The 57,671-nt window shown below is 42.3% G+C and carries 48 protein-coding genes and 14 pseudogenes (2 of these 62 running past the window's edge); 24 read left to right on the forward strand and 38 right to left on the reverse strand.

Annotated elements, in window-relative coordinates; translation table 11 throughout:
- Positions 1 to 249: pseudogene (locus AAC853_RS00720) on the reverse strand (transposase); its annotated part reaches 69 nt to the left of the window's first position; the annotation flags it as partial.
- Between the two features lie 561 nt (positions 250 to 810).
- Here AAC853_RS00720 and AAC853_RS00725 point away from each other — a divergent pair.
- Positions 811 to 1,067 (forward strand): annotated as a pseudogene (locus AAC853_RS00725) (IS1-like element transposase); the annotation flags it as partial.
- 300 nt (positions 1,068 to 1,367) lie between these two features.
- On the opposite strand, the pseudogene AAC853_RS00730 reads toward AAC853_RS00725, so the two are convergent.
- Positions 1,368 to 1,547: pseudogene (locus AAC853_RS00730) on the reverse strand (IS5/IS1182 family transposase); the annotation flags it as partial.
- A gap of 245 nt (positions 1,548 to 1,792) precedes the next feature.
- On the opposite strand from AAC853_RS00730, the gene AAC853_RS00735 reads away from it, so the two are divergent.
- A complete protein-coding gene (locus AAC853_RS00735) occupies positions 1,793 to 2,776 on the forward strand; it encodes a zinc-binding dehydrogenase (RefSeq protein WP_340613353.1) in 984 nt (327 codons plus the stop codon).
- A 42-nt stretch (positions 2,777 to 2,818) separates the two neighbouring features.
- Here the strand turns inward: AAC853_RS00735 and AAC853_RS17690 are convergent, their stop codons facing one another.
- From AAC853_RS17690 to AAC853_RS17700, 3 genes are all read right to left on the reverse strand, one after another.
- Positions 2,819 to 3,175, reverse strand: a complete 357-nt coding sequence (locus AAC853_RS17690; protein WP_422824151.1) for an IS66 family transposase — start codon at positions 3,173 to 3,175, stop codon at positions 2,819 to 2,821.
- Positions 3,176 to 3,291: 116 nt separating this feature from the next.
- Positions 3,292 to 3,459, reverse strand: coding sequence for an IS66 family transposase (locus AAC853_RS17695; RefSeq protein WP_422824152.1), 168 nt, complete (start codon positions 3,457 to 3,459; stop codon positions 3,292 to 3,294).
- Positions 3,460 to 3,611: 152 nt separating this feature from the next.
- Positions 3,612 to 3,779, reverse strand: coding sequence for an IS66 family transposase zinc-finger binding domain-containing protein (locus AAC853_RS17700; RefSeq protein ID WP_422824159.1), 168 nt, complete (start codon positions 3,777 to 3,779; stop codon positions 3,612 to 3,614).
- A gap of 5 nt (positions 3,780 to 3,784) precedes the next feature.
- Between AAC853_RS17700 and AAC853_RS00745 the strand changes: the two genes are divergently transcribed.
- Positions 3,785 to 3,928: a hypothetical protein gene (locus AAC853_RS00745; RefSeq protein ID WP_340613354.1), complete on the forward strand. Its 144-nt coding sequence runs from the start codon at positions 3,785 to 3,787 to the stop codon at positions 3,926 to 3,928.
- Here AAC853_RS00745 and tnpA read toward each other — a convergent pair.
- Positions 3,906 to 3,998, reverse strand: a complete 93-nt coding sequence (gene tnpA / locus AAC853_RS17705) for an IS66 family insertion sequence element accessory protein TnpA (RefSeq protein ID WP_422824153.1) — start codon at positions 3,996 to 3,998, stop codon at positions 3,906 to 3,908. The two genes, AAC853_RS00745 and tnpA, sit on opposite strands and share 23 nt — an antisense overlap.
- Positions 3,999 to 4,253: 255 nt before the next feature.
- Here tnpA and AAC853_RS00750 point away from each other — a divergent pair.
- Positions 4,254 to 4,517: pseudogene (locus AAC853_RS00750) on the forward strand (transposase); the annotation flags it as partial.
- A gap of 79 nt (positions 4,518 to 4,596) precedes the next feature.
- On the opposite strand, the gene AAC853_RS00755 reads toward AAC853_RS00750, so the two are convergent.
- The gene (locus AAC853_RS00755) at positions 4,597 to 6,294 is read right to left on the reverse strand and encodes a hypothetical protein (RefSeq protein WP_340613356.1); all 1,698 of its coding nucleotides are present in this window, start codon (positions 6,292 to 6,294) and stop codon (positions 4,597 to 4,599) included.
- A 537-nt stretch (positions 6,295 to 6,831) separates the two neighbouring features.
- Positions 6,832 to 7,257, reverse strand: coding sequence for an organic hydroperoxide resistance protein (locus tag AAC853_RS00760; RefSeq protein WP_340613358.1), 426 nt, complete (start codon positions 7,255 to 7,257; stop codon positions 6,832 to 6,834).
- A 1,655-nt stretch (positions 7,258 to 8,912) separates the two neighbouring features.
- Between AAC853_RS00760 and AAC853_RS00765 the strand changes: the two genes are divergently transcribed.
- Positions 8,913 to 9,812, forward strand: a complete 900-nt coding sequence (locus AAC853_RS00765; RefSeq protein ID WP_338885687.1) for a replication initiation protein — start codon at positions 8,913 to 8,915, stop codon at positions 9,810 to 9,812.
- Between the two features lie 1,026 nt (positions 9,813 to 10,838).
- Here AAC853_RS00765 and AAC853_RS00770 read toward each other — a convergent pair.
- Entirely contained in the window at positions 10,839 to 11,273 is a 435-nt protein-coding gene (locus AAC853_RS00770) for a TetR/AcrR family transcriptional regulator (RefSeq protein WP_340613359.1), read from the reverse strand.
- Between the two features lie 146 nt (positions 11,274 to 11,419).
- Between AAC853_RS00770 and AAC853_RS00775 the strand changes: the two genes are divergently transcribed.
- Both AAC853_RS00775 and AAC853_RS17710 read left to right on the forward strand, forming a co-directional pair.
- Positions 11,420 to 11,947: an HPP family protein gene (locus tag AAC853_RS00775; RefSeq protein ID WP_338885689.1), complete on the forward strand. Its 528-nt coding sequence runs from the start codon at positions 11,420 to 11,422 to the stop codon at positions 11,945 to 11,947.
- 135 nt (positions 11,948 to 12,082) lie between these two features.
- On the forward strand, positions 12,083 to 12,220 hold the full coding sequence (locus AAC853_RS17710; RefSeq protein WP_422824154.1) for an IS1 family transposase: 138 nt from the start codon (positions 12,083 to 12,085) through the stop codon (positions 12,218 to 12,220).
- A 303-nt stretch (positions 12,221 to 12,523) separates the two neighbouring features.
- Here AAC853_RS17710 and AAC853_RS00780 read toward each other — a convergent pair.
- From AAC853_RS00780 to AAC853_RS00795, 4 genes and pseudogenes are all read right to left on the reverse strand, one after another.
- Positions 12,524 to 13,559: pseudogene (locus AAC853_RS00780) on the reverse strand (IS630 family transposase).
- Between the two features lie 329 nt (positions 13,560 to 13,888).
- Positions 13,889 to 14,902, reverse strand: a complete 1,014-nt coding sequence (locus tag AAC853_RS00785) for a ParB family protein (protein WP_340613361.1) — start codon at positions 14,900 to 14,902, stop codon at positions 13,889 to 13,891.
- 5 nt (positions 14,903 to 14,907) lie between these two features.
- Positions 14,908 to 16,152, reverse strand: a complete 1,245-nt coding sequence (locus AAC853_RS00790) for an AAA family ATPase (protein ID WP_340613362.1) — start codon at positions 16,150 to 16,152, stop codon at positions 14,908 to 14,910.
- A 460-nt stretch (positions 16,153 to 16,612) separates the two neighbouring features.
- Entirely contained in the window at positions 16,613 to 17,494 is an 882-nt protein-coding gene (locus tag AAC853_RS00795; protein ID WP_340613363.1) for a DNA replication terminus site-binding protein, read from the reverse strand.
- A 374-nt stretch (positions 17,495 to 17,868) separates the two neighbouring features.
- Between AAC853_RS00795 and AAC853_RS17715 the strand changes: the two are divergent.
- Positions 17,869 to 17,937: pseudogene (locus AAC853_RS17715) on the forward strand (IS1 family transposase); the annotation flags it as partial.
- A gap of 64 nt (positions 17,938 to 18,001) precedes the next feature.
- On the opposite strand, the pseudogene AAC853_RS00800 reads toward AAC853_RS17715, so the two are convergent.
- Positions 18,002 to 18,642 (reverse strand): annotated as a pseudogene (locus tag AAC853_RS00800) (IS6 family transposase).
- Positions 18,643 to 18,930: 288 nt separating this feature from the next.
- Between AAC853_RS00800 and AAC853_RS00805 the strand changes: the two are divergent.
- The 11 genes and pseudogenes from AAC853_RS00805 (at position 18,931) to AAC853_RS00855 (ending at position 30,266) form a co-directional block, all read left to right on the forward strand.
- The gene (locus AAC853_RS00805) at positions 18,931 to 20,160 is read left to right on the forward strand and encodes an FAD-dependent monooxygenase (RefSeq protein WP_340613365.1); all 1,230 of its coding nucleotides are present in this window, start codon (positions 18,931 to 18,933) and stop codon (positions 20,158 to 20,160) included.
- A gap of 139 nt (positions 20,161 to 20,299) precedes the next feature.
- Positions 20,300 to 20,869 (forward strand): chorismate--pyruvate lyase family protein, encoded by a 570-nt coding sequence (locus tag AAC853_RS00810; protein ID WP_340613366.1) that lies wholly within the window; start codon positions 20,300 to 20,302, stop codon positions 20,867 to 20,869.
- A gap of 45 nt (positions 20,870 to 20,914) precedes the next feature.
- Positions 20,915 to 22,384, forward strand: a complete 1,470-nt coding sequence (locus AAC853_RS00815; protein ID WP_340613367.1) for a 3-deoxy-7-phosphoheptulonate synthase class II — start codon at positions 20,915 to 20,917, stop codon at positions 22,382 to 22,384.
- 11 nt (positions 22,385 to 22,395) lie between these two features.
- On the forward strand, positions 22,396 to 24,198 hold the full coding sequence (locus AAC853_RS00820; RefSeq protein ID WP_340613369.1) for an FAD-dependent oxidoreductase: 1,803 nt from the start codon (positions 22,396 to 22,398) through the stop codon (positions 24,196 to 24,198).
- Positions 24,195 to 24,986: an SDR family NAD(P)-dependent oxidoreductase gene (locus AAC853_RS00825; protein WP_340613370.1), complete on the forward strand. Its 792-nt coding sequence runs from the start codon at positions 24,195 to 24,197 to the stop codon at positions 24,984 to 24,986. The genes AAC853_RS00820 and AAC853_RS00825 overlap by 4 nt, the downstream gene beginning before the upstream one ends.
- A 206-nt stretch (positions 24,987 to 25,192) precedes the next feature.
- Positions 25,193 to 25,724 (forward strand): annotated as a pseudogene (locus tag AAC853_RS00830) (IS5 family transposase); the annotation flags it as partial.
- Between the two features lie 270 nt (positions 25,725 to 25,994).
- Positions 25,995 to 26,672, forward strand: coding sequence for a DsbA family oxidoreductase (locus AAC853_RS00835; protein WP_340613371.1), 678 nt, complete (start codon positions 25,995 to 25,997; stop codon positions 26,670 to 26,672).
- Positions 26,669 to 27,793 carry an oxidoreductase gene (locus AAC853_RS00840; protein ID WP_340613372.1) on the forward strand — a complete coding sequence of 375 codons (1,125 nt, stop codon included), beginning with the start codon at positions 26,669 to 26,671 and terminating at the stop codon, positions 27,791 to 27,793. Before AAC853_RS00835 ends, AAC853_RS00840 begins: the two co-directional genes overlap by 4 nt.
- Positions 27,794 to 27,823: 30 nt before the next feature.
- Positions 27,824 to 29,035: an MFS transporter gene (locus AAC853_RS00845; protein ID WP_340613374.1), complete on the forward strand. Its 1,212-nt coding sequence runs from the start codon at positions 27,824 to 27,826 to the stop codon at positions 29,033 to 29,035.
- 70 nt (positions 29,036 to 29,105) lie between these two features.
- Positions 29,106 to 29,888, forward strand: coding sequence for a meso-2,3-butanediol dehydrogenase (budC, locus tag AAC853_RS00850; protein ID WP_340613375.1), 783 nt, complete (start codon positions 29,106 to 29,108; stop codon positions 29,886 to 29,888).
- Positions 29,889 to 30,041: 153 nt separating this feature from the next.
- Entirely contained in the window at positions 30,042 to 30,266 is a 225-nt protein-coding gene (locus AAC853_RS00855) for a transposase (RefSeq protein WP_340613377.1), read from the forward strand.
- A gap of 2 nt (positions 30,267 to 30,268) precedes the next feature.
- On the opposite strand, the pseudogene AAC853_RS00860 reads toward AAC853_RS00855, so the two are convergent.
- The 7 genes and pseudogenes from AAC853_RS00860 to AAC853_RS00890 form a co-directional block, all read right to left on the reverse strand.
- A pseudogene (locus AAC853_RS00860) lies at positions 30,269 to 30,436 on the reverse strand (group II intron reverse transcriptase/maturase); the annotation flags it as partial.
- A gap of 37 nt (positions 30,437 to 30,473) precedes the next feature.
- A pseudogene (locus tag AAC853_RS00865) lies at positions 30,474 to 33,395 on the reverse strand (Tn3 family transposase).
- A 21-nt stretch (positions 33,396 to 33,416) separates the two neighbouring features.
- Positions 33,417 to 35,807, reverse strand: coding sequence for a TOTE conflict system archaeo-eukaryotic primase domain-containing protein (locus tag AAC853_RS00870; protein ID WP_340613378.1), 2,391 nt, complete (start codon positions 35,805 to 35,807; stop codon positions 33,417 to 33,419).
- Positions 35,808 to 35,835: 28 nt separating this feature from the next.
- Positions 35,836 to 36,411, reverse strand: a complete 576-nt coding sequence (locus tag AAC853_RS00875; protein ID WP_368444284.1) for a recombinase family protein — start codon at positions 36,409 to 36,411, stop codon at positions 35,836 to 35,838.
- A 142-nt stretch (positions 36,412 to 36,553) separates the two neighbouring features.
- Entirely contained in the window at positions 36,554 to 37,441 is an 888-nt protein-coding gene (locus tag AAC853_RS00880; protein WP_340613381.1) for a DNA replication terminus site-binding protein, read from the reverse strand.
- 316 nt (positions 37,442 to 37,757) lie between these two features.
- Positions 37,758 to 38,249 carry a hypothetical protein gene (locus AAC853_RS00885; RefSeq protein ID WP_340613383.1) on the reverse strand — a complete coding sequence of 164 codons (492 nt, stop codon included), beginning with the start codon at positions 38,247 to 38,249 and terminating at the stop codon, positions 37,758 to 37,760.
- Positions 38,246 to 38,638, reverse strand: coding sequence for a hypothetical protein (locus AAC853_RS00890; protein ID WP_422824155.1), 393 nt, complete (start codon positions 38,636 to 38,638; stop codon positions 38,246 to 38,248). Before AAC853_RS00890 ends, AAC853_RS00885 begins: the two co-directional genes overlap by 4 nt.
- Here AAC853_RS00890 and AAC853_RS17720 point away from each other — a divergent pair.
- Positions 38,613 to 38,972 carry a recombinase family protein gene (locus tag AAC853_RS17720; protein WP_422824156.1) on the forward strand — a complete coding sequence of 120 codons (360 nt, stop codon included), beginning with the start codon at positions 38,613 to 38,615 and terminating at the stop codon, positions 38,970 to 38,972. The genes AAC853_RS00890 and AAC853_RS17720 overlap by 26 nt on opposite strands.
- 27 nt (positions 38,973 to 38,999) lie before the next feature.
- Here the strand turns inward: AAC853_RS17720 and AAC853_RS00900 are convergent, their stop codons facing one another.
- Together AAC853_RS00900 and AAC853_RS00905 are read right to left on the reverse strand one after the other, a co-directional pair.
- Positions 39,000 to 40,796, reverse strand: coding sequence for a Tn3 family transposase (locus tag AAC853_RS00900; protein ID WP_340613263.1), 1,797 nt, complete (start codon positions 40,794 to 40,796; stop codon positions 39,000 to 39,002).
- 135 nt (positions 40,797 to 40,931) lie between these two features.
- On the reverse strand, positions 40,932 to 42,056 hold the full coding sequence (locus AAC853_RS00905) for a DUF4158 domain-containing protein (protein WP_340613261.1): 1,125 nt from the start codon (positions 42,054 to 42,056) through the stop codon (positions 40,932 to 40,934).
- Between the two features lie 160 nt (positions 42,057 to 42,216).
- Here AAC853_RS00905 and AAC853_RS00910 point away from each other — a divergent pair, with 160 nt between their 5' ends.
- Positions 42,217 to 42,846: a recombinase family protein gene (locus AAC853_RS00910; protein ID WP_340613260.1), complete on the forward strand. Its 630-nt coding sequence runs from the start codon at positions 42,217 to 42,219 to the stop codon at positions 42,844 to 42,846.
- Positions 42,847 to 42,926: 80 nt separating this feature from the next.
- Positions 42,927 to 43,175, forward strand: a complete 249-nt coding sequence (locus tag AAC853_RS00915; protein WP_340613385.1) for a helix-turn-helix domain-containing protein — start codon at positions 42,927 to 42,929, stop codon at positions 43,173 to 43,175.
- Between the two features lie 187 nt (positions 43,176 to 43,362).
- Here AAC853_RS00915 and AAC853_RS00920 read toward each other — a convergent pair whose 3' ends face one another.
- The 8 genes from AAC853_RS00920 to AAC853_RS00955 all read right to left on the reverse strand — a co-directional run bounded on the left by AAC853_RS00920 (position 43,363) and on the right by AAC853_RS00955 (position 52,067).
- Positions 43,363 to 44,325 (reverse strand): tyrosine-type recombinase/integrase, encoded by a 963-nt coding sequence (locus tag AAC853_RS00920; protein WP_340613387.1) that lies wholly within the window; start codon positions 44,323 to 44,325, stop codon positions 43,363 to 43,365.
- 419 nt (positions 44,326 to 44,744) lie between these two features.
- Complete coding sequence (locus AAC853_RS00925) at positions 44,745 to 45,425, reverse strand: Sua5/YciO/YrdC/YwlC family protein (protein WP_340613389.1); 681 nt, start codon at positions 45,423 to 45,425, stop codon at positions 44,745 to 44,747.
- Between the two features lie 4 nt (positions 45,426 to 45,429).
- A complete protein-coding gene (leuD, locus tag AAC853_RS00930) occupies positions 45,430 to 46,089 on the reverse strand; it encodes a 3-isopropylmalate dehydratase small subunit (protein ID WP_340613391.1) in 660 nt (219 codons plus the stop codon).
- 69 nt (positions 46,090 to 46,158) lie between these two features.
- On the reverse strand, positions 46,159 to 47,547 hold the full coding sequence (leuC, locus tag AAC853_RS00935) for a 3-isopropylmalate dehydratase large subunit (protein ID WP_340613392.1): 1,389 nt from the start codon (positions 47,545 to 47,547) through the stop codon (positions 46,159 to 46,161).
- 5 nt (positions 47,548 to 47,552) lie between these two features.
- Positions 47,553 to 48,728, reverse strand: coding sequence for an amidohydrolase family protein (locus AAC853_RS00940; protein WP_340613394.1), 1,176 nt, complete (start codon positions 48,726 to 48,728; stop codon positions 47,553 to 47,555).
- Between the two features lie 13 nt (positions 48,729 to 48,741).
- Positions 48,742 to 49,422 carry an iron-containing redox enzyme family protein gene (locus AAC853_RS00945; protein ID WP_340613396.1) on the reverse strand — a complete coding sequence of 227 codons (681 nt, stop codon included), beginning with the start codon at positions 49,420 to 49,422 and terminating at the stop codon, positions 48,742 to 48,744.
- An 18-nt stretch (positions 49,423 to 49,440) separates the two neighbouring features.
- Positions 49,441 to 50,607 carry a LeuA family protein gene (locus AAC853_RS00950; RefSeq protein WP_340613398.1) on the reverse strand — a complete coding sequence of 389 codons (1,167 nt, stop codon included), beginning with the start codon at positions 50,605 to 50,607 and terminating at the stop codon, positions 49,441 to 49,443.
- A gap of 362 nt (positions 50,608 to 50,969) precedes the next feature.
- Complete coding sequence (locus tag AAC853_RS00955) at positions 50,970 to 52,067, reverse strand: citrate/2-methylcitrate synthase (protein ID WP_340613399.1); 1,098 nt, start codon at positions 52,065 to 52,067, stop codon at positions 50,970 to 50,972.
- Between the two features lie 193 nt (positions 52,068 to 52,260).
- Here AAC853_RS00955 and AAC853_RS00960 point away from each other — a divergent pair.
- Positions 52,261 to 52,575, forward strand: a pseudogene (locus AAC853_RS00960) (IS6 family transposase); the annotation flags it as partial.
- A gap of 504 nt (positions 52,576 to 53,079) precedes the next feature.
- Here AAC853_RS00960 and AAC853_RS17725 read toward each other — a convergent pair.
- Positions 53,080 to 53,224: pseudogene (locus AAC853_RS17725) on the reverse strand (transposase); the annotation flags it as partial.
- A 75-nt stretch (positions 53,225 to 53,299) separates the two neighbouring features.
- Between AAC853_RS17725 and AAC853_RS00970 the strand changes: the two are divergent.
- Positions 53,300 to 54,458, forward strand: a pseudogene (locus AAC853_RS00970) (IS701 family transposase).
- 128 nt (positions 54,459 to 54,586) lie between these two features.
- Here AAC853_RS00970 and AAC853_RS00975 read toward each other — a convergent pair.
- The 6 genes and pseudogenes from AAC853_RS00975 to AAC853_RS17730 all read right to left on the reverse strand — a co-directional run.
- Positions 54,587 to 54,721 carry a transposase gene (locus AAC853_RS00975; protein ID WP_340613400.1) on the reverse strand — a complete coding sequence of 45 codons (135 nt, stop codon included), beginning with the start codon at positions 54,719 to 54,721 and terminating at the stop codon, positions 54,587 to 54,589.
- 10 nt (positions 54,722 to 54,731) lie between these two features.
- The gene (locus tag AAC853_RS00980) at positions 54,732 to 55,307 is read right to left on the reverse strand and encodes an IS110 family RNA-guided transposase (RefSeq protein WP_340613401.1); all 576 of its coding nucleotides are present in this window, start codon (positions 55,305 to 55,307) and stop codon (positions 54,732 to 54,734) included.
- 32 nt (positions 55,308 to 55,339) lie between these two features.
- A pseudogene (locus AAC853_RS00985) lies at positions 55,340 to 56,463 on the reverse strand (ISAs1 family transposase).
- Positions 56,464 to 56,668: 205 nt separating this feature from the next.
- Positions 56,669 to 57,139 carry an MFS transporter gene (locus AAC853_RS00990; RefSeq protein ID WP_340613402.1) on the reverse strand — a complete coding sequence of 157 codons (471 nt, stop codon included), beginning with the start codon at positions 57,137 to 57,139 and terminating at the stop codon, positions 56,669 to 56,671.
- 26 nt (positions 57,140 to 57,165) lie between these two features.
- Positions 57,166 to 57,543 (reverse strand): MFS transporter, encoded by a 378-nt coding sequence (locus AAC853_RS00995; protein WP_340613403.1) that lies wholly within the window; start codon positions 57,541 to 57,543, stop codon positions 57,166 to 57,168.
- An 11-nt stretch (positions 57,544 to 57,554) separates the two neighbouring features.
- A protein-coding gene (locus AAC853_RS17730; RefSeq protein WP_422824157.1) for an MFS transporter crosses the window boundary here: on the reverse strand, positions 57,555 to 57,671 show its final stretch. 249 nt of this gene lie beyond the right edge of the window; 117 of the gene's 366 nt are visible here — the last part of the coding sequence; its start codon lies beyond the right edge, outside the window; it ends in the stop codon at positions 57,555 to 57,557.

The raw sequence follows: 57,671 nt of genomic DNA on the forward strand, positions 1-57,671 counted from the left end.
ATAAGTAATCAGACTACCTAAAACAATCAACATAAATGCTCGTATACTTCAATGGCGTGAATGTTCGATCTGAGAAACTAATTTCAACTGCCCATTAATCGTATTAATAATAAAATGATTTCTTAATATTATCTTATCCCATTCAGCCTATTCACGGGCTTTCATATTATGACGTTTCTTAGTAATAAGTGAGATACCGATTTTGGCCAAATCACCCGCTAACTTTTAGTTCAGATAACCTTTGATGCCCTTCTAAGTGTCAAGTGGTTATTCGCCAGCGCTATGATATCATCCACCCCCTGTTTCCTTATCAGCCGTTATCAGTATGTGACTACCTCGTTTCTATTCAGGTTATTGCAGGGCCGATATCCGTTTTTTCATCAGTGTTTGCCTCGGTTAAAGCGTCTGTTTCAATTCAATTAATGGATAGCAAAAGCTTTTTTTATATTATAATCAAGCTTATCTGTCAGAATACGCCAGATAATTTAGGTCAGCTTGTTAGCTAAGGCAACTAGGGAGCACGTCAGAAAACGGAATTTAAAGCATGTTAGGCTATCTTATTCTCAGTATTCAGACGATGTTTGGCCAACAACCTAACAACAGTTGATGAATGTATGCGAAACAGCCGGCTGCATCTACTCCAGTTTTTTGACCTTATGATCTGGTTGCGCCAATCACCCATGAAACCGAATTTCCGACATATGCTGGAGCATATCGAACATCTTAAATTATGGCAGGCTCTAAATCTGCCCAATCGCCGGTCATGTGCCCAATGATTAGATGTTGTGATAAACTTTCCGTGGGTGAAAGATGGCTAAAGTTGATGTGATTTGTCGTTACTGTCACAAGACGGAAGAGGTAAAAGGACATGGAAAAGGACGTACTGGACATCCCCGTTATCACTGTTATGCCTACCGTAAAACGTTTCAACTGACTTATACCTATCAAGCTTGTAATCCCGGCATGAAAAAGCAGATTATTGGTATGGCAATCAATAACGCTGGTGTCAGGGATACTGCTCGCGTTCTGAAGGCCGGTATATTAACTCGGTCATTCGCACACTAAAAATACACGATAAAGTGATAGGCACGTTCATTGAGCGTGAATACTGCCTTGTTTAACCGATCTAACTATTGGGAACATGACCAAAATCGATTTTGTAACTCGGCTTGACATAGGAGCTAACAGTACGATGGAACATTTTTTCTGAAGGTTAAAAAGTGAATAGATGCCTGAAGAAGGCTATCGCAATTTTACGAAGCGCTTCATTCTATCTTCGATTATATCACCAGTTATTACAACTAATCACTTCCCTACTAAGGTTTGTTGATTTTTAAGTACATAATTTAATCAACCCATATCGATATTCAAATAATGATAAACGCTAGTGCTAACAGGCTGACGTAATTCCGCTCAAGTTTGCTGTATATTGTTGCTATTGCAAGAAAATGTTTAATTCTAGCGAACATATTTTCGACTAAGTGGCAATAACGATACAAAAAATTATCAATTTGCTCATCCGGTTTTCAGCTGTTTTTCCGGTAGGGGAAAAACAGATATATTGCTTGTTGGACAAGCTTCATCACAAATGTACGTGGATGCCCCATCGTTGCCATATTAACTTTTCTAATAATAAGTAGATATATATCAATCGATACAAAAAATTATTGACAATATCTCCGCCTGATACTTACAATTTTACCAATTAGTATATTGATATTTAACCATAGAAATAATATCACTTATTAGCGTAATACGTTTCTTTTATATAAAAAGGAAAAGGGACACAAACATGAAAGCATATGTTATTAATAATACTGGTGCTCCTGAAGTACTTAGATTGAAAAATATTCCAGATCCTGTTCCCCATGAAGGAGAAGTGCGCATTCGAGTATACGCTTTTGGTATTAATCGCTTGGAAGTGGATATACGTTCTGGTTCTTATGGCCCTTTGAGTGGTCCTACAGTGTTAGGTATAGAAGCGGTAGGTGAAGTTATCGAAGATAACTCTGGAACATTCTTTTCTGGACAACGAGTTGCCACTGCAATGGGAGGATTGGGATTCGATCGAACTGGTAGTTATGCTGAGCAAGTGGTTGTACGGCGTGAAAATGTTATCCCATTTGGTGATGTTAGCTTGGACTGGAACGAATTAGCTGCATTGCCTGAAGCTTTCTTAACTGCATGGGGGGCATTGACACCAACATTAAAATTGCAAGCAGGTCAAACTCTACTCATTCGAGGTGCAACTTCTTCGGTTGGTCAGGCCGCAATTGTCTATGCAAAAGATCTAGGTGCACAGGTAATCGCAACCACCCGTAGACATTCTCAATGTGAGAGATTAATTGAATTAGGTGCAGACTCTGTTCTCATTGATACTGGCTCAATCGTAGAACAAGTGCATCAACAGCATCCTCAGGGAATTGATGCGGCTCTTGAAATCACAGGGAGTGCAACTGTGCGTGATACTCTTCAATCAGTCAGGGCGTTTGGCGAAGTTGTAACAGTTGGCCTATTAAGCGGAAGAGTAATCGAACAATTAGATTTATTGAGTGATTTGCCTAATGCCGTCGGGTTGCGTTTTTTCTCAACTCAGATGCTAGGTACATCATCATTACCATTAAATGAAGCACCATTAGCACGTATAGCTCAACAAAGAGCTATACGTGCTATTCCCTCCATTTGTGCTCATTTATTTGATTTTGACCAAATTATTCAAGCTCATGAGCTAATGGCTAGTAATCAAGCCATTGGGAAAATTGTTGTACGTCTTTGAAAGAGAGATTTGAATGAGTCCATTAATTGTTGCTGCTCGCGTTTAAAAGCAACCGTGCGCATTTATCCGTTTTTTCTGCTCACAATGTCGGCAGTCTAACTGCCGACACTCTATCCCGTAACTTGACCGCGCGAACTGGATCGAGCTGATTATTAAACAAGACCCTGATTTCGTAACCGCCCAATTAAGGGGATTTGTGCCCAATACTGTCCGCTTTGCCTCTGTCAGCCAGTCGTGGAAGTCTTTCAGAACCGGGTACGCTTTTTCCTGTCGTAATCGCCGTCGCTCATCCGGGCTGAGCGTTCGGGTCTCCCGCTTAATGGCGTACAATCGGGCGATAAACGTCAGTCCTTGTTCGGCCCGTTCCACTTTTTTTACCCGGCTGGACTTTCTGAGCATCGGTAAATTTGCGCCATGCAACTCGCCTGTCTGGCCTGTCTCAACGTATCATAAGCCGCGTAGCCACCGGTTAGAGACACAGGCCCGCTGCAACTTGGCTCTCTGGTAGTCGAAAATCATCGCTCCGATAGACCCACATATAAGTTTACTCTGCGCCGGTAATCCACTTCGTGAAGCACCTGCACGGGCGTTTCATCCGCACAAATCAAGTGTTCATTACGCAAATGTGCCCGCATCAGTGCGACCAACACATGCACTTTGCTGCCAAGTTGCACACACCACACCAGTTCGCCAGCATGCTGCAGCTAATCTCGATACCAGCGTGCACATCCACATATCTGGCAGTGACAATAGCGGCCTGCATGTCTGGACTAGCGCTCGCCCGGGGCGGTGATGATTTACTGTTAGTCTGCGTCTTTTTGTACTGCTGACAGGTTTATTTGGTACGTTCATGACGGATCACACTCACTTTCTGCGGCACGATTTTCAGGGTTTCAGCGGCTTCTATTCCGCAAGCATACAGCGGTTCGCCACAACAGTCGCAATGCGGGGTATTCAGGGTATGGAGCTGAACTTCCCGCTCTAACTCGGCGGAGCGGCTGATGGCCTATGATGAGCGGGCATCGGTTTAGGCAGGACATCCAACTTAATCCGGAGTCCGTCGGGCGATGGTGTGCCTGGCATCCGAATGATCTTCAACTACAATGGGATGTAGGCGTTGAGGTTCGTGCTATTGCCGGCAAAACGCAGTGATCGTCAGTCCGCTCTGCTTCTGGGAATCAATGACGGCCGTCCAATGCTTCTGTTTTTCAGTAAGTGTCATGGGGGTACCTTATCGATAAAAGAAAACACACTATGAAAAACGGAAACAGTCGGGTATGTGGGGTCAATTGAGGGGGTATGGAACAATTGAACCAATGCCACCGATTTACGTTCAGGTAAAATACATGTCATATTTTTTCTCTATCAGTGTTGTTAGTTAGGGGTGACGGCTCCCCTGACAAAAGAGAGGGATTTCATTTGCAGTTATTGTGAGCAGAAAAAATAGATAAATGCGCACGGCTGCTTTTAAATGCAAGTAGTTACAGATAGGGGTTATGATAGCAATACGGTAGTAAAAAAAGCGTAACAACAGGGCATGCAAGTTCAGAGTCCCAACCGGAAAAATCGAAAAGCCGCCAAAGAATATGATCGTGAACTGTACCGACTACACCATCTGGTTGAAAATGCCTTTTCCTCATCTTAAACGCTTTCGTGGTATAGCGACGCGCTATGCAAAAATAGCGCATCTTTTTTTGCAGCAGTACAAATTCGTTGTCTTGTCCTTTGGCTTAATATCTAATGACTATACTATCTACATAATGCACATATTATAATAGTGTTACAATCCCCCCCAATCATTTACGCTCATGATCTTTCCGTTAATACAACAAAAGCTTATTTTCTATAATTAACTTGTCAGAACCGCTAATATTGAAATGGTTACCAAAACCATTGGAAAGTACTTCCTTGCTCTGGGAGCTAGTAATGATAGATGAACCTTGTTCTACCACCAAATCACCTTGTATTCCTGAGGCTTTAACACCGGTTAAAGCTAAGATACGGGAGCTGGAGAGAAATATAGCACGATTGAAGGCAGATTTTAGATCCAGATTAACCAAAGGTAAGTGGCTGCTCACTGCCTTTAAGGCGTCAGAATTTTTACCATTAGATTGAATCTTACCATGGACAACTAATCGTTCTAACTTGGAATTCTGTAGCTCAATAGCTGCGCTCCCTTCTCCTCTAGTCACCATATTTCCACCAATGAAGATATCTTTGACTGAGCCAGATAATATCCTCAAAGCTGCGGAAGGTTGTTTGTCAAGAAGGCCTGCAGTAAGTGCTTTGGCACTGGCACCAAATGTTTCAACATTGTTATTGACAGAAAGGCGGCCAATTGGTTGAGATATCAAAATTGCAGTAGCACCATCACCGTATGTTCGCAGTGAACCAAAATAAGCATTATCAACAGTTCCTGTAAGTACATTAAACGCTCTAGCTCCATTACCGTGAGTTTGAATTGACGCAACTGATAGATAATTTAGCACTCCGAAATTGACAACTCCCATCCCACTATCACCGAAAGTTTCAACTGGACCGATGGAAGTCCAGTTTTTCACGCGTCCCCAATTGTCAAGCCCAAGACCATTGGTACCGTATGAAACAGTGCGTCCACGATTGATCACCTGATCAGCATCGGCGTATGCAATGAACACACTACCGGATATAAGGTTATCTGTACCAGCTAAGATCCTAGAATCATTGAAAATATCACCGGTTTCCACAATAGATACTTTGATCTGCCCACCCAAAGTATCTCCTGAGTGGGTATAAATATTTCCTTCACCACTAGAAATAAGTAACCCCGAACCATATACAGGTTGTTCTACCGAACCAATAGTTAACCCACGAATTTCTGTAGTTATGACGGAGTCTTTACTTTGTTGAAGATTTAATAATGTCACTGCACCTTGTAATATATCAATATTACTTATTGCTTTTCCGCCAATTCCGGTGCTAGGCCTTTCAGGAGTTGCTGTAGTATCAGAAAATATCACATGGAGATTATTAATATTCAGTGCACCATTCATCAGTTTATTTCTAGCTATAATCTGTACTTGGCCAATGGTTTTAATATCCTCCAGTTCAAATTTACCGAAAGAGCAGATATTATAGGCATTGTATATAGCTCTTTTAGTTGGTGTAACCTTTAAAATTATATTTCTAATTGTGTTGTTTTCACTCAACTGAAAGCCATCAATGTTCTTTGAAAAAGAAATAACTAAATTTGGTTCTACGCCTATCAAGGATTGTCCAGGTTTTAAGCTTAAACTAGGTAAGTCGTAAAGTGATTTATATACTAAAATTTTTCGGATAGTTTGGTCGGCTACTGCAGAAATTAACTCTGCAGAGGTGGAAACATGTGCTATATTTTTTTCCTTTTTCACACTCTCTATCTCGTGATCAGAAACTTCTGTTATTATCCTTTTCTCTGGTAATTTAAAATCATTAGCTAGAGTAATTTGTGTTATCAAAAGCATCATAAAGGTGAATGAATTTAATATCTTTTTATACATTTTTGCTCTTATTATCCTATCATGGTGGATTCTACTTTCAATCTGATTTTTTGGAATAGAAATGACGTTAACCAAACGAAAAGTAAGTCTTCTTACTCGATAAAGTGAGTCAGATTTTACATACAGGTGGAAAAAGATCACTTTTTAAACAAAGAGAAATTCTTTCCTGATCTATCTATGAGGTAATCTACTGCACTGATCATCTCATTAATTTTTCCAACACTAACTTATTCCTACTCAAAACGTTTTTTAATATACGCTCAACGTATTCAGGTGCAACAATATTTAATTTAAAAATCGATTGTATGGTTTTGGTTTAAAATAGAGAAGGATAATTCTTTTTTATATGATATTTCAGTTTTATATTTTATAATATAGAAAATATTTTCAGAAAAGTTTTTAAAGAAACTATTCTGATGTTTTATCAGTCTATGCCAAAGAGAATTTATAGCGGCATAAGATATACTTTATGTAAAAATAAAGAAGATAGAAGGTTCAGTCACAGTGAAAGAACCTACTATTAATTGTGCGTTGCAATTAAGTAATACTAACTGTCGATATCACATTAATGTTTCCTTGTACTGCTTTTGAATAAGGACATACCAGATGCGTTTTATTAACCAATAATTCCGCATCTGCTTGCATTATCCCATGTACAGCAATGTGCAATGCAACACTTAGAAGAAAGCCATTGTCATCCGTTGGATGTACATTAACTTGGGCATTAACTGTTGTTTCTCCTAATGAAATTTTTTCACGGTCAGCTACCAATTTCAGAGCAGAATGGAAACAGGCCGCGTAACCTGCAGCAAAAAGCTGTTCAGGATTAGTATTATCCCCTTTGCCACCGAATTCTTTAGGAAAACTAAGAGCCAGATCTAATAGGCTATCAACGCTTTTAACTCGACCATTACGGCCATTACCCGTAGAGGTTACAGAGGTGGTGTATAAAGTTTTAGTCATAGTTTATCCTTGTCATAGTAATAGGGCATCATTAACATAAAAAATGAAATTGTTGTTCTTAAATTAACGAGTTTTTTGTTAATGGTACGGATTATTGGTTTTGAATACGTAGTTTCATCCTTATTATCATTTTTACTACCATGTGAGTGTTATTACACTTTAACTTAGAGTATTTTGTTGCTATAACAAGAAATACTTAAGGCAAAGTTATTTTCTGCCAGAAAGGAATTAAAAATAATCCGGAATTATCTAAGATAACTTTTCTAACAGTTTCAATTGAAATATTTATGTATCAATTGGTATATAATAATGGTGATAAGGCTATATTGTCAATAGTTTTTGTATTGATTGATATTAAAATGCGATTTTAATTTAAAAGCTTGTTATGTAGATATGGCCAACATGGAAAACTTTTGTACTTTTGATCATGATAAAACAATCCATCAGGTAATATTTTATATGACGTGCTAATTTTGATCACTATCATAGAGATGATATTTCTACTTCAACGATTAAACAGGTGACATAATGACAAGACATTTCAGCCCTGAATTTAAATTGGAGTTAGCACAGTTAGCTCTTGACTAAAACTACAGTATTGCTGAGGCCATCAAAGCCATGAATGTGAGTTCATCCCGTTCTGTCATATTAACAGAGAAACTTTGGGGTCAATGTAGGTTGGTTGTATTTTATGCAGCTAATCGATAAGACATCTAGATTAGCTCCATGAATCTCCAGGCAGTTGGTATCAGTTAAATTAGTGAGTCGCTGGTTACCCGTCAATACGGCGTAGCGGCAAGCCAGTTGTTCTTTTGGCGCAAGCAATATCAGGAAGGTAGTTTTAGGGGAACAGATCGTACCCGCTCTGCAATGAAGCAAATAGTAAGGCAAGCTTGCTGAGTGGATTTGGAAACAACTCGACGGTAAGTATTCGAATGTTGTTGCCCGTGCTCTGGCAAACAAGCTGGCGTGAATTGCATGGAAAATCACTACTCAGCGTACTGAATATCAGGACTGATATATGTATTTTTAAATCAACGGGTTGATTTTTTTAGCCGTTAAACGTTAGTTACCTATCTGGTTTTGCGAAGACTGATTATTGATGACATGAACGGCCAGTTGGCCTGATAAGAAATCTGATATAAAAAATGTCTCATTCAGAAGCCGAGGGGTTTTTCAGGTTCATTAGGCGCGGGCATCCTAGCCCATAGAGAGGTATTAAAGAGTAGTTGTTATATTCTCCTTCCGTTTTTATGAAAAAGGATTAGTTAAGGGTTTATATAATAACCAAAGTTGCTATTGAAAGAATTTTTGGTTATTACATAAACAGTGTTACTGCAGTAAGAAATAAAGTTATCCACGTTATTAACAAAGTGGATCTAATTATAGGATCTTAATTGATCTAAAAAGGATCTATAAAAAGATCTTAAAGGATCTAAGATCTAAAAAATTTTTATTAAACAAATTCTTACAGAACTTTTTGTTCCTCTAAACATGCTGTTTTGTTCCTCTAAATATGTGATTTGTTCTTGCAATCATGTCATCTGTTCTCCTAAATATGCTAATCTGTTCCTCTAAATATGCTATAAATGTTCCTGTAAACATGTAAATGTCCTTTTCTTTGTGGGTAAATGAACATTCTGGGATAATTTAAAATGTCTAAAGATATTAATGATATAGGTATATCTGTTGAGTATTTGAATAAGTCAACTGGCGAAATAGAATATATTTCATCCACAAGCACAAGATCTATTCAGCCGCTTTCTCTCTTAAGGTTGAGCGTTTTCTGTCCTGTCGGTATGCGAGAGAAGAAAAATGTTGCTAACCGAACGATGGATGCTTCTGAAGAGCTTCGTAATTTGGAGATAGTGAATAAGGAAGGTTATAATAAAGTGACGATAAGCGGCCCAAAGCTCGATATGGATACTGATTTTCGGGTCTGGGTTGCTATTATTTCTGCGCTTACTCAATATCCTCTTGTGGAAAATCAGATTTCAATGCCTTTTACTGATTTTGCTCGGCTTTGTGAGTTCAGTACACGACAGGTGAATAAAAACCTTAAAGAAAGAATTGCAAAATCGTTGCGTAAGATTACATCTACTTCGTTGTCTGTGTATAAAGACATGGGAGAAGAAATAATCAGTGCAACTACTCACCTCATTAATTTTTCTAAAGTTGATACTGCTAAAAATGAAGTCGTTCTTGAATACAATCCGGGTTTAAAAGATCTTTACGATATTGACTTGAAGCGTGTGCTTAAATTGAAGGTATTTCCAGCGATTAAACGTGATGAAGTGGCCAAGGCGATTTATATTTTTCTAGAAGGGTTGCCGAACAATCAAGTCCAGGTTGTGTCTTTCGACAGGCTTATGAAACGTTTGAATATGCGTTCTGAACCCAGAAAACAACTGATGATTGTGCGTCGTGCTATGAAATTGTTAGAAGAAGTCAAATATTTAACTTATACCGAAGGCTATAAGGTGAGAGGAGGAAAACGTCAGGTCTATTTTTCGATCAATTCTCGTGATCCAGATCTAACTGAGACAGAAGACTGATAGATTTTTTTAATAATAGAAGGTATTTTGAATATATTGCAATTTTATGTTGCCTTTTTTGATAATGCATGTTAATTAACTATTTGTAATTAAATGATTTTTTCAAAAATGTTCCTCTGAACATGTATTTTTATATCCTCAAAGGAGGAGCAATTGGCTGTTTTATTATCGATCTGTTTTTGCAAATATGCAGTAAACGGGAATGTTCCTGCAAATATGCTGTTTGTTGCCTGGCCGTAAGCGCATATTTAGAGGAACAATTGGCTGTTTTATTATCAGTTTGTTCTTGCAAGTATGCAGTAAACGGGAATGTTCCTGCAAATATGCTGTTTGTTGCCTGGCCGTAAGCGCATATTTAGAGGAACAATTGGCTGTTTTATTATCAGTTTGTTCTTGCAAATATGCAGTAAACGGGAATGTTCCTGCAAATATGCTGTTTGTTGCTTGGCCGTAAGCGCATATTTAGAGGAACAATTGGTTGTTTTATTATCAGTTTGTTCTTGCAAGTATGCAGTAAACGGGAATGTTCCTGCAAATATGCTGTTTGTTGCCTGGCCGTAAGCGCATATTTAGAGGAACAATTGGCTGTTTTATTATCAGTTTGTTCTTGCAAATATGCAGTAAACGGGAATGTTCCTGCAAATATGCTGTTTGTTGCTTGGCCGTAAGCGCATATTTAGAGGAACAATTGGTTGTTTTATTGTCAATCCGTTCTTACAAATATGTTGTTTGCCTATGTTACTATCTTACCAAGTTCAGGCTTTGCGCTGATTCCCTTGAAAAGTTCATTCATATGTTATTCATTACTCTATGTGGGTAGGCTCTGGGACATGGTAATCATTGTTTAATATGATCATTTGAATCAAAATTAAACATACTATTAATCATCATGGCATTCGAGTTCTTTTCTCTGAAAAATCAGAAAAAGCAAGGACTTTTACGCCTAAGCGATAAATTTCCTCATATCCCACTACTTCTCCAAATTCTGCTCTGACAATCATACCTTCTAGAAAGGTCATAATAGCTTTAGTTTTTAGCTTCTATTCCTGGTTGCCTAGATTCAAATACTGAAAACAGCAATGATTCAAACCAAGCCTTATGTTGTAATGCTTGCTGTGTGAGTTTTTCATCAAATCCCTTAAACTCTGCCAAAGCATGCATGAACATGCATCCTTTAAAATCGACAAATCTAAACCAAGAGAAGTGCCAGTCCAGAATGGCATTCAATCGACTCTCGGTATTCGACGCAGCAGATACCGCCTCTGTTAGTCCTTTTTCAAAAAACTGATGTCTCCTAACGAGAACTGCTTCTATGAGTTTATTTTTGGAACCAAAATATCGATACATTGATGTTTTGGAAATTTGTGCCTTGTCTCGGATTAAATCGACCCCAACAGATGTATAGCCAAATTCATTAAATAAAGTTTCGGCTGTATCCAGAACGTGTTCTCTCTTATTCATCATAATCACTTATCAAATTTTATAAATTAAATGTTGTCCCAATGTGTACAGATCTGTATTATTCTCTTTGAGTGTACAGATCTGTACATAAAATTATAGCACAGTGCTAGATGGTATTTTCGTGACCTTTTTAAGGAAATGTAAAAATGAAGAAACTACGAGGTGGTGGAGCACTTCCTCCAAAACCGAAATTTATCCAACTAATGAAAGGATTAGTCGGCGGTTTTTTCGGTATTTTGACTCTTGGTGCTCTAAGCCAACTGACTGACAGCCCTTGGCTAATGGCCCCTTTTGGTGCTACATGCGTGATCCTATTTGCGGCACCTGCCTCGCCGTTGGCACAACCACGCAATGTTATTATTGGTCACCTAGTTACCTCAGCTGTAGGATTGATTGCCTTATATGGCTTTGGAGATTCCATTATCGTGATGTCATTGGCAGTTGGTGTTGCTATTATGTTGATGCAATACCTCCGTGTAGTACATCCACCCGCTGGTGCTAACCCGTTAGTGATCATTCTTACTGGGCAAGGTGTTGTAGGGTTTGATTATTTATTTATGCCTGTACTGATTGGTAGCGTTGTTTTAGTTGTGATCGCATCAGTTGTTAATAATTATGGGGAAGATGGACGCTGGCCGGTTTATTGGCATGGTTTAAGTCGCAGGAAGGAATAGTAATTATGCCTAAGCGTGCTCTTACGCTTAGGATGCAATAGCCTGAAGAAGTGGTAAGGAAAATAGCTGCAAAATTAGGATCGTGATATCAATTTATTATATAATGCATAGTATGCTTATTTGGAGGATATTTAGATGGCACAGATTGATGTGACCTGCCCATCTTGTTGTGCAGTTAAAGGAATTCACCGTAATGGGCATTCCCGCTTGGGTCATCAACGAACGTTATCTTTACCAGTCCTACCGCCATTCGTTCACTTATGCCGCCTGTAGTCCCGGTACACATAAGCAAATGGACCTACAGGTTGAACATGTTGCCTTTTTATATTAAGGCTCGGTTAAATTCTGGATTGTTGCTAGAAAATCTTCTTTTGCTTCTTTCTTTAGTAAATTATTCGCAGAGAATCCATAGACTGGAATACTTATATTATCCATCCAAGCGAGTATAGCTAATACTCCCACTACCATCATGAACAAAGAGTGAAGTTATACTTTCCCATCGTTACGAATGGAGAAATCAGTTAGAATATTGATTTAAATTGCCGCCAGATTGTATGGATATAGCTAAATAAGCTTTCATAATAACGATACACTCATTTTTTTCATTCCCGGTTGTTGCCCGAATGAAAATGCAATCATAAATTCTTCAACGCACGCTAAGAGTTGCCACATATACTGACAGCAATGATTTCGGGTGACGGTTTCATGCAAGGATTGCCACAAGCGTTCAATCTTATTTAGCCATGGCGAATAGACCGGTAAAAATAACAGGTTAAATTGAGGATTTTGTTTTAGCCATTCCCTGACCTTATGGCTTTTGTGAATACCATAATTATCCAAAACCAACGTGATACTTTTGGCTTGGCGATACTGACGATTAATTTTCTATAACATATTGATAAATAAGTATTTTTCTTTATACCACCGACATAGGTCACTTGACCTGTTCGGGCATCAAGGCAGCCTGCAAGGGAGTGCTTTGGTTTTTCCCCGGCGTCATCACGCGTTTTTGTTGTCCTTTTAGACACCAGTCTGCCCCGATTTTAGGATTCAGATCGATATCGACTTCATCTTCATAAAAAACAATATGTTGCTCTGATACGTTGGCTAAGGCTTCGGTGATTTTTGCCATTTTTTCGTCATACTCCGGATCAGGCTTTTTGACAGTAGGCGCTGCTCTTCGCCAGACAATACCCACCTGACAAAAGTAACGATAAAGCGTACTTTTCGACAGTGATAACCCTAATAATTCATTGATTATCTGAGTGATAAGTTCAATACTCCAGCGTGAACGCAAACAGTCAAAATCCTGCGGGGAGTGTGATAATAAGAACGACAACAAGCTAAAAATCGAGGCTAAATTCCATCGAGCAGGCCTTCCTCTCGGTAAGCTTTTTAATCCTTCCAGCCCATATAACGTTAACCAATTTATCCAGCGATGGACGGAAGAACGTGAACAATGAAGGGTTCTGGCGATGTAAGAAACGGTCTGACCTTCATGTAACATCAAGAGTGCCATGAGTCGGCGGGCATAATCTTTATCCCGAGTTTTATGAATAAATTTTTTCATCTGACGTCGTTCATTTCGGGGTATTGGTGCTATGATTCGCATCACTCAGTCCATTTTGGGATTTTTTTGATTTGGCGATTAATCAGATCGCAAAAATTGGGCTGAGTTCCCTTCAAGTGATCTACTATTTTGAAAGCTTATTTAGCTTTCTAATTGTTTTCCTATTTAAAGCGTGGTGAGAAAGAAGGTTGTTTTTGACCAGAATACGCGGCGAAAAATAGAAATAAAAATCACATAACTATTTGTATATAATGAAATTAATTTATTTTTTCTCTGGCGAACAAGGGGGTTGTATTTAAGATGTAAAAAAAACCCCACTAGCGAATACTTGTGGGGCTATGACAACCACCAATAGGTAAACTGGCAGGAGATCACTTTTCCGTGGAATTTGCCTTATTCATCTTTTGAACGATAAGGCGCTCAATTTCGTCAATCAAGCTCTGATTAATACGGTTGAATTCAATCTTCACTTTTCGGCCATTAGCACTGCGGCTTATGCGAGCATACTTATCTTTATTTTCGTAGGTGACTAAGTCAACCGTTTTCCACCCTTTTGCTGGAGTGGCAGCGGTCAGTAATTCTAATGCTGCAATCAGGTCTTCCAGAATAATGCGTTGCTTCTCTGGGATATCATCTATCACTATATTATCGGTATCCTTATCAATTTCAGCGCAGAGAATATCGAGCTCAATTTTGTTCTTCTCAGCTTCTTTCTGGATTTTAGCCAGACGTGAGTAGAATGTATTTGGGATCCCTTCGCAGTCAGGGAAAATCATAATCAAGCGCTCATCAATCTGCGCTGCCTGAACACGCTTACGGATTGATTCGGCACTCACACCTACGTGTTGAGCCAACTCATCGTTAGTCGTGTAGCCTTTAGAAGCCATTATCTCCAGATATTGCTTACCAACTTCACGGTAAGAGAATTTACGGGAGCTTTGTGCTGCGTTGATAATAGCGTTAACGTCTTCGGTAGTCAGATCATCAGGCAGTACCCATAACGGTAGGTCAGCTTTCACTTTGATACAACAGTAGCGGCGACGGCTACCCTCTATGAGGTAATATTTGTTATCACGTTTAACAGCAACGCCTTCAGTATCAACACCACGTTCCTGAATCTGCCTCAAGATATCGCGCATTGAATTTTCATCTAGCGCATCCTGGTTACGTGGATTAAGTTCGTGGACAACGGTCTGGACAGCAACTTTGTCAGCGTTGATAATGACGTGCTCAGCCTCAACTTTGCGCCCACTCTGCAGCGTGAATTCGCGCTTGAACTTAGCTCCACTCTTAAGCGGAGGTAATCCGCTCCTCTGCTCGAAGCTGGTTCTTTTCTGTCCACCCAAATACATATCTTTGCTACTACCACGTTCTACGTTTGTCATTGTTATTACTCACCTTTCGCAGAGAACCTTTTAATTTCATTTATAAATTGCTGATATACCGAAGTTATAGACATCTCAGCTGTATCAAACTGTTTAGGTGGACACAGTTCTTCGGATTTTTTAATGTCCAGCACTGTACGTCCCTTTTCCGCCGCAGCAACAAAGGCTTCGGAGTGTTTGATATTTGTGGTCATGAACTTGTCTTGCACAGTACGAACCAACTTATTTAACGTTCTGATTTCATGCTGGCTCTTATCATCCACATTAACAGCCAGCACTTTCATCCACTTGATGTTTTCTCCCTGGGACGGAAGTTGCTTCAGGCGAGTTGCAATTGTCAGCATATAGTTTGTGGTTGAAGCAAAGTCATATTCGCGTGGGGTGATTGGCACCAGCAGACCGTCAGCTGCTTCGTTCGTTGACCAGACGATTGGTGAGTCTTGTGGAGGTGTATCGATAAATATTAAATCATATTTGTTTTTCAGCACTGGCATAACGACGTCACGGAAACGCGTTAGTAGACGGTTACGGGCTTCTTTGTCCAGACGCCAATATGTGTCGGTAAAACGGTCATCTGTAGGGAATGCTGTGATCACATCTAGATTAGGCAAATGCGTAGAGAATGGGATGTTAGCGATGATATCTTCTTCAGAATAACCAGCAGTAATGTATTGTGCGTAATCCCCCTCCTCTTCGTATTTAGCAAGAAGGATATCAGTTATGGTTAGGTATACGTTATCTTCACTAGTGGAACGGATCAGGTTGCTACCGATTGAGCCTTGTGGATCCAGATCCACAATACAAACCCGCGCATTCAGATTCAGGTCTAGCGCTGCCGCGGTTGCCAACGTAACTGTAGTTGTACTCTTCCCTGTTCCACCTTTATGGTTTTCAGTCACGATAACGCGCGGCACGTACATTTCGTTGTAGCGCGGTATTTTTAGTTCAGCCATGATAGTCTGAACATCAAAGCGAGTATAAAGATGGTTTTTGTTCTGAAAGATAGGTTCGCTAATCAGTTTTTTCTTTTCCATCTCTGACAGGATCTTACTGAAGGTGTTTCTGGACTTACCGAAAAAATCGGCCAGCGCGCTTTTATTCATGCAGTGGTTGTAGATGAGACGGTCTAAACCTTTCACTTGTTCATCAGATACATTCACACGACTGGATTCACTGATTGAATCCTTGAGCGAAAGTTGTTCGCTCTTCATACGCTGTCCGATCATTAAAATATCGTCTAATATGCTCATAAGTATCTCCTTACCATTTTAGTGCGTTACTAACGATAATTGAGCATTAAATAAATAATAATTGCATTATAATGCACACTCAACTAATTCGGTGAATTTTATTGCATTATTAAATCAATAACATATTATTAATATGTTGACTTTGAGAAAAATCCGCTGTAAACCCACATTTCCAATACGAGCGGGGGAACAGTCACCATTACGCTGCTTTGGCGAAAAAAAAGGATAAAAATAATATAACTATATGTATATATTAAAATTAATGGTTTTATATCTTGGCGAACAAGGGGGTTGTTTTTTAGATCGCACTCTTCTTCATTTATCATTTGGCATTCATCTCCACAATATTTCTTTAGTGGCCAGACGCTACGCCTGAAACCTTCTATGATAAGAATTGGCTGATCTTTCTTCCAGAGTTTACTATAACTTGACCGTCACGGATCTCTATCCTGCGTCATTGCTATTCAGGGAAAGATTCGATGGTGACACCTGCGAAAGTGCCAAGAATTTTGGACGCTATTTTGTCAGAGCGTGTTTTCCGGTGGTTGGATGCATCAAAGCTCTTGAGCATTTTGATTTGGACTTCATCGTCCTGGAGCAGAAGTAAAGGCATTGGTGCTGTCACCGTTTTTAGCCCTTCTGTGACCATAACGTTTGCTACTGGCTGGACTTTTACTTCCCTGCGTTCTCGCAATAACGGTTCCGGTGTTTTCGCTATTTTCTGAATGAGCTGCTCAAGGTGGAGCTGGTAGTCAGGCTCTGAACGTTCCAGTTCCTCATGGATCCGTTGAAGAAGCTCTGCTTTCACTGCTTTTTTCAGAGCATCCTTCCGCTGCCAGGTAAACCGGATAGAAGAGACATCACCCTGACCATAGCAACGGATCTGCCTGTAAAGATGAAGGGTCATCACTCCAGGGCACTCAGCCCTGAGCGCTTCAAAACGTTCCTGCTTGGTTTGGTATGTCGAGACGACAAACTCTTTTATACCGGTTTTAGCTGCATTGATACGCTCGACCAGAGCCTGGATTTCATCTGTGGTTCCGGTTCCGGTCACAGAAGAAGAAAACCAAAGTACCCCCACAGTACGCCGGGTAGATTTTTGAGAATAATTCAGGTTGATATGGAGATCTTGGTAACAAGCAGCTGCGATCGCCAGTGCTTCGCTCCCCGTTTTTTCTGTCACGATAATCTTCCTAACTGGCGCGTTCTCCATTCCTTTGAGTGTGGGAGGGATGGCCGTCACTCGTACGTTTCGAGGTGGCAGCCGTTTAATAAGAGATGTGAGTTGCTTTAGATCGCGGCATATGGCCGAGTATTGTTCTGAAATGAAGGTGTTAGCCATGTTGTTGCCTGCTTATGAGTTTGTTCTAACAGAGCATTGCTCATAATATAAATATAATTAGACCATCATGCAATTAGGCAAAAAAGAACTAATACTAATAATTGAACAAAAGATTACGGCTCTATTCAATCAAGAGAGTATAAAAATCTGTGGGGCACTTTATTAAATTAGCGATAGAATAATCAAGTAAACGTTTTTGGGGGTTGTAAGCTGGAACCGTCCAAAATTTGTCAGATTAATTTCAAGCCTTTTATCATCGCATCCAGGTCAATATTTTTCCTTCACTATTAAAGGCATAAATCCTTACAAAATTAGGTCACACATGCAATTTGTTGTTTCTTGTGTATGTTTCCTACTTTTTCTAAGGACATGAGATGGCAATGGTAGGAGTGAAGTGTCGATTTTGTCAACAAACTGAGTCGGTAAGAAAACATGGCACAGGCTAAGGTGAACGTCAGCGTTATCATTGCCTATCTGGTTCTGTCGTATTAACAGAGAAACTCTGAGTCAATGTGGGATTGGTTGTATTTTATGCAACATCGAAACGAGCTCTATCCCCGCTAAAATCGTTTGAGTCAGGCGAAACGATTTAAAACCTAACATCGGCCGTATCCGACGTTTGATATTGCGGTGATCTTGCTCCACTAAGTTGTTCAGGTATTTACTCTGTCGGATAGGATGGTTTCTTCTTTGGGTCTGTCGGCGTCGAGCGTCGCCAGTGCGGTGGTATTCGCTCCACTGTTATCAAGAATCACGACCTCAGGCTCACCGTGATGGCGGATCGCCTTGCGAAAGAAGCGCAATGCGGCGGGAGCACCCCGTTTAGCCATCAGCAGAAAGTTGCTAGTTTGCCCGGTCGTATCGACTGCTCGGTACAGATATTTCCAGTGTCCTTTAATTTTGATATAGGTTTCGTCCATGCGCCAGCGACGACCTACAAGACGTTTATGTCGATGAAAAGCTTTGCCCAGCAATGGGGTAAGCTTGATAACCCAGCGATACAGAGTGGCGTGGTCGACCTCAATACGGCGCTCAGATTTCTTCGAGATTGCGCAGGCTTAGCGCATAAGATAGGTACCGGCGGACCACTGAGTGATGATATCAATGGGGTAATGTAAACGTTTGAAGACTTTTCGAATTAAAGACACGGCTCACTCTGCAAAAGGTCACATATTACCTGATCTCCCTTTAATGCGACAGAACCCTTTGAAACCACATCTATAGGCTCTGATTTCTTAGCAAGATTGCCACGTTCTTATCCTATATAATTGAATTATATTCAATACACTATGTAAAAATAATCACTAATATTTTTTTGAAAAAAAATACAATTAATATTACCATCAAAAAATAATAGATAAGTAAGGAATACTTATAAACAAAAATATTATATAAAGCATAATTTCTAAAAATATATTTTATAAAATGGATAGATGATGAGTGATATAATTATTATTGGAGCAGGTATTTCTGGTTTAACTCTGGCATTAGCTATGCACTCTAGAGGAATGTCAGCAAAGATATTTGAATCTGTAAGTCGAATAGAGCCTCTAGGAGTAGGTATAAACATTCAACCTTATGCAACTAAAGTATTTCACGAACTTGATCTACTGGATACATTAACTAGTAGCTCTATAATCACTAAGGAAATGGTATTTTTCAACAAATATGGGCAAAAAATACATTCTTCACCTCTTGGGAAAAATGCAAATAAAGAATATCCACAAATATCAATCCACCGCGGTATTTTGCAACAAACACTATTGAATGCTGTGAAAGATAGACTCGGAAATGATTCTATTATTACGGGCAGAAAACTTATTAAGTTTTCACAAAAAAACACACATGTTAACGCCACGTTTATAAACTCAAATAATAAAAAAGAGTATTTTCATATAAAGTGCAAAGCTTTAATTGGGGCTGATGGCGTTCACTCGAGAGTTTATGAACATCTTTATCCTAATGGCCCCAGGCTAAAATCAGTTGGTGTTCATATGTGGCGAGGTGTCTCGATACACCCTAAGTTTCTTACAGGCGAAAGTATGGTTCGAGTCGGCATTCCGTCTCATGGTAAATTAGTTATCTACCCTATAAAAGATAATGTCAATTCTCAGGGTGATCAGTTAATAAATTGGGTTGCGGAAATTGATTCTAATATTTGTGAAGATGCATTAGAAGGTGATATTGATAGCAAAAAATATTTAGCAAATTTTTTTTCGTCTAGAAAATTTGACTGGTTAGATATTTCAAATTTAATCGAAAACTCAAAAGAAAAAATTATATCAATGCCTATGATGGATCGTGATCCATTATTACAATGGCAAACTGGCCTAATTACATTAATTGGTGATGCTGCACATCCTATGGTTCCTGTTGGTTCAAATGGAGCAGGCCAAGCGATTCTTGATGCTGATAGCTTAGCTGAAATGCTTTCCAAAACTTCAAAAATTCAAGATGCATTATATTATTTCGAGAAAGATCGGAGAGAATATACATCCAACATAGTTCTTGGAGATAGACTTGATCTACCAGACAGAATTATTATGGAAGTAGACAAAAGAAGTAATGGAGCCCCATTTCATGATATATCAAAAATTATTTCTAGTGAAGAAGCCATGAAGCTTTCAGTACCAAATTATCAGAATAAAGCGGATAAAATATTGTAATAACATATTTTTAAATACATGCAATATATCACTTAAAATAAACAAACTTCAAATAATTTATATTTATTTTAATAATTGATTATTTTATATTTTATACGGGTAGACAATAATAAATTTTAATTTTTTCAGAGAAAATAAAATGGAAAATTTAACTAATTGGTCTATTTATCCAACTGAATATTATTCCGAGATTGAAATTTTTTGGTTATCCACTCACGGTTCTCTTACGTCAAAGTTAAGAACTCTGGGTGATTACTCAATAGAGTTAATCAATCAATGGGAATGTCCAGCAACTTCTCATGATGCTCGAATTTTAAACTTATCCATTGGTTCATCAATATGGATTCGTGAAGTACTAATGTGTATTGATAATACACCATGTGTCACAGCTCGGAGTTTGACTTCTATACAATCATTACAACATGATTGGATCGAATTGACGAATTATGGAAGTTCCCCTCTGGGAAACATTTTGTATAACGACAAAACAATCCAAAGGTCAGCTTTTGAATATGCTTTCCTAGTACCAGGAGATCCACTAGAGAAATTATCTAGAGAATTTGATAATAAAGAAAAAACACTAATAGCAAGACGTTCGAAATTTAGCCGAAACGACTCTATCCTATGTATTTCAGAATGTTTTTTAAACACATTCTGGAATGGTTATGCAAATAATATAAAAGAGTTGTCATTAGACATTTATAGCTAGAGATAATCATTTCCTAATATAAACATTAAATTAATAGGTTTGAAAATGACAACTCTAATTCCTAGAGCAAGTTTATCGACAAAAAGTAGATTACAGAATATTGAAACAGAATTTATTTCCTCAGAAAAATCTATAGACAATAAGGTTAAACACAAACCCTTTACAGCCATAGCTGAAAATGATATTGCTTGGAGTCCAGTATCTTGGAGACAAAAATCGGCAATACAGCAGCCTTCATATGAAAATGAAATTGAACTAGCAGAAAGTGTTGAACAACTTATGCACTGGCCATCTATTGTAACTTCGGAAGAAGTACTAAAATTAAAACAGTTGATTGCAGATGCACAGGAAGGAAAAAACTTTATTATTCAAGGTGGAGATTGTGCAGAAAGTTTTGATGAGTGCACTTCTGAATTTATAACGAGTAAAGTAAAAACTCTACTTCAAATGAGCTTCATACTTTCTCATGGATTACAACTACCAATTATACCTATAGGTCGTTTTGCAGGGCAATATGCAAAACCACGCTCAAACGATACAGAAACAAAAAACGGGATTACTCTACCGAGTTTTAGAGGTGATATAGTTAATAGCAGCGAATTTAGCGCAAGCGCACGTCGCGCTGATCCTCGACGATTAATCCAAGCACACTATCATTCCGCAATGGCTATGAATTTAGCTAGAGCACTTGTGAAAGATGATTTAATAAATTTATATAAATCAGAAAGTTGGGAATTAGATTGGATTAATCAATCTAAAAACCATAAAGAATATAAAGATATAGCTAATTCAATTATAATTGACCATCATTTAAATAATAATATATTTTCGTCAAACTATTATTTCACCTCTCATGAGGCTCTTTTATTACAATATGAAGAGACACAAACACGTTTCATTTCTAACAAAAAGAGCGGATGGTTTAATCTTTCTACTCATTTCCCTTGGATTGGAATGCGTACTGCAGCATTGGATGGCTCCCATATAGAATATTTCAGAGGTATTCAAAATCCAATTGCTGTCAAAATCGGACCATCAATAAAACCAGATGAATTAATACGTCTTATAGACATTCTTAATCCACACGAAGAACCAGGACGGTTAACATTTATTACTCGCATGGGATGTGATCGAATTGCAAAAAACTTGCCACCTCTTCTTAAAGCTGTACAAAATGAAGGCCGACGTGTTCTTTGGATTTGTGATCCTATGCATGGAAACACAGAAAATTCCTCAAATGGTTATAAAACTCGTCGCTTAAATAATATATTTAGTGAGTTGGAACAAGCTTTTGATATACACGCATCTACAAATAATAATCTTGGTGGGATTCACATTGAGTTGACTGGAGAGGATGTAAGTGAATGTTTAGGGGGAGCCAGAAATTTGAGTGAAATCGATTTACCTCGTACTTATAAAACAGCAGTAGACCCCCGACTCAATTATGAACAATCATTAGAGCTAGCCATGATGATAACATGTAAGTTAAATAAATATCCTCGTATTTCTATGTAAAGAGAACCCCAATGAAATATGTTAAATCAAAAAAATTAGCTCAGATAGAAACAGATGTACTTATAGTTGGTAGTGGTCCAGCAGGTGCTTCCGCTGCTTTGTTTTTAAGTAATTATGGCATTAAAACTACTGTCATAACAAAATATCGCTGGCTTGCAGATACACCAAGGGCTCATATAACTAACCAACGAACTATGGAAATATTACAAGATGCAGGTATTTTGGATGAAGTACTTGCTGATTCCGTTCCTAATTATTTGATTGGAAATAGTATTTTATGTGAAAGCTTAACAGGTCGTGAAATTGGACGGATCAAATCATGGGGAGCAGCTTCTAGTCGGATATCTGAATACAAACTCAATAGTCCTTTTGAAATATGTGATATTCCACAAAATTATCTTGAACCTATTTTGATATCTAACGCAGTAAAAAAAGGTGCAAATGTTAGATTTTCGACTGAATTTATTTCATTAACGCAAGATGATGAAAATGTTTATGCCACTATTAAAGATAAAATAACGGATAAAAAATATTTAGTCAAAGCAAAGTACCTTATTGGTGCTGATGGTGGGCGAAGTTGTGTTGCTAATTCAATTGGTCTCCCAATGATTGGAGAAATGGGGCTAGCCGGTAGCATCAATATTCTCTTTAAAGCAGATCTCACAAAGCATGTAGCCCATCGACCAAGTGCCCTTTTTTGGATGTTGAACCCAGAAGCACGCATTGGAGGCCTAGGGGTTGGATTGCTTCGAATGGTTCGCCCATGGAATGAATGGCTATGTGTTTGGAGCTACGATATTTCACATCCTAAACCTGAATTAACCGAAACGGAAGCAATTGATGTCATCCATAAGATATTGGGTGAATCAGAAACATCTATTAATATTACCTCAATATCAACTTGGTCAGTTAACAAAGCCTATGCAGATTATTATTCTTCAGGGCGTGTGTTTTGCGTTGGGGATGCAGTACACAGGCATCCTCCAAATAACGGGCTTGGATCAAACACGTCAATTCAAGACTCTTATAATTTAGCTTGGAAAATGGCATACGTTTTAAAAGAAATTGCTGGAAAAAGATTACTTGATACATATTCAATAGAACGGGCTCCAATTGGAAAAGCAATCGTATTGAGAGCAATAGAAAGTATAAAAGAAACAAAAGAATTACTTTCTGTGATTGAGCCAAATGGTTGTAGCGGAAAATTAGATATTGACAGTTTATTCGATAAATCAGCTACTGGCACTGCTGTAAGAGATAAGCTCGCACTGGCTATTGAGAAAAAAAATAATGAATTTAACTGTCTTGGTATTGAATCTAATATAGCTTACCAATCAGCTGCTGTGGTTAATGGTGTAAATGTTGATTTTAAAATCATTGATCAAATTCACTCTGTATTTCACTCAAAAATTATTGCAGGAGCAAGAATTCCTCATGTTTGGATCACAAAAAAAGGAAAAGAAATTTCCACGCTAGATTTAATTGGGAAAGGTAAGTTTACTCTTCTTGTAGGTAACGCTTGCTATGACTGGGCTGAAACAGCTATAAAAGTGGCATCAGATTTATCCATACCATTAAGTTGCTACAGAATTGGTTATTACGAAGAGATTCAAGATATATATTTTGATCTTAAAAATCGAATAGGATTTAAAGAAAGTAATTTTATTATTATTAGACCGGATGGACATGTTGCATGGTTTGGAGAATTAAAAGACAATCCGCCTGAAAAGATAAATAATGTTTTTAAAGACATTCTTCAAATAGAAGATTGCGATGACTCTAATCAGAATATAGATAAAAAGGAAGTGATATGATATTATTCAACAATGAACACTTGGCTATAGTATCTGGTTCTACAAGAGGGATTGGTTTTGCTATCGCTGAATCACTTTATAAAGAAGGTATATCTGTAATTATAAATGGACGAACATCAGAATCTATTTCATTAGCTATCAAAAAATTAAAATCATCAAACCCTAACGCTAGTGGAAAATTAATTCCTTTTGTTGCAAATCTTTGTGATTCAAATGAAGTATCGAGATTGTATGAAGCTTATCCTAATATTGATATTGTAGTTAATAATATAGGTATCTACGGTGCTGCAGAATTTGAAGAAATTACCGACAACGAATGGATGAAACTGTTTGAAATAAACGTGATGAGTGGGGTTATTCTTTCAAGAAAATATCTTCCATTGATGAAAGATAGAGGGTGGGGGCGTATAGTTTTTATTAGTAGTGAAAGTGCTATCCAAATACCAAAAGAAATGATTCATTATGGTATGACTAAAACAGCACAACTAGCCATCTCGAGAGGGCTTGCTGAAACATGTGTGAATACTGGTGTTACAGTGAATTCTATTTTACCTGGTCCAACACTGACAGATGGAGTTAAAAATTTTGTTAAAGGACTTGGTGGAAAGAGTATAGAAGAATTCACAGAAGAGTATTTCGAAACACTTCGCCCTAGCTCCATCATAAAACGCTTCCAAAGTCCAGAAGAAATTGGCGATGCAGTGGCATTTGTATGTAGTGAGCGTGCCGCATCAATTAATGGGGCTGCTTTTCGTGTTGACGGAGGAGTGGTTAAAGCATGCTTCTAGAAGACATCCTTTGTGTTTATTTCCTTTCAACTTATATTATTTATTATTAGATCTAATTCTCGAGCCTAATTGCGGAATGTATAAAACATAAAAATAGAATAATATATCCAGTACCTAGGAGCTGTTGACGTTTTGCAAGGGATTATTAGACAGCATGATGATTTGGTATAATTACTTTCGCCAAAAAACAACCAGACCTCACCATCATGCCGCGAACTATGTTAACAGATCTCTATTGGAATAAGCTATCTGCATTAATGCAACATACCGGTTGGGTTTATGACAAACCTGAACACCGTTTGACCTTGGAAGGGATCCTTTACCGAATGAGAACAAGCATCCCCTGGCGCGATTTACCGACAAAGTTCGGTAAATGGAATCGCGTCTTTTCACGTTTTAATGCCTGTCGAAGAAAGGTGTTTTACAGCTTATTTTCAAATGGTTATCTGATATTGCGGATACAGAATGGTTGTTTATTGATGGAACTATTGTTCGTGCTCACCAGCATAGTGCCGGAGCAGCCTCAGATAACGATGAGGCGATTGGTAAAAGTCGTGGCGGGCGTTCAACCAAGATCCATTTAGCGGTAGACAGCGGAGGTTTGCCCGTTCATTTTGAACTCTCCGGGGGACAGGTTCACGATAGTGTTCATGCGGAAAGTCTTGTCTCTGAGTCCCCTCATCCGAAGTCGTTATCGCTGACAAAGGATATGACAGCCAGCGTTTCAGAACATTTATGGTCTCTTGACTCAGAGTTCGAGTCGTAGCTATCTCCCAGAACAGGTGCATGGCCTACTGGAGGGCTTTATCACGATCGAAAGTGCGCGGGCGACCCACTTTCGCCATCTTGGACTTCTTTGCTCATCTATATAGATACTACTCGTTATAAAAGTCGTTGACAGGTGTGATCTTGTGCCGTACATTTGTACCAATCGTTATATAATTAGATGGAGCACCCCACGGCTGATGGATGTTAGTGGACGTAAGCCATCCAGAAAGGAGTTCTCCTATGCCCGACAGATTACAGATCGAGTTCGTCTCCGACGTGTCATGTACCTGGTGCGCCGTAGGCCTGCGCAACTTGGAGCTGGCGCTCAAGAACCTCGGTGACGACATTAAAATTGAAATTCGCTTCCAGCCTTTCGAGCTGAACCCGCAGATGCCAGCCGGCGGCCAGAACCTGATCGAGCATCTACAGGAGAAGTACGGCTGGGACCGCCAGCGTACCCTGGAGACGTTGACCCACATCTGCCGCAGCGGCGAGCCGATCGGCATCGACTTCCGGCTTGGCGAGGAAAGCCGCATCTACAACACCTTCGATGCACACCGTCTGCTGCACTGGGCCGGCCTGCATGGCAGGCAGAAAGAATTGAAGCAGGCGTTGTTCACCGCCCACTTCACCGATGACGACGATCCGGGCGACCACACGCTACTGGTGCGGCTGGCTGAATCGGTCGGACTGGATGCGGCAGAGGCCTGTACCGTCCTCGCCAGCGGCTCTTATGCGCAGGAAGTTCGGGACGATGAACAGACTTGGCGCGACGCGGGTGTGGACTCAGTTCCGACGATCGTGTTCAACAGCCGTTATGCGCTGACCGGAGCACAGCCGCCGGAAATCTTCGAACAGGCTATGCGCCGGGTGATCACCGACACTACTATATCCACACAGGCAGGAACATCGAAATGAGCGAGAAAAATCCCTTCACATGGATCGACAATGGGGAAACGTCTGCACCGCTTTGTACTGACGGTATGTGCACGATACTCGATACTCCGCAGGCCAATCCGTTGTTCACACCTTTCACACTCGGCAAACTGTGCCTTCGAAATCGTTTTGCACTCGCCCCTATGGGCCAGCAACGCTCGCCAGGCGGCGTACCGGACGCGGCGATGGCGGCTTACTACGTCAGCCGAGCGGCCCAAGGTGGCGCTGGGTTGATCGTCACCGAATCCACCGCCATCGATCATCCTTCGGTTGGCGAGAAGTTCCCTAAGTGGCCACGACTTCGCCGTGGCCCAGGCGAGGCCGGCCATGCAGCCTTGGCCGATGCTGTGCACGAGGCTGGCAGTGCCGTTTTCGTGCAGCTCTGGCATCCCGGCTCTCATGACCTCGGGCCGCAAGACTCCACTCAGGCCATTAGCCCATCGGGCCATTGGCCGATCAGCGGGGCCCACGGGCGTGCAGCGACAAAACGCGACATTGACGAGCTGATAGGCGCCTACGCCGACGCCGCTGCGCTGGCCCAGGAACTGGGATATGACGGTGTTGAGCTGCATGGTGCCCACGGGTTCCTGATTGACCAGTTCCTGTGGACTGTCACCAATCAGCGCTCCGATGAGTACGGCGGCTCGCCAGTGGCGCGTGCGCGCTTCGCCGCCGAAGTCGTTGCTGCGGTACGCGCGAGAACTGGACCAGCTTTCCCGATTAGCTTCCGCGTCTCGCAATGGAAGTCGCGTGTACATGGCGCACGTTTGGTGGCTGACGCCGAAGAACTGGCGACACTGCTTGCCCCCATCAACGCCGCCGGGGTCGATCTGTTCCATGTCTCGGTGCATCGCTATGACGAAGCGGCATTCGACGGTTCAGACTTGAGCTTGGCTGGATGGGTTAAAACCATCACTGGAAAGCCGGTGATGACCGTAGGCGCTGTGGGTCTTGATAGGCAAGCGCGCCCCGATCCACTTTTCGATTTTTTGCCGCTCGTGTCTCGGTTCAAGCAAGGGGAATTCGATCTTGTGGCTGTTGGCCAAGCCCTTTTGCATCAGCCTGACTGGCTTGCACAGCAAGCCGTCCGTTTTTCCGTCTGATTTAACACTATCTTCGAGAGGAATCTTGTTATGAGCAATTCAACCATGCTGGATGGGCGTCCCACGTCTTCCACGCCTGACCATCTCCCTATCGTTGGCCTATTAGCGCTGGCAATGACTGGATTTATCAGCATCTTGACCGAAACACTCCCTGCCGGTTTGTTGCCGCAGATCGGTGCTGGCTTGGGTGTCTCCGAAGCACTAGCCGGGCAAACCGTAACTCTCTATGCTTTAGGCTCGGTGCTGGCTGCCATTCCATTGACTGTCGCTACACGAGGTTGGCGGAGGCGCACGTTACTGCTCACAGCAATAGTAGGATTTTTTATTTTCAACACCATTACAGCCTTATCTTCGAACTACACACTTACTCTGATAGCCCGCTTCTTTGCTGGTGTCGCTGCTGGCCTATCTTGGAGTTTACTTGCCGGGTACGCCCGACGCATGGTGCTACCCCATCAACAGGGGCGTGCTATGGCGGTAGCAATGGTTGGAACACCGATTGCCCTGTCATTAGGTGTACCGATGGGGACATGGCTAGGCAATCTGGTCGGTTGGCGCATCACTTTCGGGATCATGTCTGTCCTGACGTTGGTACTTATTGTATGGGTTCTTTTTAAAGTGCCCGATTACCCTGGGCAAACTAAGTCGCAACGACTGCCACTGCATCGCGTATTCATAACACCTGGTGTCCGTCCTGTGCTAGCGGTCATTGTGGCGTGGATGCTTGCCCACAACATTCTATATACCTACATCTCACCTTTTGTCGTGCCTGCTGGGCTCGCAGGGCGTGTGGATTTGGTGCTACTTGTATTCGGTTTTGCGGCACTGGCTGGAATCTGGATCGTTGGTCAGATCGTAGATCGTTGGTTACGTGGCGCCGTTCTGGTAAGTCTAATAGCCTTTTCTTTGGTCTCGCTGGCTCTCGGATTAGGTGGTAATTCGCAGCTAGTTATTTACGCCGGCGTTGCTGTTTGGGGGCTGACCTTTGGTGGAGCAGCAACTTTACTGCAAACGGCTCTCGCAGACAGCGCTGGTGATGGAGCCGATGTTGCGCAATCCATGTGTGTGACGGCCTGGAACTTGGCAATTGCCGGTGGTGGTGTTGTCGGAGGTGTACTACTAAATATCCACGGAGTCTCCGCATTCCCTTGGACCCTGCTGGCGCTATCTCTGATTGGCTTGCTGATCGCTGGGGGTGCACGCACTCACGGATTTAAGCCTGGCCCACGCAGCCATCACTAATGAACAGCATGAATTCAGTTTTGGAATGAAAATTCTGTGGAACTTTACTTCTTGACCTTTGGAGAATCACATGAAACGTTTTAAAGATAAAGTGGTAGTTATAACTGGAGCAGGCTCGGGAATTGGCGCAGCCACCGCCAAGAGATTTTATGATGAAGGTGCTTTGCTGGTTTTGTCTGGACGAAATAAAGAAAAACTTAAAAACAGTTCAGCATCATTTGAGGAAAGTCGTGTTTGTATTGTGACAGCGGATGTTTCAGATCCAAATTCGGCCCAAGACCTCATAAAAAGAGCTGTCAATCATTTTAGCCGGATTGATACCTTGATTAACAACGCGGGCGTCGGCTGGGAAGGTAGTGTTACCGGAGAAACTGCTATTGATGACTGGCGGCGAGTTTTTGCGATCAATGCAGAAGGGGTTTTTCTTGTGTCGCGTGCGGCCCTACCTCACCTTGTGAATAGTGGTGGCTCAATCGTCAATGTTTCGTCTGTAACGGGACTACGCGGAGACTGGGGAATGAGTATTTACAACGCCTCGAAGGGTGCTGTCTCTAATTTCACCAGAGCATTGGCCTTGGATATGGGGGCACAGGGAGTTCGCGTCAACGCTGTGTGTCCAACGTACATTGTAACCGACATGGCTCAGTTTGTTACTGACAGACCTGCGTTGGTTGCAAAGTTCGCCGAGCGCATTCCACTTAAGCGCGGCGGTCGTCCGGAGGAAGTTGCTAGTGCTATCGCATTTCTGGCTAGCGATGATGCCCAGTTTATCACAGGTGTCAATTTGCCTGTCGATGGCGGCGTTACGGCATCCAGCGGTCAGCCTAATCTCTTTGAGGAAATTGCGTCTTGAGGACTTGTGGAGACGAAGTCTGAAATGAGGTCTTGGGTGAGTAGAGCTGTCCGGTCACCCAGACAGCTCCCTCCTCAGAACCGGACGTGCGGAACTACCGCATCCGGCTCCCGACAGACCTGTGTCCCCACACATATTCAGTGAGAATTGTCAGTGAAGCGTCGCCTAGAAGTCTTTTATCTTCCCGCTTATTCGCCGGAACTGAATTCAGACGAATACCTGAATTGTGATATCAAGGGGATGATACATAACGGTCCGGCCATGCGCAGTGTCGAAGAGATAAAAAAAAGAACACGTTCTTGTATGCGAAAATTACAACGTCGACCAGAGCGTGTGAAAAGTTATTTCAAATCACGGTTTATTAAATATGCCGCATAACAGATGTATTTTTCCACTGGGTTAATAAATTGCTCAATTCTTCTCTGGTTGTCAGAAATACTGTGATAATTTATCCAGCCTCTGACTATCCTAATGACAGTAATCAGGATTAACCTGATATCAGTCGTATTCAGGTTCTTACGGAGAAAGTTTCTGAGTCCCTTCAATTTGAGGCAGTGACCGGGTAGCTGCGATAACTGCCAACTTTCAGGCAACCACCTCGATCGGCAACCTTGTTTCCATATCAAGTTCAAATATCCCGTAGGGGTTTACATGGGCGTAAATCAGCGGCGTCAGGGCCCTGAAGTCTTCTGCCTTCATTTGTGACAGCCATACGGGCTCATGGAGTACCTGCTGGATCATCAGCGTGTTCACATAGACCAGACAAATCTGCAACAGATGCAGCGCCAGGACTGATAACTCCTGCTCTTCCAGACGGTTTGTCGCCACCTCTCCGCCTTTACCATAAAAAATGAACGCATTTGCACTATTCCAGTTTTCCACTACGTTTAGTCCTTCGTTTATCTCAATGCGAAGATCTTCGGAACCAATATACCGGCATAAGAAAATGGTTTTTATTGCTTTCCCCAGCTCAGCTAGAGCCTTATAAGTCGGATGCTGAACATTGTTCCTGGTAAACCGGCGTAAAATGGCTTCTGGTTCTGCGGTTCCCTGTTTTAACGCTGTTGCGTATTTAATCATTTCATCGTACTGCTGAATGATGAGTTCCCAGTTAATGGCGCGGGTTAATATGGGGTCCAGATTTGGATAGTCTCCGGTTTTTTCATCACCGGTACGATAGAGTTTCTGGCTGGCGATAGCCTTAAGGCGCGGTAGCAGGTCAAAACCGAGTAAATACGAGAAAGCAAAAGCAACTTCACTCTGCCCGTGGCTGTCGACGTACTGTCGCTTGATATCCATATCAGTACAGTGGCGTAAAACACCCTCTATCATGGCGGCGACTTCAGAAGAAGAGCAACGTTTCAGCTGGGAGTAAATGCAGGTAGATTTCTTTTCCACATGCCAGTAAATCATGACGCCACGGCCGCCATACCGGATATGCCATTCGGTCATCAGATTTTGATCCCAAGAGCCAAATTTTTTGGAATCCGAAGCGCAGGATGTTGTTCCTTCCCCTCAGACGGCAGGATTACGAACAGCAAAAATCGCCCGGGCAACCTGACCAATCGCATTACGCAACGCGGCTTTATGTACATAGCGACGCCGCACATTCAGCAACTCTTTGTAACTTATCCCATGGCGCCCACCGCTGACTCGTTTTAAGCCGGTATTGGTGCCCATACCATAAAGGCAAAGCAGTAAACGTTGCTGAAGGCTTTGCCTGTCGAGGTTCTCCCTGTCTGCAACACTTTTAAAATGATCACTGAATCCTATCCTCAAGTCCGCCTCTTTCAGCACATCGAGCAGGCTAGTCATGGGCCACCGGCCAGAGATCTCACGTTTCAGACAAGCCAGATTAACGGGTTCCTCCTGGGGCTCAAAGGGAGTTATAGAGATCCTGTTTTTACCCTGGGATCGAATTTTTACATTGCGATTCTTAGGCATATCGCGGTTGAGGGCTTCCAGCGCGGTATTCATATCATCACGTAACTGTGAAACGAAGGTGGTGGCATCGGTGGTCTGACCAAGGTCACGGTAGTAATTTTCACGGTTAGCATCGAAGTCCTGCGGAAGATCATCGTCGGGATTTCGATAACGATCAGCATCCTCCACCCAGATTTCCTTACTGCGCAGGCGGTTCCTTAATGCCTGCAGAACGCAGATCTCGTAGTTTATCCGGTTGATTCGCTTTTCGCCCTGATGCTCCTCGATGACAATGTCATACCACTTGGGCTGAATCACGCCCTCCACGGGAATGGAATTTTCAAGTTGTATATACCGCTGGGTGCATTTCTCATTCTTTTTAAGCCAGTCCAGCGCATCCAGCACCGGATGATGACGGCTGTTACCGGAACAAAAGGTCAGCGCATCCAAGATCTTGGGCAGCATACGACGGTAGTGGTTGCTGTAGGAGGACCTGAGGATCTTATGAACCTGCTGCTGGTAAGCCGGGCCCGATGATTTGAATTCTTTCAGCAGACTTTTCAGCGTATCTTCTCCCGCGATCGGGTACACAACCTCTTTAACCAGCCCCTCAGGATTATTCAAAACCGCTTCCGCTATCCGGAATAAAAGTGCCGTTTTGCCATGAATTTTCTGAAAATCTGCGAGCAGTGTTTTAACCAACCGGCGTTCGGAGCGTGCTGACAGCCGATGAACGATCTGAATGAACAACTCAATCAACCCGTCGATTATCTCCCTCTGACGACTGTACAGAAATACGGCGTAAAGCCCGTAACGGATTGTCCAGGGATGCTGCCTCATTTCCCAGGCACTTTCGCTATTCGCGCGCTGCCGGTAACGTTGCAACACTTTTGTGCTGAACGAGGCAAACATATCAACCGGCAGATGCAGTGAACGTATAAAATTGAGTTTTTCGACCTCTTTTAATACGCTTTCCAGCCCTATACGCCCGGGGTCTGATTTGAGGTCGCCAAAACTTACTCCCTCAGCGTCATTGCTCAGTGAGGCTTCCATCAACATTTTGCTGCCAGTGGACAGACTGTCAGCGCAGCGCTGGTACAGATGGAGTTCAAACTGTTGGAAAGACGAACGTACCAGCCGTTCCAGTTCCTTATCGGCAGGACATTCCACCTTGCGTTGCTGAAACCAGCCAAATGCAGTCTCGGTGGCGTCAGCAGGATCAGAGCCATGAGGATAAAGGGTATTAACTAGCCAGTCTGAAAACGCATGTTTATCTGTTGCTGATACCCGGCGTATACCCAGGAAGTTAAGGATCTCCTTGCGATGCCGGGCCCCGGTTCGTCCGGACCACTCATAGTCCCGAAACCCGGAAACATCCGCATCCAGCTGATCGGCTAGATAGTGGAGTGGCGTTTCCGGGATCTCATCGATTGTCGAAGGGAAGCGCCCGGTGTTCTGATAAAACTTAAGCTGAACAGCAAATGGCAGGTGATTTCTGGCGGGTTTGGTTTTGAGCAAGCGGGTTTCTTCAAACTTCAGACTCCAGTGCTCTGCCAGCTCATCAACATCCCAGATCCGTTTCATTTTGCCGTCCCATTATCAGTGTTACCATAACGTTAATTTGACGGGGGTTCCTGAATCAGGCTCTGCATCATTTTCAGCCACGACCCGGTACCCCATCGCCTTATAACCCCGCTGACGTTTATCCCACATTCTGAGCAGCGCAGGATAACCCGTATCCACAAAGTCGATTATTCTGACATCAGTTTTGCCCGATTGCTCCCTGTGGAGGCGGCCAGCATACTGCTGTAGCGTCCCTTTCCACGACACGGGCATGGCAAGAACCAGCGTATCCAGGGGAGGATGGTCAAACCCCTCGCCAACCAGTTTACCTGTTGCCAGCAGAATACGGGGCGCATCCGGTGACAGGGCGTTCAACTCGGAAATGAGCGTCGTACGCTTTTTTTTCGATAACCGTCCGTGAAGAACAAATGGTGATAATTTCAGCAGTGCCAGTTCGGACGCTATGTCATCTAGGTGATCAGTACGTTCGGTCAGCACCAGAACTTTACGCCCCTGTCCGAAAGCAATTCTGGCCTCGTCAGCAATAGCTGACGTTCTTTCCTTATCCAGGGCTATTTCTCTGAAAACATCCTGTATTCTGGCATCAGATGGCAGATTCCCGTGTGTGAAACGTGTACGGGAAACGACCTCCAGATTATGGGGACTTTCTTTTGGGCGGGCTGCTGTATGGCGAATAGGTCCACAGTGCATAAATATGATGGGATGTAAGCCATCCCGTCGAACCGGCGTTGCAGTCAGTCCCAGCACATATCTGGCATTTGCCTCTTTCAGTATCGCATCGAAAGAAGCCGCGCCAATATGATGGCACTCATCAACGATGATTTGCCCATGATTCTTAACCAGCGGATCCACCTCTCCATGCCTGGATATTGATTGCATCACCGCAATATCAATATCACCGCCAGGTTTGTTTTTGCCGCCCCCTATAACACCAATATCGTTACTGGTTTGTAGAAACAGACGGAGACGCTCCTGCCATTGTTTCAACAATTCAGTTCGATGTACCAGCACAAGTGTATTGACTTTTCGACGGGCGATAGCTGCCGCCGCAGTGACCGTTTTACCAAATGCGGTTGGCGCGCAAAGCACACCGCAGTCATGGCGCAGTAACTCAGAAACCGCAGCGTCCTGGTCTGGCCTCAGTTTTCCCAGGAAAGCTACATCACATTCTGTTCCTGCGAACCGTTCGTCTGTTATTTCACAAGCAATGCTGTTGTCGTGCAGTAAAGATAACGCCGTATCCAGACACCCACGGGGCAAAGCAATATGCTGGGGATAATTCTCAACACAGCCTATTACACGGGGCTTATCCCATACTGACATGCGCATGGCCTGAGCTTTATAAAACTCAGGGTTCTGAAATGCTGCCAGCCGGATCAGTCGGTTGGCCAGCGCCTGGGGTAATTGTGCTTTTTCGAAGTAGATCAGGTTAGCAAGCGTGACCTTCAGTGAATCCGGTAGCGGAAGGTTAAGCCTGGTATCTGATGATTTTTCGGGCTTCCATGGTGTGGCCAAATCCTCTTCGTTGATAAAGGTCACATCCAGAGGATGAGTATTTCCGGTAGCCCGTAATATCGTCGGCTCAATATCATGAGCGTTCATCGGTATCACCGACGCCAGGAAAGCCCACTGGTCAGGATAAGGCTGGAGTGTAGCATCAACAAAAATACTCCCACCCGACTCTCGCGGCCCTTTTTGCAGAGGCAGCGCAATCAGGTTACCGAATCCACCTTTTGGCATAATATCCTGATTCGGAAACAACCGGTCATAGGAGCCCAACTGGAGCTGGCGGGTCCGGTTACAGGTATGACTGATAATAGCCGTCCCCAGACGGCGGGCATCCCTGGCCAGAACGCGGGACGCAAAAAACACCCAGATATGAGCTCCCTGACGCGATCTTGATACTTCCAGTGCTGCTGGCACACCGAGTTCATCGCAGGATTGCATGAACGCTGACGCATCGGCCTGCCATTCTGCTTCGTCAAAATCAACGGCCAGAAAATAACAGAAGTCATCTTCAAGCAAAGGATATACACCTATGGTGTGTTCGCCAGCCAGATGCCGGTAGATAACGGGATCCGATATGGGAATGAGCCGACGGTGAGAGCAGTCGCTGCATTTTATCCGGGGTTTACCACATATACCTGGCTGCCATTCGTTGGCACAGGCGGGAGAATAGCCCGACTTTCCGCTGTTTTTACTTTCCCAGCGCAGAGCCCATACATCATCCCGCCCCCGGAACAGTCGGCGAAACAGCGCAACCTTGTCGTCAGTAGATAAGGTTGATAATTTTTGCACCGAGACCTGCCGCTTAAGTCGCCACTCAATCCCATAGGCATCAAGTAACGAAATCAATCGGGCATTTTCTGCCCGCAGTGCCGATAATTCATCGCTGTCAGATTGGCGAACCATACTCTGTTGTAAATACCTCCGAATCGATTTATGTCTGTCCGATCTCAGTCATCCGATGTCTGGCAAGAAGTCGCACCACGGTGGAAGGGTGAACACGGAACAGACGTGCAGCATCAGCGCCAGTTTTCTGCCCCGATGTGACGAGCGAGACAATCTCTTTTTGCTGCTGAGGTGTTAATTTGGGGCGTCGTCCACCAACCCGACCATCTTGGCGTGCCGCCTCAAGCCCGTTCCTTGTTCGTTCACGAAGCATGGCGCGTTCAAATTCAGCAAAGGAGCCAACGATCTGCATCATCATCCTTCCTGCCGGAGTTGATGTGTCAATATTTTCGGTAATACTGCGGAAATCAGCCCCCGTGTTTTCAATCTTCTCCAGCGTCAGCAATAAATCCTTCAGAGAACGGGAAAGACGATCCAGTTTCCATACAATAACCTGATCATCTTTGCGTAGCTGCTGTAAAAGACGTTGTAGCTCGGGTCGGTCCCATCGTCCTCCCGAAGCTTTTTCCTGGAATATCAGTTCACACCCGGCTGACTTTAGTGCTGATATCTGAGACTGAGTATCCTGTTCCTGTGTCGAAACCCGGGCATAACCAATGAGCATGATTGCGATTTCCTGTTGCCATTTGCGTGTATATTGCAATACATTTTTGCAATGCACAAGGCCGCATCGTTACGTTGGGACAGAGATGGTTGCACAAACGTTCGTTTATGCGTGAAGGTGGGAGAGTTGGCAGTTATCGCAGCTACCCGGTCACTACCCCAGGGAAGGATTCGATAGTGACTCCACCGAAGGTGCCAAGGATTTCCGATGCCGCTTTATCAGATCGGGTTTTGCGTTGTTCTGAGGCGTCAAAGCTACGAAGCAATTTGAGCTGAACCTCCTTGTCCTGGAGCACGATCAGGGGCATTGGCGCGGTAACGGTTTTGAGTACCCCTGCGGCCATGACGTTTGCCACCGGCTGAACCTTTACTTCCCTTCGTTCCCGGAGATAAGGCTCCGGGGTGCTGGCGATCTTCTGGATAAGCTGCTCCAGGGGAAGTTGATAGTCTGGCCCAGATCGCTCCAGCTCCTCTCTGATGCGTTGCAAAAGCTCCTCTTTTACGGGCTTCTTCAAGGAGTCCTTCCGTTGCCAGGTGAGGCGGATAGAGTCGATGTCGCCATTGGTATAGCACCGAATTTGTCTGTAAAGGTGGAGAGTCATGACGCCAGGGCAGTCCGCTCGAAGTGCTTCAAACCTCTCTTGCCTGGTGGGGTACGTCGAGATAATGAACTCCTCGATACCAGCTTTGGCCGCGTTGATGCGTTCAACCGTCGCCGCAATTTCGTCAGCTACACCAATCCTGGAAGGGGAGAACCAGAGTACCCCCACGGTGCGCCTGGCAGACTTCTGCGAATAGTCTGGGTTGATGTGAAGATCTCTGTAGCTGTGTGCTGCCAGCTCAAGAGCTTCGCGGCCAGTTTGTTCAGTTACGACAATCTTGTTGACGGGCTCGTTTTCCATTCCTTTTCTGGTAGGAGGGATGGCCGCAACTTTTGCGTACCGTGGCGGTAGTCGTTTGATAAGGGAGGACAGGTTCGTTAAGTCGCGGCACATGGCCGAGAATTGTTCTGATATGAAGTTTTTAGCCATGTTGCCGCCTATGTGTGGGTTTGTTCTAACAGATCATTGGTTACATGGTAGACAGCTTTAGACCATCATGCAAAGTGGGGGATAGAGGATGCCAGCCCCACCCCCGCAGTCCCCCTCGGCCACATTTCTGACTTGCCCCGCACTTTTCTTCTTTCTCTCTTTTTCTCTCTCTTTCTCAATCTAATCACATACACGAAGGTCAAACAGGACATCCGCCGACGCGAAGCGGAGGCGTATTCTTGCCCCTCTCCCTCGTTGCATGATGGTCTAACTTTGTGGTATTGGGACTATTTCTGGGGTGCCTTGGTATGTGCGATTAGGACAGATTGCGGTCCATCCACGCTGATTGACGCAGCAGCGCGATGGCATCAGAAGGGGTAACTTTCCATGCGTTGGATAGCTGGCGAACTGCGAAGACTGCGAGCTCCATCCGGTCGTCATCATTGATGAAATTCTGGAGCTGGTTTCCTCGCTCGCTCAGGATGATCGCAACACCGGCCTTGCCGTTGTTGTAAACCGCAAAGCTCTTATTCTTCGAGTCGCCGTGATAGGAACCCTCAGCCTTGCTACGCAAGCCAAAGAGAACGCTGCAAAACGCCGTCAGTTCGCCACGAGTGAGCTGCACCGTGATCTTGCTTTTCCAGTCTGGGCTGGACCCCGATGCCCTGATCGGCGCAATCTCGATGCTGACCGTAGGATACTCACCTCTGGTTAGCGTGTGTTGCACATTCAGGCCGGTGCGTTTCGCGGGGTCCTTCTGCCAGTCTGAGAAAAATTTGAGGCTATCGCCGTAGGATTGTTCTGTCATTCCAAATTACCTTTGCTTTGAAGCTCCTGGAGCTGGACCACGAGGTCACGTTGGACTTTGGCTATCTCTGTCACCAGGTCGGCGGTGGCAATAGCGTCGGTCGCTGCTGAATGGGCTCGACCTTTCCAGCTCACACCAGCCTCGCAGGTGGCATCCGCAAGTGAGATTGTGCCGTGCCGGTTGGTTGAGCCAAAGGCATCAGCCGCCAGCTTCATCGCGCAAAGCCCGGCGAGAGCTGGCGCAACTTGAGTCCACGTAGGCTCATTCGACAGCTCTGCCTCGGTGATACCATGAACACCCATTGCCTGAGGGTCAATTTCCACCGTTGGCCGCAATCTGGTACAGAGGAGAACAGCGCCTTTGATGTCTGTAACAGCCAGCTCGATCACCTGGTCTCTTTCACCAAGTCCAGTCGTCTCGGTATCGAGTACCAGAGGTTCCAGAGCGACCCACCTTTGTGCCAAGACAGAGGCCTTTGCCAGGTTGCTACGCATTCTTGCCTTGACCGAAAGGATGGATTGCGCCCTTATTTCAAAATTAGACCGGCTTGCACGTTCAGTGGATCATTTATCACAAATTTCTAGTCGCTTTCAGCAAGAAAATATTGATTTGGTCGTTCTGGATCAAAATATTGATACCCGAACGTCAACAGGGCGTCTTATGTTCAATATGGGGGTTTGCGCCCAATTCAGCGAAAAGTTCCATGATGTTAAAATTATTTAATTATTTCAAAATGTTAAATGAAAATGATCAGCCTGCTTCCTCGTAAACATCATACTCATTACTATCATCCATCTTTGATTCGAGCAGCGGGTCTACATTTTCTAGCAGACTGTCAAGACTGAATGTGTCGCTTTGTTCTGCGAAGATGTAGTTCCCTGCCAACTGGATATGGCTCCAGGCCACTGGGGAGAGATTGGCCAGTATTTCAATTGCCTCACTGTTACCTTGTTTTTCAAATCGTTCTACCAGTCCGGATAACAAGGCTGAATTGTAGTAGATAATGCAATTGGCAATCAGACGGGCGCAATCGTTCCATTGTTCAACCTGATAATCATTTCCGCCTCGAAACTGATTTCCATTGACAGACGCGATGGCTCTTCTGAGCTGATGATAGGCTTCTCCCCGATTCAATGCCTGTTGCACAAACTGTCTCAGTGTCTGATTGTCCATGTATTCAAGCAAATAGATACATTTAACTAACCTGTCATACTCACGTAGGGCAGATAACGTCGAGTGAGTTCTCTTGCCATTTGACAGCTTTCTGACCACGGTACTCTGATTGGTTGCCTTGCGACTCAATGAACAAACAATATGCTGGATACGTTCCCATTCATCCATGATTAACTTGTACTTTATCGGTTTTTTCAAAGAAATATGGAGTTTTTCACCCAGCAAGGTGATATCGAACAATTCTTCAAAGATTTTTTTGAACTTGGCATAACGAGGGGCAAACTGGTAACCGAAAATATCCAGCAAGGCAAAATTGACATTATTGATCCCATGATTATCCGTCGAAACCGAGAGCGGCTGGATATCACTGCTGTTGTTATAGAGCAGATCAAAAGCAAAATGCCCCTCAAACTCATTTGGGGCGTTCACGGTAGTATTGACCGGAACATGATTGACGACCAGCGACAATGCTGATACTCCTTTACCTTTGCGGAAATATTTGGCAGAAAAGCGAGCCTTGAATGTGTTTATCCGGCAACCGTGTTTTTGTCCATCGATACTACCAAAAGGCGCTGCTTCATTGATGGTGTAATACTTGAATATGGGTAAGCGGGCGATCGCATTGGAAATAATATCATTGGCAGCGTGGGTCGTTTCCGGTCGAATATAACTATCATTGACAGCCCGGAGTGCCCCTACGCTGCGATCGGAAACGGCGGCTATTCGATGTAGGCCGTAGTTTGCTCCGTTGCCGAAGATACAGGCAATCAAATCGCCTTCCCGTGCCTCTGACTCTTTCTTATAGGTTGTCATGTTTTCAAGGGCGTTGAGATAACCTGTTTTGTGATTGACATAACCCATAATTTCAATAATCCCTTTGTGCTTGAGCTGGCTGTAAACCGGGTTGTCAATACCGGCTTTCCAGCAACGGTTCGCCAGACTCCATGTCAGACGGTTAGAGCGGGGCTGGCATTTTACGAAATCATTGGCATCAGCATTAATGTTAGCTGTTACCCGATCAAGCAAGGTATTTAACCTCATTTCCAACTGCATCAGCGTCTGGGTAATGGGGGCACTAAGACGATTAAGACCTGTTTTTTCAATCAGCTCTGCTTTTTCCGCCATCCAGACATCCACCGGAATAAGGTCATCTTCCAGACGTTTATTCTTTTCACTCTCACTCACATAGATCCTGCCGCTATTGATCATATGATCAATCCGGTGATACAAATAGAACTCAAACCGCTGGAGATGGACGTCATCGCCATCAAGAAGATAACGCAGGTCGCGTGGACGGATGAATTCCTGCGTCACACACATGATTCGTTTGTGTTTGTCCAGATCAGCTTTTGCCGTGGTTATTTGCTCTGCCATCAGAGGCTGGTCAGGGGAACACTCAATATCGATAGCCCTGAACAGCTTGCGCAGAGAGTTTGATGTTCTGCGGGCGTGTTTGTCGGTGTATTGCCATTGATAGTCAACCAGATCAAAATTCTCCTTACAAAGATGCTAGCTGATTTTTCTCATATCAGTTTCACCAATCAGTGAAAATGCCTGCTTGCGAATTTCACCAAACGGAATACCGTCACTGAGTGTATTATCAACAAATAAGCTCAGAACGTTGCCGGCATACTTAAGCTTATTTCTGACCACTTCCAGTTCTTCAGCGACTTTTTGCTGGGCAAACGTTTTTGCGGATTCATGATGTTTTGTTACAAGATGGCAAAATGCAGTCACCAGCTTGTCATTGTTTTCCCGATATCGAAAAAAGAGATAACAACTCAGATAGAGCAGCCCCTGCCACTTGGGCATTCGCCTGATTTTATAAACTGAACGGTGCGTTACAACGGAGGCATAATAGAGCATGTTTCCACGGGATAATCGAAGAGCCTCAAGCAGCGATTTTAATTCAGGGTAAATATTTTTTATGGTTCTGTGCGTATTCAGCTCACGCTCCAGCTCTGAGGGCGAAAAGCTGCGGGCTGATCCCTTATATCCGGACAGGCTGTTAAGCAGTCCTTTGTCTGCTAGGATGCTCTGTAGGGTGTGAACCGTATTTTCCGACATTTGTCGGGACAGAATGGCTTCGGTTCGCTTTCTTTCGGCACTGAGCGTCCGGGTAACAAGCGTCTGGATAGTGCTGTATGCCGGAAGGGCAATACGCTGCTGACTAAAGAATGCGATGCATTCATCGAACATATATCGGGGATCAGTATAGATGGTTGCGACATCCTGGAGACGTAAGACCAGATTGTCAGTCATGGCGGGTGTCAGCTGCTCAAAACTAAGCAAGGCCAGAACCTGATTGATTAGCCGGGATCGGGTTGATTTGACCAACTCAGTGTACCGTGGTTTTGCGCCTGAAAAGTAGGTCTGGCAAATATACTGAACATCCAGTCTGACGTCCTTCAAATGGAATTTGGGAATAACGGGCTTAGCCCGGAAATACCCAATAAAGAGAATGAAATAAATACGGTTTTCGAATTTCTCCATTACGCGGATGTGTTCAAGAAGTGTGTCATTCAGGGCAAAATATTCTTCACGTTCTGTCTGACTGAATTCTGGGCGGCGATACAGCTCATCAATTTCATCGGTTTTAAGAATTTGTATCCGGCTTGGGCGCGGCGGCTGCATATTTTTCCTTGATAGATTTTTTACCAAAAAAGGTTGTCAAAAACGTTCACGACGAGTGCTGATAGGGTGTACTCTTAATACACTGGCGAAATGTGGTGCAGAAAATAACTCAAAACAATGTATAACGCACCAAAATAATGACACCATGTATAGTGAACTGATGAAAACCCCTGTGCGGATTTACGGATACTTGAGGGCATCAACCGATGAACAGGATGCTTCAAGGGCAAAAAATGAGCTGATTGAGTTTGCAAATGGATTGGGAACTCAGGTTGCTTGCTGGTTCGAAGAAAATGAATCCGGTGCCCAACTCCGTCGCCCAGAATTATTTCGTTTACTTGATGTTGCTATGCCGGGCGATGTGATCTTGGTTGAACAAGTTGATCGGCTCAGTCGTTTGAATACGACTGACTGGGAAAAACTGAAATATATGATTAACCATAAGGGACTGAAGGTCGTTTCTTTGGATCTCCCAACCAGCCACCAATTTATGGCGAAGACAGACGAATTCACTGAACGTATGCTGACTGCGTTAAACAATATGATGCTTGATATGCTTGCGGCAGTTGCTCGGAAAGATTACGAAGACAGACTGCGGCGTCAGGCTCAGGGGGTAAAGAAAGCCAAGCAGGAAGGTAAGTATAAAGGCAGACCGATAGACAAGAAACTGCACCAGAAAATCGAAGGTCTTCTCAGGGAACACAAAAGCTATAACTATATTGTCGATTTGCTCGGTTGTTCTAGACACACAATATCGAAAGTATCGAAAGAGATAAAATTTATAGAATGAATTTCATTGTAATATATTGAAATTAATTAATTTATTCTCATTCGTGGAACTTTTCGCTGAATTGGGCACAAACCCCCAAGATGCTGGCCACCATCGCGGAGTTTGAAAATGACTTACGCAGTGAACGCCAGGCGGAAGGGATCGCCAAAGCGAAAGAGAATGGTGTCAGATTCGGGCGCCCCGCTAAGTTAACCGAAGATATACGAAATGATATTTATCTCAAGCGTCAGTCCGGCACTACGATTGGTCAGTTAGCCAAGGAGTTCAAGCTAGGCGAAGCAACCATCTACCGTGTTTTGAACACATTTAAGCACGTGGATAACTCGTAGCTCTCACAAAGTTTACAGATCTGGGGGTTCTTCCACAGGACCCGCTTTTGCTTAGATTTTGATGTGAACCCAGCGTTAAAGCCCTCTGAAGAGAGTTGCAAAAAAATTCTGCTTTTTCTTCCATCATAAAAACTCCAAATTTCATATTGTTATAAAAATCCTCATTACCACTTTTGTCATTTTTTTCTTATTTGAATGTTAATCGCTTAGCCGCCTCTTTAAGACGTTTTTTACCCCGTTTATCGTATTGCTGGGTTGTCGTTACACTGGCATGACCCAATGCATCTTTCACGGTGAAAATATCTTCACCATTTTCAAGTAATGATGAAGCATAGGTTCTTCTTAAATCATGTGGTGTAAATTCTTTCATATTACTATTTAAATTTTTCAATAATCGTTCAAAAATAAAACGAATTGATGATGTGCCCAGCTTGTTACCTGTCACATCATCATTTTTTAATATACGGTTAAACAGATAGCCTGCGTGGGGTCCTCGTACCTCATTCACCCATAACAATAACCGTTCTTTAATTTCGTCAGGCATATAATTCTCACGCTCTTTATTCCCTTTACCGTGAATAATGATAAGTGAGCTTTCAAAATCAATATCCTCATATTTCAAATCTGCAACTTCAGAACGCCTTAACCCGCACCCTACCATGACGGCAAACATGGCTGCATCACGGACAGCAATGGCACTGTTAAGACTGTCAAAGTACTGGAATATTTTTTGAATTTCAGTTAATTCGAGCATCCTGCCTTTACTGACACGGACACCTTTGAGCCGTTTTACCGATTTAATATCTTGATATGTATGACTGTCTATGTGACGGCTGGATCTCGCTTCTTCAGCGACACCTTTGATCGCACATAACATCAGATTGATGGTATTGGGGGCTTTGTTTTGGTTAATTAACCGTTTGATCACTATCTGGACCTTCGTTTTGTCTAATGTTGACCAGTCAAATGTCGTCAGGTCAAAGGCTTCGAACATGTTCGCTATTTTATTCAGACATGACCGCATGGTTATTTGGCTTTTGGTCGATCGTAATCTCAGCAGATAACTGACCGCAGGGTTGATAGCATTATGTGTATTGACTGTGAGGTCATATGATTTTGTTACGTTGTCACTAATTATCAAATCATTCATTATTTACCTCACGGGAACACGCAATCTGAACAGGGTTTATTCTTTAAAATTCAAATGGATTACATTGGATTATAGCATGGATTTTTTCTTACTGCTTTAAACACCTATTTAAAACAGTAATGTCCTCTTTAAAAATCCGTTCAAAAAACGGATGGGTTACAACCAACATAATATCAATATTGATTATCATTTAAAAAATAATATCTATTCGTAATTAATTGCTTATAGTTTTCGAGTGAAAGCTCAAATTGGAAAATACCTTTTTACAGGGCTAACGCATGAAAGATTAATAAATAAACAGAAGAACTCGTATTGATTTATAAATCCTGAATATCTGTCTTTACCAGCTCATAAAACAAACTGATTTTGTTCTATATAAACTCATTTTTAGAGCAAAAAAGCTTCATGCGTTAGCCCTGCTACCTCAGTAATGGTAAATTGTTCTTGGTTGCGAAATCCTGATAACTTTCTTGGATTAAATCACTATTTATTCCAGACCTTCTCACAGTATAATTACAAAAATTTAGTATTGTTGTTGCCATTCGCTCTGAATTTTCATATTTCGACTTACCTAAATCACACATAAAATCAACTTGTTCTCTAATCTTTAACGGTACATCATTTAACTGAAAATTATTTCCACACTTTGAAAAATTGCCAGAAGAACCAACAAGTAATATATTTTTCAGAAATGCTAATTTAACCATTTCTTCAACAATAGGACCACAGTTAAGAAACACGGCTATTGAATCGTTTTCTGTTGAATGGTCAAGTACCCAAGGAGACAAAGAGCGAATAAGTTTTGACTGTTTATTCAATGGAAATACTACCGCTAGAGTATTATCCTTCATGATTTCTTTTAGCCAACTTAGTATTTTAATATCAGATATAATTGAAATATCAACAAGTACTTCTAGATTTCCAGCGACAATACAAGGGTTACTAAATGATCGCCCCTTTAGTTTATACATTTTTTGTATCGAATGCTCAGAGTTACCAAGTAAACCATAGCCAATATCCGCAGGTACTAGCGCTAATCCTTCATGACAGATGGAATCTAACGCATTTCGGGCAGTCTCTAATATTGATATATTAGACATATTATTATACCTTTTTGGATGTTATTTGAGGATGGTAGATCCATGGACTGGATAATAAATGTTTTTCCAAATATAAATTGATATCTGATAGGTGGGTTAGTGTGGTATCAATTTCATCTTGCCCACTAAATATTCTCTCCCTATCTCCATCGTCAATTTTAATAATGCCTTTTTCCACTTTACCATCTGGATCTGACCATTCAATAGTCTTTTTTTCAAGATCTAGGGTTATTAATAATCCCGATGAATTAGGCTCTACACTTTTCAACAATTTTAGTTGGTCGTCCTCATTCATTGTGGCGGTAATTAAACCATTGCGTATAGAGTTTCTTTGGAAAATTTCACCAAAAGACAGGGCGATAATCGCCATAAAACCATAATCTTTCAATGCCCAAACAGCATGCTCTCTTGAACTTCCACAGCCAAAATTCCAACCGGAAATAAGTACATTGGCATACTTATTTTCTTTTTTATTTAGAAAAAAATCTTGGTTAAGCATACCTTTTACATCATATCGATAACGAGCAAATAGCCCCTTACTGAGTCCCACTTTTGTAGTTGTGACCAACTCGGTCTGAGGAATAATTGCGTCTGTATCAACATCATTCTGATTCAGTAAGCAAGCTCTGATATTTTCTAGTACATACTGATAGTTTTCTTTCATTATATCTCCTAAAGCACTTTGTATGATTTTCATTAGATATGAATATAGGGATAATAGATAGGTTAACTATTAAATCGTTACACTTCTTGGATCTTCTATTTTACCCACAATTGCAGAAGCAGCAGCCAATGCGGGGCTACCCAGATGTGTACGAGCATTAGGTCCCTGTCGATGTTCAAAATTACGGTTACTTGTTGAAACGCAACGTTTGTAAGGTTCGACAAATTCTCGATTAACACTCACACACATTGAGCAACCAGGTTCTCGAACCTGAAACCCTGCTTCAGTAAACACGTTGAGTAGACCTTCTTTTTCCGCCTGACGTTTGACGCGCTCTGATCCTGGAATCACATAAGCAACAACATGAGGGGCTACTTTTTTACCACGACATACACTTGCTGCAATACGTAAGTCACTAATTCTGCTATTTGTACAGGAGCCAATGAATACAGTATCAATTTTCGTGCCGCGTATAGGTTGACCGGGAGTAAGCCCCATATAGGCTATTGCCCTTTCATCAATATTATTTTTAGGTATTGGTATAGTTCCGCTGACTGGAATCGATTGTGAGGGCAGGGTTCCCCAAGTAATCTGTGGTTCAATGTTCGAAATATCGATCATCAATTCTTGTTTTACTTCTGCATCAGGGTCACTGGCTAAAGCTAACCATAACTGTTCCAGTTTGTTTTTTTCATTAATATTTTTACCCAGTTCAGTAGCCCATATATAGTCAATAGTAGTCTTATCTGGAGATATAAATCCTGAACGTGCACCAATTTCAATTGCCATGTTACATATTGTTAGTCGTCCTTCCATCGACATGTTACTAATAGCCGTACCCGCAAACTCTATGACCGAGCCTTTAGCTCCAGCAGAACCAAGAGACCTACATATGTGTAAAATATAATCCTTTGGCAGAATATATTGTTCTTTATCAGAATTTCCATCAATATTTAACCTTAATACACTCGGGCGACGTTGTACTATTGTCTGTGTTGCCAATACATGCTCTACTTCGCTAGTTCCGATCCCAAATGCTATAGTCCCTAAAGCACCTAAAGTACAAGTATGAGAATCTCCGCAAACGACGGTCATACCCGGCATAATTATTCCTTGTTCCGGGGCAATAATATGAACAATTCCTTGATGTTCACTACCAATGCGGTGATGAGAAATACCAAATTCTTCTGTATTTTTTCGCATCACAGAGATCATTTGCTCTGCTTCCGTAAATGTCCCTCCAACTCGATTTGGCATCGTTGAAACAATATGATCCTCAGTACCTACAGCAAGACTCGGGAAACGAACCGAACGCTGCTGTTGCCTTAATCCCTCGAACGCTTGAGGGCTTGAGACTTCATGTAGTAAGTGACGATCTATGAACAATATATCCTCGCCATTATGAAGAGTTTTAATCGTATGCTGTTCCCAAATCTTATCAAACATTGTTTTACCCATATCAATCACATCCTATAAAAATCGCTGGCGTTTTTACCAAGAAACTTAGCTTTGGTTTGAGCGGTAAAATTAGGATGTGTCGCTAAGCTCATGAACGTTTGACTTAGCTTTCCCCCTTCGTAATGAACATGTGGAAAATCAGCGGAACCCAGAATTCTATCTTCACCAACGAGGTCAACAAATTCTTCAAGTCTAGGTTCATCACCTTCAACCGTAAAAAATACATGGTTGTCACGCAGATAATCCAATGGGCCTTTTTCAGCCAACCAAATTTCTGCTGTGGGAGTTTTACGCCATTTTTCTACCCGATCAATAAATGTGGGTAACCAAACAGCACCAGCCTCTACAAAGGCCACTTTTAATTTAGGAAAGCGGTCTAATATACCGCCGGCTAAGACGGAAAAGAGGCCATGTAACATACCAGCCTCAAAGTGAAGAATTAAGCTAGCTGGAATACTTGTAAGTGAATCATTCAAGCTATCATGAGGCCATCCGACATGGATGCTCATTGGCATATTTTCAAGACATAAGGTTTCATAAACTAGATCAAAACGACGGTCATGCAAGGGGATATCACCAACTGAACTTAATAGCATGCAAGCGGAAGCACCTAACAACTTAGCCCGCCTGATTTCGAGTACCGCAGCATTTGTGTCGCGCATCGGCAATACCGCTGCCCACTTTAAACTTTCTGGTCGCTGACCACAACGTTCTCCCATGAAAGAGTTATAGGCTTGTACCAGCGCATTCTCAAAACCAGGATCTCGAGTGAGGGGGTGTAACATCAGTGTTGGATAGAGTACAACTACATCTAACCCGATGGTCTTCATACATTCAATATATTCGTTTGAGTCCATTAAACTTTGAACTGAAACACTTACAGGTTTTGATTTGGCATAATCCGATGTCGATGGACTCGCATAACATGAAGGGTTTCTCCCCATTAGTTTTGGTCTAATTTCACCATCTATTAACCACACTTTATTTCGAGTTGGTCGATGCTTTATTGCATCTTTTATATCAATGATTAATGGTTTCCTATGTTCATATTTTTTATCAATATGTTTGAAAACTTCCTCATTTTCTTCAATATGAGAATCAGCATCAATAAATGGACGAGCAAAACTGTAGAGTTCTTTGTAACAGGAATATGGGGATTTATTAGTACAGATATTTTTCATAGTAGTTCAACCCTTATTTAATGGATGAATAATAATTCTGTAGCATATTCCATTCCTTGATAGCAATCTTTACTACTTCCCAAGCATTATGTTCAAAACAATCAACTTGATCGGCATATTTCAAGATCAAATTTCTAGCGTGGTTACTGTGTTCAATATCAAGCTCTCCATGTAGATAAAACCATTCTAATTCATTATCACTGAAACCATATTTCAACTTTAAAGCATTCGCCATCTGACTGGCACTCTCTGGTGTTTGCCGCTCATTGCAATAAATAGCAAGCATTGCCAAAATAGGATGACGTTCTTTGCAACAATTGATTAAATAATTTGTGAATCGTTTTACAGGTTCAGCAACAGGAGTACTTTTGATTGTTTGTTCATCTGCTCCACATGCAAACGCAAACCGTTTCATTAAGTTGAAATGACTATCCGAACCATCATGAATATTAGTTTCCTCTCCAATAAGTTGTTCAATTTGAAAAAGTCGTATATCCAGATAATCTTTAGCATTACTATGTATTGAACTAAACGAAACATTTTGTAAATATGTTTGATAATACTTTTGAATAGCCCATTTCTTTAGGTTAGAAAGTGATGTAACTTTATTGACAATGTTCTGAACAGATTCGTGTTTTACATATCTATTTTCATCAATGAACTTATCAATTTCTTCTAATATAATTTTCTTCATTTGTTAGTCTCTATGTTATTAGTTTTTTGATTCCACAATATTTTTTTGTTGAAAAAAAAGTTCACGAAAATGATGCTCATCATTATATTTATGAACATCTTTACTGGAGGTGATTACTTTATACATAAGCTCGATAATTTCAGGTGATGTTGTTTTAAGGTTGTATTTTTCTATTAGTTCTGAAATTATACTACGACCAGAAAGTCGGCTTATTATATATTCTCGCTTACGACCATAGATATCAGGGTTGACTGATTCATAACACACAGGATCTTGTAGCATCCCATTAATATGAATCCCTGCTGCTGTTGAAAATACATATTTACCCATGATAGGTTTTTGAGGTGAAATAAATAGATTAATTTCATTTATTAATTTTTCGCACGCGGCAATCATTTTAATTTTATTTATATTAACGTTCATTCCAAAGTCTTGACCGTGATATAAAATAACTGTAACCAGCTCCTCAATTGCAGTGTTTCCAGCTCGTTCACCGATACCACATAAAGATACTTGAGCACAATCTGCACCACCGACAAAACCTGCAAATGAGTTAGCCACTGCTAATCCCATATCATTATGACAATGAACTGACAGCTCAACATCTTTGCCAATGAAGTTACGTATAGCTCTCACTTTTTCTTCAAATTTAGATGGAATAGTTCCCCCTACAGTATCAGCTAATACAACACAATCAGCCCCCTGTTCTAAACCTGCCGCAATCACTTGTTTAAGCATGTCAAGTGAACCTCTTGATGAATCTTCACAACCAAGGGATATATGCTTTGCTCCATTTATTCTGGCGATATGAACTGAGTTACGGGTTTCTTCTACAGCATCTTTTAGGGAAATATGACGTTTTTTCTCTAGGTGAATTTCAGAACCCGTAAGTAGTAGTTGAATTTGAGCACGTTGAGCTCCAGAAGTTGCCCGAATTGCACATTCAATATCTCTTGCATTAGCTCTTGCGAGGGCAGATATTGATGCGTTTAAACCTAGCTCACTGATTGCCTTAGTGGCTTCATAATCAGCCGAAGAGCACGAAGGAAAACCACCTTCGATATAATCTACGCCAGTAAGGTCAATCCATTTCGCAAGTTCTACTCTCTGCTCTACAGTCATGGCATTACCAGGAGCTTGTTCACCATCGCGAAGCGTCGTGTCGAACAATTTTATGGTACGCATAAGCATCCCTCTTTTTTATTTTTATAAAAAATAATTTTGAATATTATTAGATCGGTAGAGTAAAACTTTCTTAATATGCTGCTGTAGCAAATGTCTTTAACCTATGTATACCACTAATGCTTTATAAATTAATCTATTAACATGGCGACAATTTACATCGACATAGGAATCCAGATTTTATGTGTCTTTAAGACACATAAAATCTAATCTAAATACCCAGCGGGTTAATATAAAAATTATATAATTATAAAAATACAAATAGCCGCCGGATTAATAGTCATATCAGGGATTCATCTCATATACTCGGTTTTGATTTTTTTGTGTATTATTATAACTGGTTCCATTCCAATTTTGTTGTTCCTCTACGACGCTGGAATGGAGCCCGTGTAGAGAATAGTTGGACGGATTAGTCTGTTTTTACCTGCTTGTTCGATAATATGAGCGCTCCATCCCACGATGCGTCCAAGACAAAAAGTGGGAGTATATAGGCCGCTTTCCAATCCAGATACACGCAATGCAGCGGCCGCCCAGAACTCTAGATTCGTATATAGATCACGCCCAGGTTTTTCCTCCTTTAATATTTTCACAATAATTGGTTCTACTTCTAATCCCAACTGAAGCAGAGGATCAAATTTTTTATATTTTTCACATATAGACCGTAATGCAGCGCCCCGTGGGTCATATATTTTATAAACACGATGACCAAATCCCATTATCCGTTCACCATGTGCTAACTTTTGCTTGATAGTAAATTCAGCATTCTCAATACATCCTATTTCATCGAGCAAGGTGTCAACTTTAGAAGGTGCCCCACCATGAAGAGGGCCAATCAATGCACTGACTGCTGCTACAATAGAAGAGGTTAAGTCTGCTTCTGTAGAAGTAACTACACGGGCTGTAAAGGTAGATGCATTGATTGAATGGTCCATTGAAAGTATCAAATATGTTTCCAGTAACTTAATTTTTTCAGGTAATGGTTTTTCTCCTGAGAGCATATAAAGATAATTTTCAACATGACCAAGAGACATATCTGGTTCCTTGAATTGTGTCCCTTTTCTTTTGTTGAATAAATAGGCAATTATCACTGGAACTGCGGCAATCAATTTTATAGCTTCATCTAGCTCGGGTGGATAACCGTGAGCGCTCACTGGCATAGCTGATAATATAGTTCTTAAAGCAGCCATATAGCTAGCTTTTTCAGGAATGAAATCCATTATTTGATAAGCCCATTTTGGTAAATTACGGGCTTCTGATATTTTCTTAGAAAATACAATTAATTCTTCTGGTTCGGGGAATTTACCTAGCAATAGTAAATATGCCACTTCTTCGAATGAATATTTATTCGCGATATCTTCGACTCGATACCCTCGGTATATCAATGTTCCATTAAGACCATCAATAAAAGTGATTTTAGAAGTTCCTATTACTACACCTTCCAAACCTTCATTTATTTTATTCATGTTGTTTTTCCTAGTGAACCATAACTTACCTTCCCAAAAATACGTGATTATGTTGGAATGTCCAGCACTAACCCGCCGTAGTTGTCGGTGTGTTGAGATTGGGTGGGTTTTTATTGACGCAGGGCGTTGGGGTTCTGTCGAAAATAGGAAAGTCAGGTTATAGTGTCAGCCAATAAATCCAGATTAAGGTTGAATGATGCTCAGTTTCAAAGGTCGCCACTTTCCGAAAGATCTCATCCTGATGGCAGTGCGATGGAAGTTAGCTTATCCGCTGAGTTATCGCCATATCGAAGAGCTACTGGAAGAGCGTGGCGCTGATGTGGATCATTCAATCGTGCAAAAATGGGTCGTTCATTATGCGCCCCAGCTTGAGCAAGCTTTCCGAAAAAGGAAGAAGCCCGTGGGGAGCCCCTGGAAGATGGATGAGACCTATATCAAAGTGAAGGGTAGATGGGTTTACCTTTACCGGGCCGTCGATAACGACGGATACCCCATTGATTTTATGCTCTATATGAACGCATCCCGTTTGCAAGACAAAAATTACTCTGGCATCGACGGTAGGTTGCAGCTCTATATCCGTACATGGACTCCCGCTTATGTGCAAGATAAGTTCATTGGATGGCGGTCATAACTGCGTTCGTACATTCGGCTTCTGTGTTTGCAGGTTATTTTCTGCTGAGCCATGATAGATATGTGCACACCTGCTCCTTATCGGCCTTCAGACCTTTATTCATTCTTGGTCGTCGGATATCTCAGGTTTTGCAGGTGTCGGTTTGACCGATCTTCCATCTCACTTTTCCTGCGCAATTAGCAAGATCAATACAGCTAAAATAAATTTCATTCCTCTGTGATTACGGTGTCACTCTGAACTTTTCTTCACCCATTAATATCACCCATGATATTCTGGCGATCTTATTTGCCAGCGCGATAGCCACAATATTTACCGGACGGCGCTGTATTAGTTTTTTTATCCACTCACCATAGTTATCATGTCTTCGGTTTATATGGTAAATCACGGCTATGGCGCCCTGAACCAACAGCTTTCTTATATAACCATCACCCCGTTTCGTTATGCCAGCGAGTCTGGTTTTCCCACCACTGGAATATTGTTTGGGGGTTAACCCTAACCAGGCAGCAAAGTGTCGGCCGTTTTTGAACAGACTAGTACTACAGCCGTAATCCATATTGTGCCATGATGGGGCTCTTCTTCCTTAAATAAAAGGCGGTGTCACATGCCATCCCCTGCCAAAATCTGGGAACAAGAACTGCTGACATTACATGCCCGTCTGGCCCCCTTATTTCACTCTATCGGCCCACGACAACGCAGCCTTGCCTATCTTCGGGGATTGCTCAGTGATGTTGAACGTAAGAATAGCTGGCAACTGGCTGAATGGATGGGGGAAAGTACCCCCGATGGGATTCAATATTTGCTGGAACGCGCTGATTGGGATGTCGAGATGGCCCGCGATATCCTGCGGGATTATGTCACTGAGAATTTGGGCGATGAACAGGGTGTTCTCATCATTGATGAAACCGGTTTTATCAAAAAAGGGACACATTCTGCCGGGGTACAGCGTCAGTATAGTGGGACCGCTGGACGGGTAGAAAACAGCCAGATAGGCGTATTTCTTTGTTACGCCGGCAACGGAGGGCATGCCTTTGTTGACCGGGCATTATACCTGCCTCGCCAGTGGACAGATGCCCGTTCCCGCTGTGAAGCTGCGGGTATCCCCGCCAGCGTCACTTTTGCAACGAAACCCCAGTTGGCCCGGCAGATGCTGGAACGAACATTGGATGCCGGCGTTCCCTGTCGCTGGGTGACCGCGGATGAAGTTTATGGCCGTGACCGTCGTCTAAGAGTCTGGCTGGAGTCCCGATACCAGCCCTTCGTGTTAGCCATTCCCTGCAATGCCCCCTTATGGTGGCAAGGACCCGAGTATATCCGTGCTAAACGTATTGCCGACCGCTGACTGGAAAGCACGGTCAGCGGGAACAGGGACAAAAGGTGAGCGTTGGTATGACTGGGCTGTCGTGCCGTTATGGCGTTTACAGATAAGTGAAGAGGATCGACGTTATGGTCATTATTTGTTAGTTCGGCGCAGCCGGGATAGCAGGCAGGAACGGGCTTACTATGTGGTGTATGCCCTGAGAGAACAGGCGGATCTTAATACGCTGGTTCAGGTTGCGGGTTGTCGCTGGGAAATCGAAAGTGGCTTTGAGGAAACCAAAGGGGAATGTGGGCTGGATCATTACGAAGTGCGGCGATGGCAGAGCTGGCACCGACATATTACCTTGTCGTTGCTGGCCCATGCAGTCCTGGCGGTTCTGCGGGTACAGGAGAAAAAAAACACCGGTAGGCCAGGTTCCACTCAGTGTAGCGGAACTCCGTAAGCGGCTGTCAAAGCTGATGGAAAAAGCGGGAAAGACAATAGAACAGATTTTACATTGGTCAGACTGGCGACGACGGCATCAATACCGAGCGCAACAATGTCACTACCGTCGCCGGGGAGATCATCGGCTTACAGAGCAATTACGGCTGTAGTACTAGGATCCCCAACGCGACTGACAATGGCCGTGGCGATCACTGGCCCAATACCGGGAATGGTGGCTAGCCGTTGACAGGCATCGTTCTCTTTGAAATATCTGTCAATCATTTCGTTAAGCTCACCGATCCACGCCTAATTGTTCAAGATACATCCCGCCCAGCTTTCTCAGGATAGGGGTTATCACGGACTCACCATCCTCTATAAGCTCAAGGAGACCTTTTTTTAGCGAAGACAGCCCGGTCGGAAATATGATGCCTTCTTCGGAAAACAGACTGCGGATCTGATTTGATTTAGCCGTTCTTTCCTGGATAGCCCCTTCCCGTACTCTGTGCAATGACTGTAATGATTGCTGCTCAGCACTTTTTATGGGCACACAGTGAATATCCCGTCTTGTGACTGCCATACCGATCGCAGCAGCATCATTAGCATCATTTTTTCCGCCGACAACAAAAGGTTTAACGTATTGGGTTGGCAACAAATGAACCGTGTGCCCCAACTTTGTCAATTCCCGAGCCCAATAATGTGCACCGCCACAGGCTTCCATGCCAATCAGACAAGGTTCGCGGTTACTGAAGAACGTTAAAAAATCCGGCCTCCTCAGTTGCTTATCAATAAGTTCACCGGTGTATTCATCGACAAAATGAATTTGCATCAAATGTTTTGCAATATCGACGCCAAAAGGAGTAAATTTCATGGGTAGATCCTCCAGGGCAAGAGCGTGAATGCTCACTTCTTGCCCAACACCGTAAATCCTGCGACTAATACCTTGTCCAGATAGTTAATATCCATGCTCGCAAGCCGTTGTTTTCGGCGAATACTCGCTTTTTTGGTTGTTTCTGCCCGCAACATATTGACACTGATATGACGCATACATCCCAATATTTCAGCCGATTCTCCCCGATGGATAAGGCAAGCATCTTCTCCCATAGTGACATCAAGAACCCAATGTAATCGTGTTTCGATCCCCCAATGGCTCCTGACAGCGGTCGCAAATTTATCCGTGTTTAGCTCCGCTGAACTGATGTAATAACGATAATCGAGCGACTCTTTTCCTTTATTATTAATTCGATACCCGATTGCTACGCCGATGCTTTTTAAGTTTTTCCATTCAGGAAATGGTTGAGATAACGCTTGTGCAGACAATACATGATATTCACGCGCTTCTATACGACCATGCCCTTGTTCTATCGTGATATTTTCGGCATGACTCACTGCTGAGACTTGCGCAGACAACGCCTTCTTGACGGCGTGATACAGCGTTTCCTGATTGCCTTTCACCGCCAGAAGATAGTCACCTTCTTGCTGCACAATTTGTTCCGCAATCTTCGTTTGACATCCCATCGCATCAATCGTTATCAGGCAGCCTTTGATATCCAGCAAACGGAGTAATTTAGGGATCGCAGTGATTTCATTGGACTTTTTGTCTGTCTTCAATTGCCCCATCACAACGCCATTCTGGGTGGCAAACGCACTTACATCGACTGCCGATCCTTGCCGTGATAAGTTCCCCGCAATGTTTTCCCGTCAATGGCGATAATTTCCCCTTCAGAACGTTCATTAATCCCTTGAACCCACTGGATAAAACAGTGCTGAAACTCAACAGAATTGAGACGAGAAATAAGTCGAGCGATAGAATCATGTCCCGGTATTCCATTCGGGAAAAGTGATTTTTTTTGATACCAGTCCAGATACGTTTCGCCGAAATCTTCAATATCTTCCCATCCTTCCGCGCCGGCGATGATGGATGTAATTGCCAGAAAAAGGATATCAAACAAAGGATAACTGATCTTAGACGACTGGCGAGGGTCTGTTAACGTACTGAAATATTGAGAAAAGGCATCGATGCTCATGAGAATACTTCCTAAAAAAAGAAGGATGAGATGATGTTTTTTCTTATCCGTCAACCCTAAATTTTGTTAACAAAAAATTCACGCTCTCACCCTGGTAGATCCTCCAGTCATCAGGGAGCAATAGTCTCCCGCTTTTAGGCACTATAAGGCCGGAAATCTGTGAGGATCCACATCTCATCTCTCAATTCCAGCACAATGCCAAAGGCTAAGTGGTTGGGATGCGTTCATTACATTCTCCTATACTCACCCTTTTTGCTTTCTTTGCATTTTTCTCATAATTATATCCAATAAAATAGAAAAACAAACTAAGCAAAGTAGCTGTACAGAGTGTAAAAAATAAGGACGATGGAGTAGCATAGTTAAGTAAAAAACCTGCTACTATTGGCGACAAAGCTCCACCAATAAATCGAAGATTATGTATCCCATAATAGCTTCCTTTTAAATTTTCAGGGGCGATATGATCAATAAACATATATTCTAATGGTATGACAATAATTTCTCCAAATGTAAAAAAAAACATTGAAACTACCCAGAGTAATACAGATTTCCCAGCAGTCCAAAAACCAATGACACCTATAAAAAACATCATGATTCCTAAACAAAAACTACGAAATATATTTTCTTTAGATAATTTATTGCTTACAAAATATTGTAATGAAATTACTAAAAAAGGCATTCACAGGGTTAATAATTCCGAGAATTTCATACACCAAAGTCTGCATTGGATGTTTTCAATAAATACTGAGAAATATAACTAGCTGATTGACTGAACACAAGGGAAATGAAAGTGCTACCAATAGTGAAGTAAATTAAGGCATGATCTTTAAATAAAACACTCAATGTTTTAAAAAAATTTATTGAAATAGATTTATTCTCTAAGTTTATATTTCTATGAAAAGATATATTTTCATAAAATCGGATAAACAGAATAATTAACATTATAAGAGAAATTCCTCCTGAAAGATAAAATGGAAGAGTTGAATTTAATTTAGCAGCGATTACTCCAATAGGAGCCCCTATGACCCAACCTGCATTTGATAAAGCATAATTGAGAGAGAAAACCTGTGATTCTTTTTTCATTAGAAGTCCATTCAGCTATACATGATTTTATCGTAATATTTAACATTCCATTTGGAGGTATATATTAAGCTCAAAATTAATATCATTATCCATGATTTATAAATTATAGGAATTAAAAACAAATTAAA

The organism is Xenorhabdus thailandensis, assembly GCF_037996785.1.
Classification (GTDB): domain Bacteria; phylum Pseudomonadota; class Gammaproteobacteria; order Enterobacterales; family Enterobacteriaceae; genus Xenorhabdus; species Xenorhabdus griffiniae.

Coding starts and splice junctions, on each gene's coding strand:
- AAC853_RS00735 (WP_340613353.1), top strand. CDS start 1,793: ATGAAAGCATATGTTATTAATAATACTGGTGCTCCTGAAGTACTTAGA.
- AAC853_RS17690 (WP_422824151.1), bottom strand. CDS start 3,175: ATGCTCAGAAAGTCCAGCCGGGTAAAAAAAGTGGAACGGGCCGAACAA.
- AAC853_RS00745 (WP_340613354.1), top strand. CDS start 3,785: ATGATGAGCGGGCATCGGTTTAGGCAGGACATCCAACTTAATCCGGAG.
- tnpA (WP_422824153.1), bottom strand. CDS start 3,998: ATGACACTTACTGAAAAACAGAAGCATTGGACGGCCGTCATTGATTCC.
- AAC853_RS00755 (WP_340613356.1), bottom strand. CDS start 6,294: ATGTATAAAAAGATATTAAATTCATTCACCTTTATGATGCTTTTGATA.
- AAC853_RS00760 (WP_340613358.1), bottom strand. CDS start 7,257: ATGACTAAAACTTTATACACCACCTCTGTAACCTCTACGGGTAATGGC.
- AAC853_RS00765 (WP_338885687.1), top strand. CDS start 8,913: ATGTCTAAAGATATTAATGATATAGGTATATCTGTTGAGTATTTGAAT.
- AAC853_RS00770 (WP_340613359.1), bottom strand. CDS start 11,273: ATGAATAAGAGAGAACACGTTCTGGATACAGCCGAAACTTTATTTAAT.
- AAC853_RS00775 (WP_338885689.1), top strand. CDS start 11,420: ATGAAGAAACTACGAGGTGGTGGAGCACTTCCTCCAAAACCGAAATTT.
- AAC853_RS17710 (WP_422824154.1), top strand. CDS start 12,083: ATGGCACAGATTGATGTGACCTGCCCATCTTGTTGTGCAGTTAAAGGA.
- AAC853_RS00785 (WP_340613361.1), bottom strand. CDS start 14,902: ATGACAAACGTAGAACGTGGTAGTAGCAAAGATATGTATTTGGGTGGA.
- AAC853_RS00790 (WP_340613362.1), bottom strand. CDS start 16,152: ATGAGCATATTAGACGATATTTTAATGATCGGACAGCGTATGAAGAGC.
- AAC853_RS00795 (WP_340613363.1), bottom strand. CDS start 17,494: ATGGCTAACACCTTCATTTCAGAACAATACTCGGCCATATGCCGCGAT.
- AAC853_RS00805 (WP_340613365.1), top strand. CDS start 18,931: ATGAGTGATATAATTATTATTGGAGCAGGTATTTCTGGTTTAACTCTG.
- AAC853_RS00810 (WP_340613366.1), top strand. CDS start 20,300: ATGGAAAATTTAACTAATTGGTCTATTTATCCAACTGAATATTATTCC.
- AAC853_RS00815 (WP_340613367.1), top strand. CDS start 20,915: ATGACAACTCTAATTCCTAGAGCAAGTTTATCGACAAAAAGTAGATTA.
- AAC853_RS00820 (WP_340613369.1), top strand. CDS start 22,396: ATGAAATATGTTAAATCAAAAAAATTAGCTCAGATAGAAACAGATGTA.
- AAC853_RS00825 (WP_340613370.1), top strand. CDS start 24,195: ATGATATTATTCAACAATGAACACTTGGCTATAGTATCTGGTTCTACA.
- AAC853_RS00835 (WP_340613371.1), top strand. CDS start 25,995: ATGCCCGACAGATTACAGATCGAGTTCGTCTCCGACGTGTCATGTACC.
- AAC853_RS00840 (WP_340613372.1), top strand. CDS start 26,669: ATGAGCGAGAAAAATCCCTTCACATGGATCGACAATGGGGAAACGTCT.
- AAC853_RS00845 (WP_340613374.1), top strand. CDS start 27,824: ATGAGCAATTCAACCATGCTGGATGGGCGTCCCACGTCTTCCACGCCT.
- budC (WP_340613375.1), top strand. CDS start 29,106: ATGAAACGTTTTAAAGATAAAGTGGTAGTTATAACTGGAGCAGGCTCG.
- AAC853_RS00870 (WP_340613378.1), bottom strand. CDS start 35,807: ATGGTTCGCCAATCTGACAGCGATGAATTATCGGCACTGCGGGCAGAA.
- AAC853_RS00875 (WP_368444284.1), bottom strand. CDS start 36,411: ATGCTCATTGGTTATGCCCGGGTTTCGACACAGGAACAGGATACTCAG.
- AAC853_RS00880 (WP_340613381.1), bottom strand. CDS start 37,441: ATGGCTAAAAACTTCATATCAGAACAATTCTCGGCCATGTGCCGCGAC.
- AAC853_RS00885 (WP_340613383.1), bottom strand. CDS start 38,249: ATGACAGAACAATCCTACGGCGATAGCCTCAAATTTTTCTCAGACTGG.
- AAC853_RS17720 (WP_422824156.1), top strand. CDS start 38,613: ATGTCTGTAACAGCCAGCTCGATCACCTGGTCTCTTTCACCAAGTCCA.
- AAC853_RS00900 (WP_340613263.1), bottom strand. CDS start 40,796: ATGGCAGAGCAAATAACCACGGCAAAAGCTGATCTGGACAAACACAAA.
- AAC853_RS00905 (WP_340613261.1), bottom strand. CDS start 42,056: ATGCAGCCGCCGCGCCCAAGCCGGATACAAATTCTTAAAACCGATGAA.
- AAC853_RS00910 (WP_340613260.1), top strand. CDS start 42,217: ATGAAAACCCCTGTGCGGATTTACGGATACTTGAGGGCATCAACCGAT.
- AAC853_RS00915 (WP_340613385.1), top strand. CDS start 42,927: ATGCTGGCCACCATCGCGGAGTTTGAAAATGACTTACGCAGTGAACGC.
- AAC853_RS00920 (WP_340613387.1), bottom strand. CDS start 44,325: ATGAATGATTTGATAATTAGTGACAACGTAACAAAATCATATGACCTC.
- AAC853_RS00925 (WP_340613389.1), bottom strand. CDS start 45,425: ATGTCTAATATATCAATATTAGAGACTGCCCGAAATGCGTTAGATTCC.
- leuD (WP_340613391.1), bottom strand. CDS start 46,089: ATGAAAGAAAACTATCAGTATGTACTAGAAAATATCAGAGCTTGCTTA.
- leuC (WP_340613392.1), bottom strand. CDS start 47,547: ATGGGTAAAACAATGTTTGATAAGATTTGGGAACAGCATACGATTAAA.
- AAC853_RS00940 (WP_340613394.1), bottom strand. CDS start 48,728: ATGAAAAATATCTGTACTAATAAATCCCCATATTCCTGTTACAAAGAA.
- AAC853_RS00945 (WP_340613396.1), bottom strand. CDS start 49,422: ATGAAGAAAATTATATTAGAAGAAATTGATAAGTTCATTGATGAAAAT.
- AAC853_RS00950 (WP_340613398.1), bottom strand. CDS start 50,607: ATGCGTACCATAAAATTGTTCGACACGACGCTTCGCGATGGTGAACAA.
- AAC853_RS00955 (WP_340613399.1), bottom strand. CDS start 52,067: ATGAATAAAATAAATGAAGGTTTGGAAGGTGTAGTAATAGGAACTTCT.
- AAC853_RS00975 (WP_340613400.1), bottom strand. CDS start 54,721: ATGATTGACAGATATTTCAAAGAGAACGATGCCTGTCAACGGCTAGCC.
- AAC853_RS00980 (WP_340613401.1), bottom strand. CDS start 55,307: ATGAAATTTACTCCTTTTGGCGTCGATATTGCAAAACATTTGATGCAA.
- AAC853_RS00990 (WP_340613402.1), bottom strand. CDS start 57,139: ATGCCTTTTTTAGTAATTTCATTACAATATTTTGTAAGCAATAAATTA.
- AAC853_RS00995 (WP_340613403.1), bottom strand. CDS start 57,543: ATGAAAAAAGAATCACAGGTTTTCTCTCTCAATTATGCTTTATCAAAT.